Here is a 57,466-nt window from a genome sequence, read left to right on the forward strand (position 1 = left end):
TTTGGAAGCCGGTGAGCACCGTTGCCCCTTTCACCGCCGACCCCATCGCATAAGCTGATGTAATATTGCCGATGGCAAAGTCAACAAACTTGCCGTCTTGGAGCAGTTTGCCGGCCATCGCCAGCACTTCGCCTGTTTTCGGATTCATCATGACGACGAACGCCCGATCCAACAGTGGCGAACGCCCTTTCCGCTTCGTCGCCAAAATCTCTTCTTGGATAATTTGTTCCACTTTTTGCTGCAGCTCGGCATCGATCGTCAAAACGAGATCTTTGCCGCGCTCACCTGGGGACACTTGCTCAACCGAGACGATGTTGCCCGATTTGTCAACAATGTTTTTTACTTTCGCCTTTTTGCCGTGCAGCACTTCTTCATACTGCATCTCCAAGTAGCTTTTGCCGACGCGGTCGTTGCGACTGTAATCGCGGGCTAAAAAGTGGTCGAGCCGCTCGCGCGGGACGCCCTCATCTTCTTCTGTCACGCTTCCGAGCACAGAGCGAAACGTGTTGTCATAGATGTACTTCCGCTCCCAGTCAACGGTAGTGTTGACACCAGGCAGCTCGCTCAAATGCTCACTGACGACCGCATATTCGCGGTCAGTCACCCCTTTGCTTTTCACTATTTGCGGCGTCAGCGCATAACCGCTTTCCATCTCATGCTTAATGGCGATCACTTCAAGTTCTGCTTTGGAAATTTGCTCTAGATCTTGCTTCGTAATGCGATCGAGCGTCCACTCATACACTTTTTTGTCGATCTCTTTTTGCGTCAACCCTTGATCAGCGAGCGCTTTTCGTTCTCGTTCGCTCACTTTCTTTTTCGCCTCGTCTGGGTGAGTCAAAATCCAATAGTCTTTCATATCGCGCTCGGTCACTTTTTCTTCTGCATCTGGAATATCGATATATTGGGCGAGCTTTTTCGCCACTTCCAATATTTCTTCCGGTTGGGTCGTTTTTGAGCGCGTGTACGTAATCGCTTTTTGCGGCGTATTATCGACGATCACCTGGCCGAACCGATCGTAAATTTTGCCGCGTGGCACCGGCGTGCTGACAATCTGATCCTGCGTCCGTTCCACTTCGCGGCGGTAATCCTCCCCATACACAATTTGCACGACGCCCAAGCGTAAAATCAGCGCCGAAAACAATAAAAAGACAAAGAAAAACAAAATGTTTAAACGAATCGGTACTTGCGCCCGCTTTTTCCGTTTCATCCCCCGGTCCTCCTTTCCCTCTCCCTATTGTAAAAGAAAAAGGCAGGCATGGCTAGGGAAAAACATGGGCAACCCTTTTACCCCGACGGACCGCCCCGTTCGCCGGCCAGTTTCGTCCGAAGCAGAAGCGGCTCTTGTCGATCCCGCTCCGGGTGGCCATCCGTGAAGCGAATGCGACGGACAAACCAGTAAATCACCAAATGTCCAGCCCCACACACAAACATGAGAACGCGAATGCCGATCTTTTCCCCGAAGAGTGCCATTGCCGCTAAAAAGGCTAAAATCGATGCCACCCTCCCAACGTTCAAAAACAGCTCGCGGACGACAATGTACTCAACACGCGCTTCTGCTGATTTCCAACTTTTACCTATCACATCAAACGTTAACGATGAATACGGAACGAGCAAAAGCGGGTAAGCGATGGCGATCGTGGCAGCATAAATAATCAAGCGGGGGTAAGACGGCTGAAAGACAATAAGAAAAATAGCTGCATATAGCAACAGCCCGCCTAATAAAATGGCTTTCATCCGATATTCCCGTTTCATCAGCCGGGAAACCGCATAATAGGCGACAAACGATGTAAATGAATTGACGAGCCCATACTTGCCAAGCGCCCATTCGCTGTTCGAGGTGACATACACCAACACCGAAATGACGAACACAAACGAACCTTCACGCAATCCTTGAAAAAAGTGCGCATTCGTAATGAGCCGCCAGTTCCGGTTTTTATTGCGTTCCTTTAAAATGTGAACAAATAAATATTTTCCCGCCGCTGTGCGACGTTTGAGAAAGAAGCTGAGCAGTACAGCGATAATAAACAAGCCAAGTGACATCGAGAAAACGAGCGTATACCCTTTCAGACCGGCGAGCGATGAGATCATATAACCGGCGGCAATCGGTCCGATCATGCCGGCTGATGATGTCAGCACTCCGAAGAAACTGTTAAAAAAGTCGCGCGTCTCTGGTTCCGTAATTTCAAATGTCAACACGTTAAACGCCAGCCAATAAAAGCCATAGCCGATCCCCAACAGTGCGCCGAGAAAGAGCAAATATTGATGGGCGCGGGAACCAACAAGCAAAACGGTGACAAAAAAAACGGCTAAACACGACACCCCAAGCCGTAGGATGAGAATGCGGTCGATCTGTTTCGCCAGCCGGCCGGCGAATATAAACGTCAGCGGCTGCATGATGACGACCGCCAAATTATACAGCGCCAAGTCTCGAAAATCACCGGTCTGTTTCCATAGATAAATGTTGACAAACGTATTTGACAGCGATACAGCAAGCGAATAAAACCCACCGATAAAAAGAAGCAGCAGCAAATCACGGTCCACCCGTTCTTGGCCAGTCAATTTTTCAAATAATGACATCGCAAACTCCCCTTTTCATCTATCCGGTAGTGTGACCATTTCCGCTGCTGCTATGCACTTTTAAGTTAATGAAAAAAACGGGGCGACTCATTCGCCCCGCTTTTTTCATCGTGGATCTACTTATTTTGCTTTCGCTTCGCTGTATCGTTTTGCTACTTCGTCCCAGTTGACGACGTTCCAGAACGCCGCGATGTATTCCGGACGACGGTTTTGATATTTCAGGTAGTAAGCATGCTCCCAAACGTCCAAACCGAGGATCGGCGTTTTGCCTTCCATGATCGGCGAGTCTTGGTTTGGCGTGCTCGTAATTTCCAGCTCGCCGTTGTTGACGACAAGCCATGCCCAGCCGGAACCAAAACGGCCAGCGGCTGCTTTCGAAAACTCGTCTTTAAACGCCGCAAAGCTACCGAATTTTTTGTTGATGGCTTCAGCCAGTTCGCCTGTCGGCTCACCACCGCCGTTTGGAGACAAAATCGTCCAGAACAGCGAATGGTTCGCATGGCCGCCGCCGTTGTTGCGCACTGCAGTGCGAATGCTTTCAGGAAGGGCTTCCAAATTGCTGAGCAATTCTTCAAGCGATTTGTTTTGCAAATCAGCGTGTCCTTCAAGCGCTGCATTTAAGTTCGTCACGTACGTGTTATGATGCTTCGTGTGGTGAATGGTCATCGTTTCTTTGTCGATATGCGGCTCGAGCGCATCGTACGCATACGGCAATGCCGGCAGTTCAAATGGCATGCAAATCTCCTCCTTTTGTTATGTAATGCGGACGTAGTGCCGTCCATGTAAAATTAGCTTACCAAAATTACCACAATGTTTCAATGAATTTGCTTGTCTGCTGATGGCCGAAAGCACTCACAGTTGAATTCCCTTTTCTCAACATATACAATGGAAAATGGAGAAAAGGAAAGGTGTGGCCATGATGAACGTATTTGTCCAATTATGGAAAAGTCTGTATTCCCCAAAAGATATCGCTCGTTTTCGATTTCAAGGGATTGGAAAAACAATTGGCTATTTGTTTTTACTGACGCTTTTATCCGTTCTTCCGACTTTTTACTATGCTTCGACGTCACTAGCCGAGAGCATTCGCACAACGAGCGCTTTGCTGCGTAACGACCTCCCACCCTTTTCGATTGAAAACGGGGAGCTTCAGTCAGCAGCAACCGAACCGATCCATATTGACCAAGGCGGGTTTACAATCATTTTTGACAGCACGGGTGAAGTGACGAGAGAGGAAGTAGAGCGATTTCCAAACGCCATCGCTTTGTTGAAACATGAAGCTGTGCTCGTCGCCAGCCACCAAGCGCAGCATTACAGCTATGCGACTTTTCCCGACGTGACCATCACTGATGAAGATGTGCATACGTTTATCACCAGCTTGCAGTCACTTCTCCCCGTGCTTATTCCACTTTTCGGTCTTGTCTTATACGTGCTCGCCTGTTTGGGGAAATTCATCGGTGTGTGCGTATTCGCCTTGTTCGGTCTCCTTTTTGCCGGCATGTTAGACAAAAAGCTTCGCTACCGCCATACATGGATCATGGCAGCTTACGCCATTACGTTGTCGACCATCTTTTTTACTTTGATGGAAACTGTTCAAACGATCGTGCCTTACAGCACATTTATTCATTGGTTCGTTTCGCTCGCTGTCCTCTTTTTGGCCATTAAGGAAGTGCCGGCCGCGCGGGCGAACAGTTAGCCGCCAAGCCTATCCTTGGCGGCTTTTTTTATCCGGCCATTTCAAACTGTGCGATATCTTTCCCCCCACCATTTGACCGAGCCCAACGATCTTAATCCGATCTACGCATCGTCTCACGTTTCGCTTTTACATACAACATCGCGCTAACCTTCCCGACTGAGGAGATCCAAATACTGACAAATAAACTCATTAGCTCATCTTTCCGAATGATTGCCTCATGACTGTCCTCGTCTCCTCTTCCATTATGTCAATCCATCTCAACGCCGCCTGAACATTTTGTAACGTTTTACGGAATAGCTCTCATATTTTGAACGGACAAGCATACATTTCATAAAAAAAGCGTTGGGGGATACAATGAAAAAGTGGTTTCTGTTGCTTATCATCTTCCTTGTTGGCTATATTGCGTACAAAGATTTAACGGTCGGAACACTTCCAGTGTCATCGAAACCTCTGGCTGTTCAAGAGAGGACAAGCATCCCCGCCTATAAGATGGTCAAAATCAAAGCCGGCGACACGCTCTTATCGATTGCCGAACGCGAACAGCAAGGGCCGATCCCCGTTTCCATTGAGACATTGATTCGCGACTTTGAAAGGCTAAATCCTGAAGCAAAAGCAAATGCTCTTCAAATCGGGAAAACATACAAAATTCCGATATACGAAAAATAAACGTGGCGAATTTCTTGTCAATGCCCATCACTATTGATAAACTTAGTGCAGAAAAGCACTCGTTTTTAAAGGAGCGAATTTCCGTGAGTGAAATCATCCATCGTTCAAAAACAAGGCCAGTCCGCGTCGGGTCGCTGACGATCGGCGGCAACAATGAAGTCATTATCCAAAGCATGACAACGACAAAAACACACGATGTCGACGCGACTGTAGCCCAAATTCATCGGCTTGAGGAAGCGGGCTGCCAAATCGTCCGCGTTGCCTGTCCGGACGAACGGGCGGCTGACGCCATACCAGAAATTAAAAAGCGAATTAACATCCCGCTTGTCGCCGACATTCACTTTGACTATAAATTGGCGTTAAAAGCGATCGAAGGCGGCGTCGATAAAATTCGCATCAACCCGGGCAATATTGGGCGCCGAGAGAAAGTCGAGGCGGTCGTCAAAGCCGCAAAAGAACGCGGCGTGCCCATCCGTATCGGTGTCAACGCCGGGTCGCTTGAGAAACGCATTTTGGAAAAATACGGATATCCTACAGCCGAAGGCATGGTGGAAAGCGCCTTATACCATATCCGCATTTTAGAGGAGCTTGATTTTCACGATATTATTGTCTCGTTAAAAGCGTCCGATGTGCGTCTCGCCATTGAAGCATATGAAAAAGCGGCGCGCACGTTTGACTATCCGCTTCACGTCGGCATTACCGAGGCCGGAACACTCTTTTCCGGTACGATTAAAAGCGCGGTCGGGCTCGGTGCCATTTTAAGCAAAGGCATCGGCAATACGATCCGTATTTCCTTAAGTGCCGATCCGGTCGAAGAAGTGAAAGTAGCGCGTGAAATTTTAAAAACGTTCGGGCTTGCCTCCAATGCGGCGACCCTCATTTCCTGCCCGACGTGCGGACGGATTGAGATCGATTTAATCAGCATCGCCAATGAAATCGAGGACTATATCGCCAAAATTAAAGCACCGATCAAAGTCGCCGTGCTTGGTTGCGCCGTCAACGGACCGGGTGAAGCGCGCGAAGCCGATATCGGCATTGCCGGCGCCCGTGGCGAAGGCCTGTTGTTCCGCCACGGCAAAATTGTCCGCAAAGTGCCAGAAGAGCAGATGGTCGAAGAATTGAAGAAAGAAATCGACAAGCTGGCTGAGGAATATTTTGCGAAACAAAAGGAAAAAGAAGCGGCTCTAAAAGGGAATGCCGTGGAGTAATCGAAACACGGTCAAAAGAACAAAAAAGGGCGTCCTCGCTTGAGGACACCCTCGCTTTTTTTACGTATAAAACGGCATAATGAACAAGCGGACGAGAATGGCGATAACGCCGATCCCGATGGCCCACGCTCCAAGCGTCTCTGCGCCGCGCCGACGTGCGATAAAACCGACAATAATGCCGGCCGCTCCTAACAAAATCGGCCACATAAACAAAGCGATAATGGACAACGCTAAAGCGGTCCATCCAATCCCGGCGCCGCCTGCTCGCTCTTCGTTCCGCTCATCGCGTCGACGGATCGGCTCAGCGATCTCCGCCGCTGTTTCTTCCATGAAAGGACGTTCTGGTTCCTCTTTTCCGATCGATTGCACGTAACTTTCATTATACGTGCGCTCGCGGTTGTCTGCCATATGCTTCCCTCGCTTTCCTAAAGTAAGGAGCATTATTAGTATGAGAAACCGCCGTCATTTTATCAGTGTGAATATTTTCTAAAAGGGGGATAAGGCGATGAAGCGACAACGCCTCGGTATTGACATTGACGGTACCATAACATGTCCAAGCACATTCATCCCATACTTAAACGAATCATTTGGCAAACCGCTCACATTAGGCGACATTACACAGTACAATTTGGCACCGCTGTACGACGTAACGGAAGAGGAAATGGATCGCTGGATGGAGGAAAATGAAGCGGAGATTTATGAACGCGCCCCGCTTGCCCGTTATGCGCTTGAGGTGATCGATAGTTGGAAAGACAAATACGAGCTATTTTACATTAGCGCTCGCGGCCGCCATTTGTATGAGCTCACTGAACGTTGGTTTCAGCGGCATGGTGTCCATTACCATCATATTGAGTTGATCGGATCACATGATAAAATCGACGCCGTCCGTCGCTATCAGCTCGCGGCTTTTTTTGAAGACAAATACGACAACGCCTGCGCCATTGGCGAAGAATGCGGCATCCCGGTCATTTTGTTCGACACCCCGTACAATCAAGGTTCGCTTCCAGATAACGTCATACGCGTAAAAAACTGGCTTGAAGCAAAGCGCGAAATAGAACGGCGGTTACAGCCATAAAAAACCTCTCCCGCCTTATATCGGGAGAGGTTTTTGGCATTGCGGACACGTGCCGTAAATTTCAAATTTATGGTCAGCAATCTCATAGCCATCGAGCTCTGTGCCGATCCCGTCCATCGGGCACGCATCAATTTCCTTTGTTTTTCCACACTGGATGCAAATAAAATGGTGGTGATGATGGCGGGCATCACAGGCAAAGCGGAAATGCTTTTCTCCGGACAGCTCAGTCATTTCCAAAATGCCAAGCGTAGCGAAGAGTGACAAATTGCGATACACCGTGTCAAAGCTTAAGCCTGGATACGCCGGGCGAAGCGCTTCAAGCACTTCTTTTGCTGTCAAATATTTATCGCGCTCGGCAAACAGCTCGAGCATTTGCTTTCGTTTTTCAGTATATTTAAATCCGTTTTCTTTCATTAACTGCAACGCTTCGCCGATCTTCATCACTACCGTCCCCTTTTCCATTTTTTCCATCCCAATACGAGAAGCAAAATGGCGACTGCCAGCATGACGATCGTCCCGCCCGGTGCCCAATCGAGCTCATACGCTGCCAAAAGCCCGATGATGACCGACAGCTCCCCGAAGAAAATGGAAAATACGATCGCCTGTTTAAAACTTTTGGCGATGCGAATGCTCGCTGCCACCGGCAGCGTCATCAGTGAAGAAACGAGCAACACACCGACGATGCGCATTGATGACGCGATGACAAGGGCGACAAGCACAATAAACAAAAAATGAATGAACTTGGCGCGAACGCCGGAGACGCGGGCGTATTCTTCATCAAAGGAAAGGAGAAACAGCTCCTTATAAAACGCAAAAATGATGGCAGCGGCAATCACAGCCACCACGAACACTGCCCAAACATCATCGCTGCTCACGGCGCTGACGCTGCCAAACAAATAGGAAAACAAATCGGCGTTAAACCCGTTAGCGATTGAAATCAAAATGACACTTAGACCAATGCCTGCCGATAAAATAATTGGAATGGCAAGTTCTTCATAATGGCGATAAACAGAGCGCAACTTCTCAATGAGCAGCGAACCGGCAACGGAAAAGCCCATTCCGATGTAAAGTGGATTCCAGCCGGCGGCAGTTGAAACTGACTTTCCGATCAGCAGTCCGGCGGCAATGCCGGCAAGCGCCACATGGCTCAACGCATCAGCGATGAGCGACAACCGCCGAACAACGATAAACACCCCGAGCAACGGCGCGGCAAATCCGGTCAAAATGCCGGCCAAAAACGCATTGCGTAAAAATTCATATTGCCAAATGGCTTCCCACACATGTCATTCCTCCACAATCAACCGTTTCTGTTTCGCCCGCTTAATGCTCGTGGGAGAGAACGTGAAGCGGATGGCCGTAAAACCGTGAAATCGCCTCATCACCAAGCCGTTCGAACTCTTCCGCGTTTCCATGGAAATAAAGCCGCTTGTTTAAGCAGGCGATATGGGTTACCCGATCCGTGATCGTCCCAATATCGTGCGTCACAAGCACAAGCGTCAAACCGCGGCGGTTCAAATCGCCGAGCAGCTCATAAAACTCATGCACATGGCGAGCATCAACACCGACGGTCGGCTCGTCTAAAATCAACAAATCCGGCTTGCTCGCCAACGCGCGGGCGATAAACACCCGCTGCTGCTGGCCGCCGGACAGTTCCCCGATATTGCGCTTCGCCAAGCCGCGCAAACCGACCGCCTCCAACGCCGCTTCGACCGTGCGGCGGTCTTCCTTCGTCAACCGGCGAAACAAGCCGCGTTTCGCCGTCAATCCGCTCGCTACTACTTCCTCGACGGTCGCTGGAAAACCACGGTTAAAGCTGTTCGCTTTTTGCGACACAAATCCGATCCGATGCCATGCTCGAAATGACTCGATCGGCTCACCGAACAAGAAAATGCGGCCACGATCCGGCTTTAACAAGCCGAGCACGCATTTTAAGAGCGTCGATTTCCCCGAGCCGTTCGGTCCGACCAGCCCTAAAAACGCTCCTTTTGGCACCGCCAAATTAATGCGTTCAAGCACTTCCTCTTTTTCATAGCGAAACGACACATCCTCGATTTGCACGACAAGCCTGTTTTCCATGACCGTTCTCCCCTGCTAATTCAGAATCGTTACGATTTATGCCTGTGTGCAAGTATAACCGATCACGCTCATTTTGTAAACCTTAGTGAATTGCCGATTTAAAACGGGCTCCGCGCACTTCATGGGTCGCCATAATCGTAATAAACGCATTCGGATCAATTTCATTAATGATCGATTTCAACTTGGTCACTTCCAGACGCGTAATGACAGCATAAATGATTTCTTTTTGTTCGTCCGTGTAGCCGCCTTTGCCAATTAACTTCGTCGTCCCACGGCCGAGACGGTGTAAAATAGCACTTGAAATTTCTTCATAATAATCAGTAACAATAAAGGCCGCCCGTGTCTCATCAAGCCCTTCGACCACCGCATCGATCATTTTGGAAGCAATATAATATGTCATCACCGAATACATCGCTGGCTCAAGCCCGAGCACAAACGCTGCCCAACCGAAAATAAACACGTTGACAAACATGACGAACTCGCCGACGGAAAATGGAATTTTCTTTGTCAATAAAATGCCTAATATTTCTGTCCCATCAAGCGATCCTCCATGGCGGATGACAAGCCCGACGCCAAGCCCGAGCGCCAAGCCGCCAAAGACGGCCGCTAAAATCGGCTGATTCGTCAGCGGGGCAAAATGATGAAAATATCGCTCAGCGACACCGAGAATAACGACTCCTAAAATCGTTGACAACATAAACGTTTTACCAATTTGCTTATAGCCAAAATACATAAATGGTGCGTTTAAAATAATGACGAGCGTAGCAAAATTCAACAGTCCCCATTCATTAGGAATTAAATAGTCCAAAATAAGCGATACACCGATAATGCCGCCATCGATCATTTTATTTGGAACAAGCAGCCGCTCGATAGCGAACGCCGCCAAGCAGGCACCAATGATGATCATTAACACCCGATACAACACACGCTTCAATGGTTCTTTTTTATGTTGTTTTGGCGCCAAACTTCCACCCCTTCTCTTTTACTTTGCATTTTCATTATACTATACACCTCTCTTCCGCTCGCATCATATGATGGAACAGAAACAAGGAGGGAGCTGCCATGAACTTTTACCAACAGCTCGTGAAACAAAAATTAAAAACGATCACTCCGGAAGAACTCGTTGCGTACAGTCGAGATTACGGTTTGCCAATTACGGTCAATCAGGCGAAAAAAATTCTTCATCTTGCCCGAACGAATGACATTAACGTCTTCGACCCCGAGGAGCGGAAAAAATGGGTGCGCGAACTAGCCAAAATCACGTCGCCGGAGATCGCCAAGAAAGCGAACGAACTGTTTTTAAAATTTGTACAGAAAAAGTGAAATAAGGCTGGAATCTCTTTTTTATTGCGTATCAGCAACAATTTTTTCCAGTAACTGATCATCAAATGTCTGTGCCCGCAGCATAGCGATTTCATGTTTGTACGGCGGTTTTTTATTGTTTTTATCCTCTCCAACATACGGCGTTTCTAAAATTTTCGGAATGTCCGCAAGCTGCGGGTGATGGACGATGTAATTCAGTGCACGAAATCCGATATGACCGAAACCGATGTTTTCGTGGCGGTCTTTCCGGCTGCCGCGCGGGTTTTTGCTGTCATTAATATGCAGCACTTTCAGACGTTCAAGACCGATCACCCGGTCGAATTCGGAAAGAACGCCGTCAAAATCGTTAACAATGTCATAGCCGGCATCATGCGTATGACATGTGTCAAAGCAGACGGACAGCTTGTCGTTATAGGCAACACCATCGATAATATACGCTAGCTCTTCAAACGTGCGCCCGCATTCCGATCCTTTACCGGCCATCGTTTCAAGAGCGATTTCAACTGTCTGCTCGCGCGTCAACACTTCATTCAGTCCACGGATGATCTGCCGGAGCCCGGCTTCCGCTCCAGCGCCGACATGGGCGCCCGGGTGCAACACAAGTTGCTTCGCCCCGATCGCTTCCGTCCGTTCGATTTCGGCGCGCAAAAAATTAACACCAAGCGCAAACGTATCGGGATTTTTCGTGTTGCCGATATTGATAATATACGGAGCGTGGACGACAATGTCCTCAATACCGTGCGCCTTCATATGCTCGTGCCCGGCTTCAATATTCAGCTCTTCGATGGCTTTGCGCCTTGTGTTTTGCGGCGCTCCGGTGTAAATCATAAACGTGTTCGCTCCGTACGATACCGCCTCCTCACTGGCGGCGAGCAGCATTTTTTTGCCGCTCATCGAAACGTGTGAACCGATTTTTAACATGTCCTTCTCTCCCTTTTATCTCCATACACAACGAAGACTACGATTTTTTGAAGCGGCTCAGCCGCTTTTTCTTCTTCTCAAGCTCGGCACGCAGCTTTTTCTTATAGCCCGGTTTTACTTGTTTCGCTTTTTTCAGCTTCGCAACAAGCAGCGCGAGGTCATCTTCCTTCTCACTAGCTCGCTTGCTCCGCCGATTCCAAGGTGGAAGCTCCTTCCATTCACCGCGCACGAGGTCGCGATGAACAAATGAAATCCCCATTTTTTCCAATCGAGCAATCGCATCTTGGTCGGTCGGTTCGTAAATGGTCGCCGCAATGCCGCTATAACCGGCGCGTGCCGTCCTCCCAGCTCGATGAATGTAAAACTGCAAATCATCGGGCAACTCATAGTTGATGACATGGCTCACGCCTTCGATATCAATGCCGCGCGCCGCCAAATCAGTGGCAACGACGTATTGAAACTCCAAATCGCGAATTTGGTTCATCATCTTTTTCCGCTCGCGCGGCGTCAAATCACCGTGCAATACACCGACTTTCAGTCCTTGTTCGGCAAGCTGATCGGCGACTTCATCAGCCCTCTTTCTCGTATTCACGAACACAATGGCTAAATATGGATTGTAGCTGACAAGCACATCATAAAGCAGCTTGACCTTTTCACGGCCGCGTAGTGGAATGAGCACATGCTCAATGTTTTTATTCGCTGTCTGTTTCGGCTCGACCTGGATGAATGTCGGATTTTCCATATATTTTTTCAAAAATGGCTTCAGCTTTTCCGGAATCGTCGCCGAAAAAACAAGCATTTGCAGCTCTTTCGGCATCCGGGCCGCGATTTGGTCGACATCGGTGATGAACCCCATATCGAGCATTAAATCAGCTTCATCGACGACGAGGGTGCACGCCGTGTGTACATCAAGCGCCTGCTCGCGGATAAAATCGTTAATGCGCCCAGGCGTACCGATCACAATATGCGGCTGCACGTGGAGCTTTTCCAGCGCCTTTTGCTTATCCGTCCCACCGATGAAACAGCGAGCGACAATCATCCGGTCTTTCGGGCAAAATTTCGTGATCTTTAACGTTTCATGGTAAATTTGCGTCGCCAACTCGCGCGTCGGCGCTGTAATGACTGCCTGCACTTCAGCGCGCTCCGGGTCGATCTTTTCGATGATAGGCAATAAATAGGCGTGTGTTTTTCCCGTCCCGGTCTGCGACTGGCCGACCATGCTTTCCCCGCGCAATGCTTTCGGAATGATGCGCTCTTGAATTTCCGTCGGCTTATAAAAACGAAGCGCTTGAATCGCCTCGATCACAAACGGCTGAAATGGAAACCGGGTAAATTGCGTCTCTGCCATCAAGTACCACTCCCTTCTATATACGCCCTTTATACGCTCCATCATTATAGCGAATATTTGCGGCCCACCGCAACTAAAGACGATGGCAGCTGAAAAACCTTTCCCACTCTTCCCGCATATTTTATGAAGGAGGACGATTGTTCATCTGCACGATGGAAAGGAGGCAACTGCCATGAGATACAGTCGGCCACCGATGGTCCCTTCCCGGTTCGTCGGTATGCCGCCCGCCCCGTTCCCCCACATGCCGGCTGGCGTTCCCCGCCCTGGCGGCGCCGGTGGTCTACTGGCCCGTCTATTTTCGCGCGGACAGCCGCCGGTCGCCGCTTCATCCCCGTGGGGATTACCGTTGCTGCAAAACACCGCCGCCAATACCGCTACGGCAGCGAACACAAGCGGTGGATTCATCGGCATGTTAAATAACGTACAAAAAATGCTCAGCGTCGCGCAAAACGTCATGCCAATGGTGCAACAATATGGCCCGCTCATCCGCAACCTTCCAGCCATGATTCGCATTTTCCGTGAGTTGAAGACAGCCGATGAAGAAGACGGAGAAACGAAATCGACAGAAAGCGCACCGGCAAAAGAAACAAAACAAAAGCCGGCCGCGCGGGAGGCCAAAAAACGCCCTGTTCCGCAGGCCAATCATGAAGATTCACAAGAAAAACAAATACCGACCACACCGAGACCATCAACGCCAAAACTGTATATATAACCTCTCTCCCGCCCTCTTAGGGCGGTTATTCTTTGTCTTATCTTGTTCTCTCGGATATAATGAAAAAGGAAAACCGCCACGGATCGGCGGCAGGGAGGGAAAACAATGGAAGTGATTAAAATTACCCCTCGCGGGTATTGCTACGGAGTTGTCGATGCGATGGTCATCGCCCGCAATGCGGCATTAGACCCATCATTGCCGCGGCCGATTTACATCCTCGGCATGATCGTCCATAATAAACACGTCACGGACGCGTTTGCCGAAGAGGGTATCATTACGCTGGATGGAGAAAATCGGCTGGAAATTTTAGAAAAAATTGAGCGAGGTACAGTGATTTTCACCGCCCACGGCGTGTCTCCAGAAGTGAAAAAACGCGCGCTCGAAAAAGGGCTAGTGACGATCGATGCAACATGTCCGGACGTCACGAAAACGCATCGGCTCATCGAGCAAAAGCTCGCTGATGGTTACGATATTATCTACATCGGCAAAAAAGGACATCCGGAACCGGAAGGAGCGGTCGGCATCAATCCGGAGCGCATTCATCTCGTCGAAACGCCAGACGATGTTGAGCGGCTTTCTCTTAAAAACGAACGTCTCATGGTCACAAACCAAACGACGATGAGCCAATGGGATGTAGCTGATATTATGGCGAAAGTGAAAGAAAAATACCCGCATGTCGAAATGCATAAAGAAATTTGCCTCGCGACCCAGCTTCGTCAAGAAGCGGTTGCCGAGCAAGCGAAGGAAGCGGATGTGACGATCGTTGTCGGCGATCCGCGCAGCAACAACTCAAACCGCCTTGCTCAAGTATCGGAAGAAATTGCCGGCACGAAAGCATACCGTATCGCTGATGTAACGGAAATTGATATCAACTGGATTAAAAACGCGAAAAAGGTGGCTGTCACAGCCGGCGCTTCCACTCCGACGCCGATTACGAAAGAAGTAATCGACTTTTTAGAGCAATTCGACCCGAACGATCCGGCAACATGGGAGCGGGAACGGAAAGTGCCGCTGCAAAAAATCTTGCCGAAGGTAAAAACAAAGAAAGAAGAATAACAGCCGTTCGTCCATAAACAAAGGCTATCCTGAACATGCGGTTGAACCGCTTGCAGGACAGCCTTTTTTCATCTCCGCTCACACGAACTGAAACGGATCGGTATGGACGTTTGAAACGATGACCTCCGCCTCCCACTGCCGCTTCGTGAGTTCGGCGGTTAAATAACGGGCGACGCCTTGTTTCATTACTTTTTCGACGTTATGTCCGGGATCGACAAGATGGAGACCGAGCGCTTGGGCGTCATGGGCGGTATGATAATACACATCCCCGGTTACATACACATCAGCCCCAGCCGATGCGGCGGCAGCGACAAACTTGTTTCCGTCTCCGCCAAGCACGGCAACAGTTTGCACAAGGTCATCAAGCCGGCCGACAACACGCACGGCCGGAACGGAAAACGCCGTTTTCACTTGTTCGGCAAAGGCGCGTAACGTCACCGGCTGCGGCAACCGACCAATGCGACCGAGTCCGAAGCGACGCCCTTCGTTGTCAAGCGGATAAATGTCGTACGCCACCTCTTCATACGGATGGGCGGCGAGCATCGCCTCGATCACTTGGCGCTCAAGCGAGGTCGGAACGATCGTTTCAATGCGAACTTCCTCCACTTCCTCAAGCCGCCCTTGCTCGCCGATAAACGGCTGGGCCCCTTCTTCCGGCAAAAACGTTCCGATGCCGCGGCTGTTGAACGTGCAATGACTGTAACGGCCAATATGACCGGCACCGGCATCGCCTATGGCCGCCCGCACCGCCTCAGCGTGGCTCGTCGGCACATAGACGACAAGCTTTTTCAGCGCTTCCGTGTATGTTGGCACAAGCACGGTCGTTTCATGTAAACCAAGCGCTTCAGCGAGCCAGTCGTTCAATCCGCCAGCGGCGACATCTAAATTCGTATGAGCAGCGTACACGGCAATGTCGTGCTTGATGCATGCCGCGATCATCCGACCATGTCCGTCATCGGTCAACAGCTGCTTTAGTGGTCGATAGAGCGGCGGATGGTGAGCGATAATTAAATCGACTTGTTGATCAATAGCTTCAGCGATAACGTCTTCGAGCACATCAAGGGCAACCATCACTTTTTTGACCGGCTTGTTCAACGTTCCGATCTGCAGGCCGATCCGGTCCCCCTCCATGGCTAATGACTTCGGGGCGAGCTGCTCGAAAAGCTGAATGACCTCGTAGCCGTACGGAATGCGGCTCATGCCAACGCCTCCTCTACCAATTGGACTTTTTTCTCCAGTTCACGCTTTTTCTCCCGAGCCGATTCACTTTCTCCCTTCTCCGCTAAATCGGCAATAATCCGCTTCCAATGCTGGAGTTCACGCTGCCATTTTTCGCGGAATACCTCGCTATTTTCTTGGAGCAAAAACGGCCCTAAAATCAGTTCCGCCTCCAAATTGCGATACGGCCGCCGAGCGTCACCGCACTCAGCAACAAGCACTTCATAAATTTGCCCATCTTCTTTCAAAATGCGTTCGGCCACCAGCTCCCATCCGTGGTCAAGAAGCCAGCGGCGGACAAGCTCGGCGCCAATGTTCGGCTGCAAAATGAGCCGTTTGACACCGGCCAGCTTTTCTTCTCCATCCCCCAAAATCCGGGTAATCAAGGCGCCGCCCATGCCAGCGATCGTGATGCAATCAGCTTCCCCCGGAGCAATGACAGCCAGCCCGTCTCCTTTGCGCACGGAAATGAGATGGGAAAGCCCGGACTTTTCCACTTGCTGCTGCGCTGAACGGAGCGGCCCGTCCGCCACTTCGCCGGCGATAGCTTTGGTCGCATAGCCGTGCAAACAGGCATAGCAAGGCAAATAGGCGTGATCTGAACCGATATCAGCGAGCACTGCCCCTTTCGGGATAAAGGAAGCGACCGTTGCGAGACGTTTGGATAGGTGAAATTCGTTCATAATCCACCAAGGGCGCGACCAACCTTCTCTCAGCTGCCGTGCGAAGGCGGCCCGCATTTCCCTCCTTTTTTCAAATTTGCTTGCCTTTATTGTACTCCCACCTACACTCACGATGTGAAGCGGGAGCTTTGTAGTTGGAGATGATAAAACATCCCTTCGCCAAAGGCAAAGGGACGTCAATCATCATTATTTTAAGTCGGCCAACCATTTCGTCATCGCATCGATGTTGTCAGCCGGCACAAGCCCGCCCGGCATGCCACCGCGCCCGTTTTGAAGGACGTCTTTCAGTTGGTCCGCCGACAGACGTTCGCCGACTCCTTTTAATGCCGGACCCATGCCGCCTTCATAATTTTGTCCGTGACAGCTGGCGCATGTTTGCTTGTAAAAATCCTCCGGATTAAATTCGGCGGTCTGTTCTGTTTTTTCGCCGCCTTTTTTCTCTTCGGCCATCTCTTTCGCATCGCCTAGCCCTTTAAACGACAAGACGAACGTCAGCACAATCCCGAATGCCATAATGATGAAAAACGGGATGAGCGGATTGCGGTTCATCTTTTTTACCTCCCTTATGTATGATGAAGAACGATGCAAACAATTTTATTGTACTGTAAATAGTGGACAAGGAAAAGCCCTAAGTTTCCAAAACGGGAGCAACCGGCTTCATCGCCACCAAACGATCACCGCCATAAGTATCCCCCCGACAACGGCAGCAAGAGAAAAATAATGAAGACGAAACAGGCGGCCAATGGCGAGCCAAACACTGCAATTAGCCAACACTGTCGCCGTGAGCACGCCGTTTTGGCCGGGAAAGTAATGGCTGCTGCCAGCGATAGTCCCTAAAAGCAACAGCCAGGCGCTGCCAATCAACGGAAAATGAAGGAGCTGCCGCTCTTTCCTCCATCGCCAAACAAGCAACAAGCAAACCACCAAAAAAAGTGATACAAGGAGCGTTTGCAAAACGAATGACAATTCAGTAAAATAAATGGCAAGAGCAGCAGCTACCAACAACACACAAAGACCGGCGACAAGTGAACCGGTCCACTGACGGCCGCACGTGCGGCTATCGCCCTCCGTATAGAGGGCAAGCAAATAGTCGCAATATTGTTCTGGAAGAAGTCGTGAACGCTTCCAATATTCAATTTCTCGGATAATCGTTTCCCGTCGTCGCCGATTCATTCGTCAATCACCTTTCATCAGGTAAAGAAAATAGTTTACTTCCGAAGAAGTAAACTACGAAAAAAGCGATCATTCTAAAAAGTCTTTCAGCCGTTTGCTGCGGCTTGGATGGCGGAGCTTGCGTAACGCCTTGGCCTCGATTTGGCGAATGCGTTCACGTGTCACACCAAACACTTTCCCGACCTCTTCCAACGTCCGCGTCCGACCGTCGTCCAGCCCGAAGCGAAGGCGGAGCACGTTTTCTTCACGGTCTGTCAGCGTATCAAGGACATCTTCAAGCTGCTCTTTCAACAGCTCGTACGCAGCGTGTTCCGACGGCGATGTCGCTTCTTGGTCTTCGATGAAATCACCAAGGTGCGAGTCGTCTTCCTCGCCGATCGGCGTCTCGAGCGACACGGGTTCTTGAGCGATTTTTAAAATTTCCCGTACTTTCTCCGGCGTCAAGTCCATTTCCTCGGCGATTTCTTCCGGCGTTGGTTCGCGCCCGAGGTCTTGGAGCAACTGCCGTTGAACACGGATCAGTTTATTGATCGTCTCAACCATATGAACAGGGATGCGGATCGTCCGCGCCTGATCAGCGATCGCTCTTGTAATGGCTTGGCGAATCCACCATGTCGCATACGTGCTGAATTTATAGCCTTTGCGGTAGTCAAATTTTTCAACCGCTTTGATCAATCCCATGTTTCCTTCTTGGATCAAATCAAGAAAGAGCATACCACGGCCAACATACCGTTTGGCAATGCTGACGACGAGACGGAGGTTCGCTTCTGTCAGCCGGCGTTTCGCTTCTTCGTCGCCTTGCTCGATCCGTTTGGCCAGCTCGATCTCTTCTTCCGCTGACAAAAGCGGAACACGGCCGATTTCTTTTAAGTACATGCGCACCGGATCATTGATTTTCACACCAGGAGGAACGGACAAGTCGTTTAAGTCGAACTCTTCCTCCTTCACCAGTTCATCAATATCCGGATCGGTCTCAATGTCAGATTCGCTGATCACTTCAATGCCCTGATCAGCAAGGTATTCGTAATATTCATCCATCTGGTCGGAGTCCAAATCAAAGCCGGAGAGCCGCTCGGCAATTTCCTCGTACGTGAGGATGCCGCGTTTCTTGCCGAGCTCGGCGAGCTGCTCTTTCGCTTGCTCAAGCGTGTCGGCAGCAGCTTCCGCCTGCTTTGATTGGGCTGGTTTTTCCGCCATTTCATTACCTCCTTTAAAAACTCATACCACCATGTTATGAAGAAGATAACATTTTTTTCATTTCAATCATTTCTTTGGCGATGCGGGCGGCCGTCAAAAAGTCTTTTCTTCGCTCCGCTTCAATTTTTTCTTGCTCTTTTTCCTTTAGCATTAACCATTTCGGGTGATTCAACACATGTTTAATATAATCGGCGAGCTCTTGCTCGGAGACGTCATCCGTCACCAACAGAAGCGACAGCTCACTCGCTAACGACTGCAACTCATCAGGAAGCCGAATCATGAGCGCGCCGACGTCAGCTTCATGCCCTTCTTCATAAAAAGCATAAATATAAGCGGCTAACGCCCGATGCTCCTCGATGTTAAAACGTCCGCCGACCCGCTCTTGAACGAACAATGCCACATCGCGGCTTCGCATCATATGAGCAAGCAGCAGCCGCTCTGCATTGTGGAAAGCCGGTAGCAGCTTTTTTGTTAACGTCGGCCGTGAGGCCTTTTCGTTGGCTGACGTTTCCCGCGGCTTTGACGTTTCCTGCTTGTAGCGGGACAGCTGCTCATTGAGCGCGGAGAGCGACAAAGAAAACTCATCCGCGAGCTGACGTACATAATAATCTTTTTCGACAGGACTCGGCAATTTGCCGATTTCGCGGAGCACTTCCTCAATATAACGAAGCCGGTCGCCTTCGTGCTGCAAATTTTTCCCCCGTCGCAAATGGTTCATTTTAAACGCCATAAGCGGCTGAGCAGCAGCAATTTCGCCAACAAACCGGTCCTTGCCGTAAACGCGTATATATTCATCCGGATCAAGGCCGTTCGGAATGGATGCCACCTTGACGCGGCATCCGAGCGCGCTCAGTTGCTCTGCGGCGCGCCAAGCGGCTTCCATTCCGGCGTTGTCACCATCGTAGCAAATCGTGACCGTTTCCGCATGGCGGCGCAAAATGCGTGCCTGCTCCTCGGTCAGCGACGTGCCCATCGTTGCCACCGCATAATCAATGCCAGCCTGCACGGCGGAAATCACATCCGCAAACCCTTCAAACAACAACGCCTCTTGCCGCTTGCGTATCGGCACCCGCGCCTCATGAAAGTGATATAAAAGCATGCCTTTACGGAAAATCGGTGTTTCCGGGCTGTTAACATATTTCGGCTGCCCCTCACCGAGCAGACGGCCGGAAAACCCAACCGTCTCACCGCGGTGATCAAGGATCGGAAACATAATCCGATTTCGGAAGCGGTCGACGTACCGTCCGTCTTCTTTTTTCGTGACCAAGCCCGCCTTTTCCAGCATCGGAAGTGAAAAGGAATGGCTATCGAGCAACTTGGCCGCCGCATCGGGCGCATCCGGCGCATAACCGATTTCAAACCGGTCGATTGTTTCTTTTGTCCATCCGCGCGCCTGCAAGTAATCAAGCGCTGCTTGTCCTTCTTTTGTATAAACAAGCAAATGGTGGTAAAAACGTTTCAGCAAGGTGTGTGCTTCAATCATCACCTTAGCCTCGCCGGCTTTGCCATCATCATGCCCGCGAACATTCAGCTGATAGGCAGACAAGTCAATGCCTGCTTTAGCCGCAAGACGTTTCGCCGCTTCCACAAACGGAATGCCCTCTATATCCATTAAAAACGTAAAGGCATTCCCTCCCGCCCCACAGCCGAAGCAGTGGAAAATTTGTTTCTCCGGGGAAACGGAAAACGATGGCGTTTTTTCTCCGTGAAACGGGCACAAACCAAAATAGTTGCGACCTTGTTTTTTCAGTTGAACATATTCGCTAATGACGTCAACAATGTCGACGCTGCGGCGAATCGCTTCAATCGTTTCTTCAGGAATACGATATCCCATATGAACAACCCCCTGAACCTCCTTGATGGCTAAAGCCATGGGGGTCTTGTGTACTACAGAGCTTCTTCCATGGCTTCACATGGGTAACCGACTCTTATTCCACAAGACTTTCATAAGCAAATCCCTGCCCGATGCTTAACGGCCTATTCCCCGGTTCAAGAGTGCTTTTGGTTGTTTAACCCCCGTAGTACTTTCATCCCAGCAACTGAAGCCGCAGACTCATATAAATGTTCTCGTCACATATTTATTCTCGGCGGCAAGCCCATTTCCCTTTTGATTTCGACAAATTTTTTCAATATCTCCGTTTCGCCTTCCCCCTTGCCTTCAAAATCAAAGGCTGAGCAACCGGGCTGGCCGCTGTCCCCTTCGTCCTGCTAGCCCAGCAGAAATCAATGACAGCAACACTATCCGAAAACGCACTCGGTATATTATATTTCAGCACCGGAAAGAAAATTTCACTTTTTTCTTGGCACGTCGTTGCAGTGAACTGACCTGCTGTTACGGCAAGGGATGTCTTTACACCCCCTATTATTCTACACCGTTCTAAAAAATCCTTCTTTAATATTGTGGGCGTTCGACATTTTTTGTCGAAAAAACTTTTTTCACGGCACTTGACAAGCAGCTATAAATAGTTTACTCGTCTCATGACCGCTCTAAACCTATACGGGGCATTTTTCTCACAATTTTTTATTATAATATAAGCTGCAGCAATATGCCATAGAAAAACGCACGATTCCGATCAGGAAACCGTGCGGACAAAACGGAAACAATGACGTAGTATTAACGTTTTAACTTTTTCATAATAATGCTCGCTGTTTCTTCAACAGCTTTATTCGTTACGTCAATGACATCGCAACCGATTTTTTTCACCACTCTGTCAAAATAGGCCAGCTCCTCTTTAATGCGATCCATATTCGCATAGATGGCTTGATCGTTCAAGCCTAGGGATTTCAAGCGCTCGCGGCGAATCGATAGCAACTTGTCCGGGCTGATTTTCAAGCCAAAGCATTTGCTTGGACCGACTTGGAATAGCTGTTCGGGCGGTTCGACCTCCGGAACGATCGGTACGTTCGCCACCTTCAGCCGCTTATGTGCCAAATATTGCGACAGCGGCGTTTTTGATGTGCGCGATACGCCGATCAACACAATGTCGGCGCGCAAAATGCCTCGCGGATCGCGGCCATCATCGTATTTTACGGCAAATTCAATCGCTTCGATTTTTTTGAAATAATCTTCGTCAAGCACACGCACCTGACCCGGCTCATACCTTGGCTTCAGCTGGAACAAGTCGCTCATCTTTTCAATGAGCGGGCCGATGATATCGTAAGCGACAACCCCTTCGCGTGCCGCTTCAGTGAGCAAAAACTCCCGCATCTCCGGGACAACGAGTGTAAAGGCGATAATGGCTTGGTTCATTTTCGCCAATGCGACAACTTCAGCTAATGTTGTTTTGTCCTCTACGTACGGGACGCGTTTTACTTGAACCGGCGAGGCGTAAAACTGGCTGGCCGCCGCTTTCACGACAAGCTCGGCCGTTTCCCCACCCGAATCAGATACGACGTAAACGAGGCGCTGATTCATGTGTCTCCTCCTTTTGGACTCATACATCATCTTTCGCTAATGAAACAAATGCTTTCGTCATATTCGTTTTCGTAATGCGACCGACCACTTCATATCCTTTTTCCGTTTTGCGCACGACCGGCATGGCATCAATTTGCTTTTCGATCAGCTGCTCGGCTACGTCAATGAGCGAATCATCTTTATAACAAACGGCGATGTTCGGCATTCTAGTCATGATAATATTGACCGGAATCGCCGTCAACTCTTGTTTGCCGATGCTCGCACGCAGCAAATCTTTGCGCGACAAAACACCGACAAGCAGCGACTCATCATCGACGACAAACAGCGTACCCACATCTTCCAGGAACATCGTAACGATCGCATCATAGACGCTCATGTTTTCGTTGACGACGACCGGAATCGATTGATAATCTGCGACTTTCATTTTTTTAATTTTATCAGCCAACAGTTGCGTGCCCGTCTTTCCAGTATAAAAATAGCCGACGCGCGGCCGTGCTTCCAAATAGCCGGCCATCGTCAAAATGGCTAGATCGGGTCGAAGCGTCGCCCGGGTCAAGTTCAGCTTTTCAGCGATGCTCTCCCCCGTGATCGGCCCGTAGTCTTTTACAATTTGCAAAATTTGCTCCTGGCGTTTATTCAGTTCGATCGTCGCTCACCACCTTGCAAAAAAGGTCCCATACGCTATGACTCTCGTTCATATTATACTACACACCGCGTTTACAAGGAAAATTAGTTGTTGCGTCCATCGCCTGGGTCAAGCGTGCCTTTCAGCTCGCCGATTTGCTGCAAAAAGCGCTTTGCCTTCAGCGACAGGCCAGCATATTCATCATAGTAACTGGACAATACAGCCCTTAATTCTGCTTTGGTGCCTTCTTTTACCGAAATCGCTCCGAGGCGCGTGAGGTCAATATGGTAAAACAGGCGCAACAGCCGAATTGAGGCCGGCGAAAGCGGAAAGCGGTGCGGATCGGCCGCCTCGCAACGATGGCAAAGGAAGCCTGCTTCCTTGACCGAAAACGAGAAGCGCCCTTCCGTCGCCCCGCAGCGGGCGCAGCGGTCGAGCACAGGCGGGATGCCGAGCACCGAAAGCATTTTCATTTCATAAATAAAGGTCATAATCTCTAAATCGCGACCTTCGCTCATATATTGTAATGTTTGTAGCAGCAGCTCAAACAAGTACGGATTACGTTTTTGCTCCTCCGTGCTTTTATCGGTGAGCTCAACAATATACGCCGCATAAGCGGCGGCAAACAAATCTTCACGCAGCACTCGCATCGAGTCAATAAGCTCCCCTTGATGAAGAAGGCCGACGCCGCGGCTGCGGCGAATCAAGTAATGGCCGTAGGCGAGCGGCTGCGTAACAGCAGAAAGGCGGCTGCTTGGCTTTTTCGCTCCCCGTGCCATCGCAGCCACCTTTCCCCATTCTCGTGTAAACAATGTGACAATTTTATTTGTCTCGCCATAATCGATCGCCCGTATGACGATCGCTTCACACTTTTGAAACATTCGATCACCACCGCTTTAGCCAACAACAATACTAGGAGATCGGTTGGTCGATTTCTTCCTGTTCGGCGTTTTGCTCCTTGCCGTTAAACCGCTGTTCACGTTCGAGCTCTTTAAACAGAAGGTACGTATCAATATTGCCTGTTTGGCTAAACAACTTCCACGTAAACTCAAGCATGGAATGACACCTCTTTCCGCCTGCAGGCATTGCGTATTGGTGGTCTACCTATAGGTTGGCTCGGGCAAAGATGGTTTATGTCGCGTAAAATTTTCTAGCCTTCAATACTCGTCTTCTCGAAACCCGAAGTCACGCAGCTGCACAAGACGGTTGCGCCAATCTTTTTGCACCTTCACCCACAGCTCCAAAAACACTCTTGACCCGAGCAGCGCCTCAATGTCAGCGCGCGCCCGCTGCCCGATTTCCTTTAACATTCGGCCTTGTTTGCCGATGATGATCCCTTTTTGTGAATCACGCTCGACAACGATGACAGCGCCGACGTATACTGTGCCCGTCTCCTCGCGCCGCTCGATGCGTTCCACGACGACAGCGATCGAATGCGGAACTTCCTCGCGCGTTAAGTGAAGCGCTTTCTCACGAATGAGCTCGGCAATAATAAACTGTTCCGGATGGTCGGTAATCTGATCCGGTGGGTAATATTGCGGCCCTTCTGGCAACCGTTGTTTAATTTGCTCCAACAGACGCTCGACATTGTTCCCTTCAAGCGCCGAAATTGGCACGATCTCGGCAAAAGGGTACAAATCCTTGTACCGGTCAATGATCGGCAGCAGTTCATCCGGATGGACGCGGTCGATTTTATTGATCACTAAAAACACCGGAGTATTGACTTCGTTCAAACGCTCAATAATAAACGCTTCGCCACGCCCAAATCCTTCCTCCGCATTGACCATAAACAAAATCAAATCGACTTCGCGAAGCGCATTGAGCGCCACTTTCATCATAAAGTCGCCGAGCTTGTGTTTCGGTTTATGAACCCCTGGGGTGTCGATGAAAATGATTTGGGCTTCATCGTCCGTATAAACACCTTGAATTTTATTACGCGTCGTTTGTGGCTTGTCGCTCATAATGGCGATTTTTTGCCCAATGACGCGGTTTAAAAACGTTGATTTTCCTACGTTTGGTCTTCCGATAATAGCAACAAATCCTGATTTGTATCCCTGTTTATTCATGCATATCCTCCGCTGCAAAAGCTTCTGGCAGTAATTCGTTAACAGTGACTATTTTGATATCTCCGCTTAAGTTGGCCAAAATGACCTTCATATCGCCGGGACAAAGTTCGGCGATCACTTGGCGGCATGCGCCGCACGGCGGCACCGGACGAGGGGTGTCAGCGATGACCGCAAGCGCAGCAAACTCCGTCTCCCCTTCCGAATATGCCTTAAACAGCGCGGTTCGTTCCGCACAATTACACATGCTGTAGGCAGCATTCTCAATGTTGCAACCACGATACACGCTGCCGCCTTTCGTCAATAAAGCGGCGCCAACTTTAAACTTTGAGTACGGCACGTAGGCGAGTTCGCGCGCTTTTTTCGCTTCGACAATGAGCTGCTCGATTTTCACCAATAACTCTTCCCTTCCCGAAAGCAAACACTGCTTTCTTTTATTTTACAAAAAAACAGCGTAAATTTCATCATCTGAAACGAAAATGTAACAGAAAAATTAGAATTTTCTTTCTTGTTCACTTAGTGAAGATGCGGCCAAAACAACAACACTCCGATGATCACAGCGAGCCCGGCGGCCACAAGCACAGCGGCAGCAGCGATATCTTTCGCCGCTTTCGCCAGCGGATGAAACTCGCCCGTCACTAAGTCAACAGCACGCTCAATGGCCGTATTGACAAGCTCCAGCGTAATGACCGCGCCAACTGTCAGCACCAACACGATCCATTCCCACCGTGACAGTCCAACGATACCAGCGGCCGCAAAGGCAACAACGGCGGCCGCCAAGTGGAAACGCAAATGCGCCTCCTCCTTCACCGCCGCCTTCATTCCTGCCCAAGCCCAAGCGAAACGATCCCGTTCCCGTATGCCTCGCATGGCTATCTCGTCAACCCGAACCGTGTTAAGATTTCCTCTTGCTTGGCAAACATGACTCTCTCCTCCTCTTCCGTCTCGTGGTCATAGCCAAGCAAGTGCAAAAAGCCGTGCACGGCCAAAAATCCGAGCTCGCGCATGAACGAGTGCCCGTATTCTGCGGCCTGCTCCTTCGCCTTCGGGATGGAGATGATAATATCGCCGAGCACCGGTGGCACATCAGCACCGATGATGTCGATTTCTCCTTCCCCCTCCTCTTCAAGGGCAAACGATAGCACGTCCGTGGGAGCATCTTTGCCTCGGTAATCGCGGTTCATCACACGAATGCGTTCGTTATCCACGAACGAAACGCTTACTTCCGCCCCCTCCGGCACGTTCTCGACGGCCGCCGCTTCGCGAATCAGTTGCTCGAGCGTCTCGATTTGCTCGGCCGTCACTTCGTTCGTCTCATCGATAAAATCGATTTGAATCGTCATGCATGCTTCACCTTTTCCTTTCGTACTTCCGGATATTCGATGCGCGAATGGAAGACGCCGTTTAACGTCTCACAAAGCGAACGAGCGACGATTTCCAGCTCTTTCAACGTAATGTCGCATTCGTTCAGTTGGTTGTCTTGCAGACGGTCAGCGATAATCGCCCGCACGATCTTTTCAATTTTTTCTTGCGATGGATTGGATAACGAGCGAACGGCCGCCTCGACGCTGTCGGCAATATTGATGACCGCCGCTTCTTTTGTCTGCGGCTTCGGGCCAGGGTAACGAAACTCCGCTTCAGAAACAAATTCGGTTTGCTCGCGCGCCTTATGATAAAAATACTTGAGCAACGTTGTGCCGTGATGCTGTTCGGCAATGTCAACGATCTCCTTCGGCAGCCGGTGCTGGCGAAGCAAGGCGGCGCCATCAGCAACATGGGCGATAATTATATTTTTGCTCAATTGCGGCGATAAATGGTCATGCGGATTGCCACCCATTTGGTTTTCAATGAAATAGCGCGGCCGCTTCGTCTTACCGATGTCATGATAATAACAGGCAACGCGCGCCAGCAAGCCGTCAGCGCCGATCGCCTCGCACGCCGCTTCGGCCAAATTGGCGACCATGACGCTATGATGGTACGTTCCCGGCGCTTCGGTCAGCAACTTCCGCAGCAACGGGTGGTTCGGGTTGGACAATTCTATGAGCCGGAGCGGCGACAAAATGCCAAACGTCGCCTCAAACACCGGCAACAGTCCGATTGTCAAAATGGCAGAAACAATGCCTGAAGCAGCTGCCATCACAACAAAGAGGCTGATCTCCATCAACGAATAACGTCCATTTTTTAACAACAACAATGAAAGGAGCGAAACAATATTGACCGCAGCGACGAGCACGCCGGCCCGCCATATTTTTGCTTTCGCCAACTCCTTAGATAGAAAAAAAGTTCCAGCCATTCCTCCAGCGAGCAGATAGATAGCCAAGGACACAGACACCGCACCGGCTGCTCCAACTTCCTCATTGAACAGTAGGCTGCCGCATATGGCTCCGATGACCGCTGTCATGATCGCGAGCCGCTCGCCGAGCAGCACGCGGACAAGCATCGGCCCGAGCGCTGCTGGAACGAGGTAGCCGACTGAGACGGCACCACCGGACGATAGAAGACGGATAAGCACCATCACCGTCATCATAAACGTAAAAATCGCGGCATAAAGCGACAGCTTTTCATTCGTCGTTTCGGCGCGGAAATAGTAAACGAGCGGTGAGAGCAGAAGCAGCACGAACAAAAACAGCCCGACCGCCGGCCAAGGGGTGCGACCGCCGTTGAGCAGTCCGACAAGTTCAAGCTGATGATAAATATCGCTCGTAATAAACTGCCCCTCTTCCACGATCACTTGTCCTTGCAAAATTTTCACCGGTTTCACTTCGTCCATCGCCTGGCGTCGTTTCTCCTCGGTCGCCGTTCGATCGTAAACGACGTTCGGAATGACCGCCTGCCGGCAAAGCTTGGCAACCGCTTCACGAAGCGGGGGCGACAGCGCGGCATATTCGAGCTCTTTCGCTGCTTTCGCACGCGCCTGTTCAAGATCCGCTTGGGAAATGCGTTCTCTCATAGCCGCGTGCACGACTGTCAACGCAGCTTCTTTCGCCGTTTTGAGCTCATCGGGAGAAGCGCTTAGCAACCGTTGCCATTCGTCGGCAGACAAATAGGCGAGCCACTCCGGCGGCAACCGTTCTTCAAGCTTAGCCGCCAGTTCGCTAGGCGAGCTGTCCGAATCCGCCTCATTCTGTACGCTCTCGATGGCAGCAAACAGCGAGGAAAGAAGATCGACTCGGTTTTCGGCATATTCTTTTTTCAATGTGTACACGTCCGCTACTTTGGCAGCTGCTTCTTCTTTTAGTCTCGCCGTCGCTTCCTTATCCTCCACCGTCACCGGGGAGCGGATCGTTTCCTTCGCGACGTCAAACAAGCGCAACTCATATTGGCGCGGCTTCACTTGCCAATACAGGACAGTAAACAACAGCGCAGCCAAAAACAAAAACAGCCAAAAGCGGGTGAAGCGGACATCTTTTGTCCGCTCAAGAAAAAAACGAAGCCTTCCCACCGGTTTTCCCCTCGCTTTTCAAGAAAAGACCATGGCTTTCAGTCTTTTTTCTATAAACCAGCCTCATCATAAGCATCAATAATTTTTGCAACGAGCGGATGGCGAACAACATCGGACTGCTCCAAAAACACAAAGGCGATGCCGCTAATAGGCGACAAAATGCGCTTGGCAACGGAAAGTCCTGATTCAACCCCTTTCGGCAAATCGACTTGCGAAATGTCGCCAGTAATGACCATTTTCGATCCAAAACCGAGTCGGGTTAAAAACATCTTCATTTGCGCCGGTGTTGTATTTTGCGCTTCATCAAGAATGACGAACGCATCCTCCAGCGTTCGGCCGCGCATGTAAGCGAGCGGGGCAATTTCAATTGTGCCGCGCTCGATCAACCGCTGTGTATACTCCGCTCCTAATATATCGTCAAGAGCGTCATACAGCGGACGCAAATACGGATCTACCTTTTCTTTCAAGTCGCCGGGCAAAAAGCCGAGGCTCTCCCCCGCTTCGACGGCCGGACGGGTGAGGATAATGCGCTTGACGTTGCCGCTTTTCAGCGCTTTGACCGCCATGACAACAGCCAAGTACGTTTTCCCGGTACCAGCCGGCCCAATGCCGAACGTCAAATCGTGCTGTTCAATCGCCGTAACATAATAGCGCTGGCCTAATGTTTTGACACGAATCGGCTTCCCTTTGGCATTTTTCGCGATCTCCTCGTCATATAGCTGAACGAGGCCATCAATCGCCCCTTTTTTTACCATCTGAATGGCGTACATGATGTCGCGCTCACTGATCGCCACCCCTTTGCGAATGACGATCAACAAATGGCGCAGCAGCTCATCCACAAGTTGGACTTGCTGCGGCGTACCTGAGACGTTAACCGTTTCTCCGCGCGTCACAATCGACACGCCAAGCTCCTCTTCAATCCGCTTTAAATGGGCATCATGGACGCCAAAGAGCGCCGATGCTTCCTGCTGATTGCGCACGTGTTGGCTGATCGTAACAAACTGCTCTGACATTCTCAATCTCCTTGAACGATTGGTTGTGGTACGGCAATATTTTCAATGACTGTGTAATGCAATTCTACCCTTACTTTACCACTCTCTTTGCTCTGATGCAAAACTTTTTCGCCACGAATGGTTGCCTCCTCCGGCAGCTTGGCCTGCAATTCACGGCGGGCGATCTTTTTCGCTTCCACGAACGCTTCTTCCCACGTATAGCTTCGCTTCACCGCTTCCGCCTCGCGAACGATGACGCGCTCATAATAAAACGGCAAGTCCCATTTCCAAAAACGGAACGGCCGTTTTTCTCTCTCAATAACAGTATGAGTAAACGTCGGTTTCTTCCATCCCCAAACCGGAAGGGAAAAGCGGCCGATTCCGATATAATGGCGCTCAATCGATTTTCCAGTCAACACGTGAAATGTCGTCTCGAGCGGCAAGACAACAGTAGACTTGTACCATGTTTCGCCAAACACCTTCCCCGTGGACGGCACAAATTTCGTCCGCCCTTCGACGCCGATAATGCCAGAAACAAGCAGTTGGCCCTTTTGTACATAATCGTTGACAGACACAAGCGGTTGTCCTTCTTCAACAAATAAGTCAGCTACCACCGCCTCTTTTTTGGCGACTAAATGGCGTGGTGGAGCCGGCTGTTTCGGCTTAGGAATCTCTTTTTCGACAACGCGGAAGTGAAGCGATGTTCCCTCCCATTGAACACCGACCCACGTAATGTCATGAATGCGTTCGGTCAACTTTTTTTGCAGCGTTTCCGGGTCGTCAAGCAGAAACTGGAACGCACCGCGCTCGACTCCCATTCGTTTCAGTTCGCGTACAATTTGATGTTCTGTCTCGGGGGTCGCGCCTTCGATGTCAATGTTCCAAACGATGTTGGACAGCAAAAACATAATGACTATAAAAACGAACAGACCGAGCCAAAACCCGCTGTTTCGCCACGCGCGGCGCCAAAAAAACGGCAGCCCGGTTCTCCCGACAAACGAAAGCTTGCATTCGCTTTGCCGGGCGATATGGCGCAGCCGTTTCACATCGCTGAGCTTAATAAAAAACGTTGCGGTATCCCGGCTATGTTTTTTCACGTTCCACACGGTGATGCCGTTGCGTACACAGGCGTTGATCAGCCGTTCCGTCCCCTTTCCTTCCGCCTTGACTCGCACGCTGCCGGTAAACGTGTCAACCCATTCGTTTTTCATCGTTTTTCCTCCTCTATATAAACGACTTGGCTAATTTTCCCTTCGAGTAAAATTTCTTCCGGCAAAATCGTTTTAATGACAAATTGTTCGCCGCGGACAAGCAGCTGCCCGTTCCGCAGCAAAAGGCGGAGCTCTTTATCGCTGAACGCAAGCAGCCCACGGTGGTTTTCGATGTAAATATGTATTTGTCCAACCATCGTAATGCGGGGCAGGTCCATCATGATGTCGGCGGGAAGTTCAAGTTTTTCCGTCATCCACCGCTTCATCTGCTGGCGCCACTTTTTCATCATTAAAAAGAACCCCCTTTCATCTCATATGTATGAGACAAAAGGGGGTTCTAGCACCGCTTTTCAAAAACAACGAGCCCGCCTGTCGGCAAGGCCCATTGCATTTTATGAAAGCTGTTGTTGGACAAGTTTATTGACGAGCGAACCATCCGCTTTTCCTTTCACTTTCGGCATGATCGCACCCATCACTTTTCCCATATCCGCTTTCGAAGAAGCGCCGACTTCCTTGATCGTCTGCTCGATCAGTTCGCGCAACTCATCCTCCGTCAGCGGTTTTGGCATATACAACTGAACGATTTCAATTTCGTTTTTCGCTTTTTCGACAAGATCTGAACGGCCAGCGTTTTCAAATTCTTGGAGGGAGTCTTTACGCTGCTTCAGTTCGCGAGAAAGAACCGTCAGCTCTTCGTCTTCTGACAGCGAGCTTTTGCCGAGCTTGATCGCTTCATTTTGCAACGCCGCCTTCAGCATGCGGAGAACAGACAGCTTTTCTTTCTCCTTGTTTTTCATTGCTTGCTTCATATCGTCATTCAAACGATCGAGAAGACTCACCGATTATACACCCTCTTTAATGCATGCTCTTAGTGCTTGCGCTTTCTAGCCGCTTCAGATTTTTTCTTCCGTCTGACGCTTGGCTTTTCATAAAATTCGCGCTTTCTCACTTCTTGCAAAGTACCGGTTTTCGAAACGGCACGTTTAAAGCGACGAAGAGCGTCATCGATCGACTCATTTTTGCGAACGATCGTTTTGGACATCCTGCTTCCCTCCCTCCGAACAACAACCATTGCATATTGTACTTGTCAATTATAATACATGCCGACGGAAAAGGTCAATAAAAAAAGCATGGTCGCGCTCAGTCCGTTCTGTCCCACTTCCCTAAAAAACGGTCATTCCCCGCGGACAAGGCCCATACATATTAGGATGAAAGGGGAGAACGTCCATGGGGCCGCTTTTGATGCTGTTTGCCATTTACACTGCCGTTTTCCTGATTGGCATGTTCATGATGAAAGCTGGGTTTTACACCTTATCCGGCCATCGGTTGAAACGATGGCTCATGCGGTTTACTGCCACACCGTGGCAAGCGTTTCTCACCGGCTTGGCGACGACCGCGCTTGTGCAAAGCAGTTCGGCAGTGATGGTGATGACTGTCGGCCTCGTTGCCACTCGCTATTTATCATTCCGCCAATCGATCGGTATCATTTTAGGCAGCAATATCGGCTCAACAATCACGACTGAGCTAATAACGCTCGATATCGGCGATGGTGCCATTCCGCTCCTTCTTGGCGGCGCGCTGCTCGTCTTTATCGGACGCCACCGCCTCGTTTACAGCCTTGGGATGATTGCTGTCGGCCTCGCCGCTTTGTTGTTTGCCATGGACGGCTTCAGTAGCCTCGCTAAGCCGCTGGCTTCCTATCCGCTCGTTGATGCTTGGCTGCAACAGACAAACGGTTCAACGGCAATCGGCCTTCTCGTTGGCATCATTCTGACCGCTCTTGTTCATTCAAGCGCGGCGACGATCGGCATCGCTATGGGATTTTTAAACGAGCAATTGTTGACACTGCCAGCCGCCATCGCTATTTTGCTTGGTGCCAACATCGGCACGTGCATCACCGGATTGTTGGCGTCTATCGGCTCAAGCAAGGAAGCGCAATTAACCGCCTACACCCATTTATGGCTGAACGTCGTCGGCGTGGCCGCATTTCTTTTTTGGATCGAAGCGCTCGCCCGCCTCGCTGTGATGCTCAGTCCGGCGCCTGACGTGCAGCTCGCCCATGTAAGCGTCTTGTTTAACGTCATTTGTTCTGTCGCCGCCTTGCCGTTTGTCGGCGCCATTGAGACGGCTATTTTATTTTTGCACGCCCGCAGGCGGACTTAATAGTCAGCGCCGCCGGTTTGGCCGCTGACGATCGCCACCCCGGAGCTCGTCCCAATGCGCGTGGCCCCAGCTTCAATCATCGCTTCGGCTGTTTTTCGGTCGCGGACGCCTCCTGAGGCTTTGACACCTGCTTTATCGCCAACTGTCCGGCGCATCAGCGCCACGTCTTCGACCGTCGCTCCGCCGCCTGAGAATCCGGTCGACGTTTTTACGTAATCGGCGCCCGCTTTCACCGCCAATTGGCAGGCGCGCACTTTTTCCTCATCAGTCAACAAGGCCGTTTCGATGATCACTTTCACAAGCGCTTTCCCGGACGCCGCCTCAACAACCGCACGAATGTCGCGCTCAACGAGTTCATCGTTACCACTTTTTAACGTGCCGATGTTGATTACCATATCGACTTCGCGGGCGCCGTTTTCGATAGCGTTGTTCGTTTCAAACGCCTTTGTTTCCGGCGTCGTCGCCCCAAGCGGAAAGCCGATGACCGTGCAGACGCGGACATCAGTGTCGGAAAGCTCGCGTGCCGCTGTTTTCACCCACGCTGGGTTGACGCACACCGAGGCGAAGCCGTGTTGCTTTGCTTCGTCGCATAGTTGAATGATTTGCTCTTCCGTCGCTTCTGGCTTAAGCAACGTATGATCGATCATTTTAGCAATATTCACCGTCATGGAAAGTCGCTCCTTTCTCCCGCTCTTTCATTAAACAAAGGTCTGACGTCTACCATCATACCATGTCCTTGCAACAAAAACTAGCCACCATCTATATTGTCTCCTATTTCGGCTCTCAGCGAACTTTTTAACCCGATACCATTAAATGAAATGGACGGAAAACGAAAAACCCAGCCTTTAGGCTGGGTTTCAGCTTGTCGACAAAGTCGACAAGCTGTTTTATTATGAAGGTAAGACGAGGGAGAAATGGAGGAAAGGAACGATGCTTCGGCCACACCAAGAAGATGGGCGCTATACCGAAACCACGGTGAAACTGGATGATCTGGTTCCAGAGGATCACTTGGTAAGAAAGCTGGATGCGGCCATTGATTTTTCTTTTATCTATGATGTGGTGAAAGATCTCTACTCTCCTGATCATGGACGTCCGAGCATTGATCCAGTGATGTTGTTTAAAATGTATTTGATTCAGTATGTATTTGGGATTCGCTCCATGCGTGAAACCGTCGAACAAATCCGAACCAACGTCGCCTACCGTTGGTTTTTAGGACTTAGTCTTCATGATCCCGTTCCTCATCACTCGACGCCAAGTAAAAACTATGCGCGTCGTTTCGCTGGAACGGATGTATTCCATCAAATTTTTTCACGGATTTTAAAAGAAGCCTTTGAACACGGATTGGTAGATTCGAGTGTCTTGTACGTAGACTCCACTCATGTCAAAGCAAGCGCCAATAAAAAGAAGTTTACAACGGAAATGGCAGAAGTCGAAGCCAAAGCCTACCAACAGGAACTCGAAAAAGAAATCGAACGGGATCGGATCGCTCATGGAAAATCGCCGTTGCCATCTGAGAAAAAAAAAAACGGGAAGTAAAAGTAAGCAAAACGGATCCGGAGAGCGGACTGTTGGTGAAAAATGAACGGGAGCGAGTGTTTGCCTATTCGTATCATACAGCTTGTGATCGCAACGGATGGATTCTACAGACCTACGTGACGGCAGCCAACGTCCATGACAGTCAAGCGTTTTTTGTGCTGTTCGAACGAGTGAAACGGGAAATCCAATCATGTCCGGAAGCCGTGTGTGTAGACGCAGGATATAAAACTCCTGCCATTGCCAAGTATTTACTCGAACAAGGGGTAAAGCCGATTTGGCCGTACACTCGCCCGAAAACAAAAGATGGATTCTTTCGGAAATCAGATTTTGTGTATGACGAATATTTTGATTGTTATCTATGCCCCAATGATCAAGTTCTATCTTACTCTACTACGAATCGGGAAGGGTACCGGGAATACAAATCGGACCCGGCGGTGTGCCGAAGCTGTCCGTATCTTCATCAGTGCACGCAAAGCAAGAGCTACACCAAAGTAGTCACTCGCCACGTATGGCAGGACTACTATGAAGAAGCAGAGCATTTGCGGTATGTTCCGGAATACCGGGAACTCTATGCCCTCCGAAAAGAGACGATTGAACGGGATTTCGCCGATATGAAAGAGAAGCATGGTCTGCGCTGGACGCATTACCGGGGATTGGAAAAAAATGAGGCGCAGGCGATGCTTGTTTGTGCTGCCATGAATTTAAAAAAACTGGCGAATTACCTATGGAAGGCGAAGCACCGCCCTTTCTTTTCCTTTGCATGGCTTCCCATCCTACCCACTTTTTTTGAAAACATAGTCTATTTATGGAACAAAATGGGTTTCAGACATTCGTCTGAAACCCATTTTGTCAACAGTCTGAAACCCAGCCTTTAGGCTGGGTTTTTGAGTCGGTCACACTTCTCCTGAACCGATCATTTTGCTTATGAGCTTAATTTCACCGAACGGACAGCCTCATCCGACACAACGCGGACAAACTCGCCTTCGTTATACGGATAGCCGGCCTTCGTAATTTTCACTTTAACAAGTTCGCCGACCATCTCTTCTGTCGCCGGGAAGCGCACTTTCAAATAGTTATCGGTATAACCAATATACATTCCCGGCTCTTCCTTATCGTGCTCTTCCGGAATAACCTCGAGCACTTGCCCTTCGAACCGGGAGGCGTATTCTTTCGCCAGCTGGTCGGAAAGGGCAATTAAGCGGCGGACGCGGTCATGTTTCGTCTCTTCATCGATTTGGTCCGGCATGCGAGCTGCCGGTGTGCCGGTTCGTTTCGAATATGGAAAGACGTGCAGCTCAGAGAACCGCTGTTCGCGGATAAAGTTGTACGTCTCCATAAATTCTTCTTCCGTTTCACCTGGGAAGCCGACGATGACATCGGACGTCACTGCGAGTTCTGGAAACACTTCACGCAATCGGGCGAGCCGCTCAGCAAAAAATTCGACCGTATATTTGCGGCGCATCCGCTTGAGCACCGTGTTTGATCCCGATTGAAGCGGGATGTGCAAATGGCGGACGATTTTATCCGACCGTCGCAAGACATCGATGACCTCATCGGTCAGCTGGCTTGCTTCGATCGATGAGATGCGGATCCGTTTGAGCCCTGGCACTTGCTCGTCCAAATCACGCAAAAGCGCAGCAAAATTGTAGTCTTTGAGATCAGTGCCATAGCCACCTGTATGAATGCCGGTCAAAACGATTTCTTTATAGCCGGCGGCAACGAGCTGACGCGCTTGACGGATAATTTCTTGCGGATCACGCGAACGCATCAAGCCGCGCGCCCACGGAATGATGCAAAACGTGCAAAAGTTGTTGCACCCTTCTTGGATTTTGAGCGACGCCCGCGTCCGGTCAGTAAATGCCGGCACATCCATTTCTTCGAACACGCGTGTTTTCATAATGTTATGGACAGCGTTGATCGGCTGCCGTTCACGCTGAAACTGCTCGACATAGTCTAAAATTTTATGCCGGTCTTGCGTACCGATGACAATATCAACACCAGGAATCGCCATCACTTCCGCTGGCGATGTTTGCGCATAGCATCCGGTCACGCAGACGACAGCGTCCGGATTGCGGCGCACCGCACGGCGGATAACTTGGCGGCTTTTTTTATCGCCGGTGTTCGTCACCGTACACGTGTTGATCACATATACATCAGCATGGCTTTCAAACTCTTTCCGTTCATAGCCGGCCTTTTTAAACAGCTGCCAAATCGCTTCCGTTTCATAATGATTGACTTTGCAGCCCAATGTATGGAAAGCCACTGTTGGCATATTCTTCACCTCACTCTGCACCACCGCTGATCGCCAGCGAGGGCTAGATGTTTTATGATAAACTCCAAATCGGCTACGTTACTCTCGCTCTCTCTTAGAGCCTGATTCACAAAGCTCCCATTCGTACGAAGCGGCGGCAAGCAAGTAGAGCGGCGCCGTTTCCGTCCGCAAAATACGCGGGCCGAGGCTGCACGGTAAAAAGCCGCTTTGCTTGAGCTGTTCCGCCTCCTCACGGCTGAACCCGCCTTCCGGCCCAAAGACGGCTAAAAGCGAGCTGCCGGGCTGAAGGTCGGCAAGGAGCGCCGGAAGTGAGGCATGCCGCCCTCCGCGCGCTTCTTCTTCATAGGCAAACAGCCGGCTATCAACCGTTTCCCCGAAAGCGATCAGTTCCTTAAGCGAAAGCGGCGCCCGCACGATGGGCAACAACGTTCGTTCGGCCTGCTCGGCCGCCTCTTTCGCAATTTTTTTCCACCGCTCCACTTTTTTCTCTGCTTTTTTGGCATCCCATTTAACGACCGAACGAGCGGCCACAAATGGAAGAAAGCCGGCAGCGCCGAGCTCCGTTCCTTTTTGGATGACGAGCTCCCATTTTTCTCCTTTTGGCAGCCCTTGGGCGATATAAATGCGCACCGGCAATTCGCGCCCTTCTTCCTTCCATTGTACAATACGGGCACATACTTGCTCATTGGCAATTTGTTCAATTTGGCACACGGCCGTGCGTCCATCCGGAAATACGCAGGCAATGGCGTCTCCCGGCTTCATGCGCATAACGCGGGAAATATGATGGGCGTCATCGCCGCTGATAACGACGTTTTCGCCTTGGCGCTCCCGGTCGGAAACGAAATAACGCTGCACCAAACATCCCTTCTTTGCTTACGGTTTGATGGCGACAAACGCCACCCAGTCTTCCATCACATTGACTTCTTCAATGAAAAATCCAGCAGCAAGCAGTCCGTCCTTGACATCTTGCTTCTTCGCCTGAATGATGCCAGACGTGATAAAGCGGCCGCCCGGTTTCAATAGCCGGTAGGCGTCAGCCGTAAAGCGCAAAATGATTTCAGCTAAAATATTGGCGACGATCACATCGGCTTGCTCATCGATATGGTCAAGCAAATTGTTTTGCGCGACCGTGACAACGTGTTGCACTTTATTGAGCTTGACGTTCAGCCGCGCGCTGTCGATTGCCACTGGGTCTAAGTCGAGCGCCCGCACCGAATGGGCGCCAAGCATGGCAGCAGCAATGCTTAAAATGCCGGAGCCGGTGCCAACATCAATGACATTGTCTCCAGGATGCACATATTTTTCGAGCGCCTGCAGGCACATGACCGTTGTCGGGTGGGTGCCGGTGCCAAACGCCATACCCGGATCCATTTCGATGATCAGCTCATCGTTGGAAGCCGGCTCATACGTTTCCCATGTCGGCACGATTGTAAACTTTTCCGATACTTTTACCGGGTGGTAATGCTTTTTCCACGCCGTTGCCCATTCTTCCTCATTCACTTCGCTCAACGTAATTTTATTTTTGCCAAGATCAATATCGTATAGCCATAAATTGTTAATTGCCTGCTTGATTTGTTCTACCGTTTCACCCAGAAAACTATTGACCGGCAAATACGCCTTAATGACGACGCCTTCTTCCGGATAATCGTCCGGATTGAGCTCGACGATTTCGCCATACCAGTCGTCGCGGTCTTTGACAAGATCGTACGGATCTTCGATAACAACACCACCGGCGCCTGCCTCATGCAAAATGTTTGAAATCGCCTCGACCGCCTCGTGCGTTGTATGGATGCTGATTTCTGACCATTTCATCGCGCTCACGTTTCTCCTTTAAATGCCTTTTTTACTTTTTCAAAAAAACGGCCGTGCGACCCGTCGTGCATCGTTTCCCCACCGAGTCGGTCGAACTCGCGCAATAGCTGTTTTTGTTTTTCTGTCAGCTTCGTCGGCGTCACAACGCGGACGATGACGTGCTGGTCGCCTTGGCCGTAGCCGCGCACGTTCGGCACTCCTTTTCCTTTTAAGCGGAAGCGCGTGCCCGTTTGTGTGCCAGCCGGAATTTTCAGCTTTACATCACCGTGGAGCGTCGGCACTTCAATTTCATCACCAAGCGCCGCCTGAGCGAACGAAAGCGGCACTTCACAATAAATATCATCACCGTCGCGTTTGAAAAACTCATGCGGTTGGACGCGGAAAATGATGTACAAATCCCCTGGCGGCCCGCCGTTGACGCCCGGTTCCCCTTTGCCGGCGACACGCAGCTGCTGGCCATCGTCAACACCAGCCGGAATTTTGACATGAATTTTTTTCCGCTTTTTGACGTGCCCGGTGCCGCCGCACGTCGGACATTTTTCCGGAATGTGACGGCCCGTGCCGCCGCAAACCGGACATGTCCGGCGGTTGACAATGCGGCCAAACGGCGTCGCCTGTTCGCTTGTCACCTGTCCGCTACCATGGCAATGCGGGCACGATTGCGGGCTTGTACCTGGCTTCGCTCCGCTGCCGTGGCACGTATCGCACGTTTCTTCATGCGGAACTTCAATTTCCGTTTCTTTTCCAAACGCTGCTTCCTCAAATGTGAGCGTCATCATATATTCCAAGTCGGCTCCTTTTCGCGGCCCGCTTGCCCGCCGGCGTGAACCGCCGCCGAAAAACGTCTCAAAGATATCTTCAAAGCCGCCAAAACCGCTGAATCCACCAAAATCAAACCCGCCACCTTGGAATCCACCGCCGAACGCCTCGTTCGGGTCGGCGTGGCCAAACCGGTCGTAGCGAGCCCGTTTTTCATCGTCACTTAATACTTCATACGCTTCTTTAATCTCCTTAAACTTCTCTGCGGCGTCCGGCGCTTTGTTAATGTCTGGATGATACTGCTTCGAAAGCTTTCGATACGCTTTTTTAATCTCGTCTTTCGTCGCGTTTTTACTGACGCCAAGAACTTCATAGTAATCACGCTTCGCCATCGTTGGTCATCCACTCCCGATTCACTCACATAAAGATAATTTTATCATTTCCCTTTATTTTATGGCAATATGTGAATGCTAGAAAAAAAGTCAAAGCCAAGGCAGGCCTGACTTTGACTTTTTTCATTATTTGTCGTCATTGACTTCTTCAAATTCCGCATCGACCACATTGTCTTTCTTATCGGCCGCGCCGGATTGCGCCTGTTGCGCTTGTTGCGCCGCTTGTTCATACAGCTTGATCGATAGCTGCTGCACCGCTTCTTGCAGTGCATCTTTTTTCTTGCGGATGTCATCAAGATCGTTTTTCTCAAGCGCTGCTTTCAATGCATCTTTCGCTTCTTGCGCTTTTTTGATTTCATCAGCGCTCACTTTTCCTTCGAGCTCTTTGACCGTTTTTTCCGTTGTAAAGATGAGCTGATCGGCTTCATTGCGCAAATCGGCCGCTTCTTTCCGCTTCCGGTCGGCTTCGGCGTTTTCTTCCGCCTCTTTGATCATGCGCTGAATTTCCTCTTCCGACAGGCCGGATGACGATTTGATCGTAATGGATTGCTCTTTGTTCGTTCCTAAATCTTTCGCACGCACATGAACGATACCGTTGGCGTCAATATCGAACGTGACTTCAATTTGCGGCACACCACGCGGCGCCGGCGGGATGTCAGTTAACTGGAAGCGGCCAAGCGTTTTGTTGTCAGCCGCCATCGGACGCTCCCCTTGCAAAACGTGGATGTCGACCGTTGTTTGATTGTCGGCCGCCGTTGTGAACACTTGCGATTTGCTCGTCGGAATCGTCGTATTCCGCTCGATCAATTTCGTAAACACGCCGCCCATCGTTTCAATACCGAGCGACAGCGGGGTAACGTCAAGCAAGACAATATCTTTTACTTCACCGGCGATGACGCCGCCTTGGATCGCCGCTCCGATGGCCACGACTTCATCCGGGTTAACGCCTTTGTGCGGCTCTTTGCCAAGCTCACGCTTAATCGCTTCTTGCACGGCCGGAATGCGAGTCGAACCACCGACTAAAATCACCTTGTCAATATCCGCAGACGTCAAACCGGCATCTTGCAACGCTTGACGGACTGGCCCCATCGTGCGCTCAACGAGGTGCGCGGACAGCTCTTCAAATTTTGCCCGAGTGAGCGTCGTCTCAAGGTGGAGCGGACCGTTTTCGTTCGCGCTGATGAACGGCAGCGAAATTTGCGTCTGCGTCACACCAGACAGTTCTTTTTTCGCTTTTTCGGCCGCATCTTTTAAGCGTTGGAGCGCCATTTTGTCTTTGGACAAGTCGATGCCGTTCTCTTGCTTAAACTGGCTGACTAAATAGTCGATAATGACTTGGTCAAAATCATCGCCACCTAAATGGTTGTCCCCAGCAGTCGCTTTTACTTCAAACACACCGTCGCCAAGCTCCAAAATCGAGACGTCAAACGTTCCGCCCCCCAAGTCATAGACGAGAATCGTTTGGTCCTCGCCTTTGTCGAGGCCGTAAGCAAGCGCCGCAGCCGTCGGTTCGTTAATGATGCGCTCAACTTCCAAACCGGCGATGCGTCCAGCGTCTTTCGTCGCTTGGCGCTGCGCATCGTTGAAATACGCCGGCACGGTGATGACAGCGCGCGTCACCGGCTCACCCAAATAATCTTCAGCGTACGATTTTAAATATTGCAAAATGATCGCCGAAATTTCTTGCGGCGTATATTGCTTTCCTTCAATCTCGACTTTGTAATCCGTGCCCATGTGGCGTTTGATCGAGATGATCGTATTCGGATTCGTGATCGCTTGCCGTTTGGCAACCTCGCCGACTAAACGTTCACCGTTTTTAAACGCCACAACCGACGGGGTTGTGCGGCTCCCTTCTGGGTTTGGAATGACTTTCGCTTCGCCGCCTTCCAACACAGCGACGCAAGAGTTTGTCGTTCCTAAGTCAATGCCGATAATTTTGCTCATCGCTCATCGCCCTCCGTTTCCATTATTGGCTCACTTTTACCATAGCGGGACGGAGAATGCGGTCTTTTAACTTATAGCCTTTTTGCAGCTCCTCCACGACCGTATTCGGCTCATAGCCGCCTTCATCCGTCTGCATAACTGCTTGGTGTAAATGGGGATCAAACGGTTTGCCAACCGCTTCAATCACCTCGACACCTTCTTTTCTTAACGCGTCAAGGAGCGAACGGTACACCATTTCTACCCCTTGCAAAATCGATTTTGCTTGTTCGTTTTCCGTCTCTATTTTCAACGCACGCTCAAAGTTGTCGAGCACAGGAAGCAAATCGCTCGCCAAACTTTGGGCGCGGTATTTTTCAGCCGCTTCCATCTCTTGACGTGCCCGGCGGCGGAAGTTTTCAAAATCAGCGTACAGGCGAAGATAGCGCTTTTCCATCTCAGCTAACTTCTCTTCCAATTCAGCAACTTGCGCCTTGGCTTTGGCCAGTTCTTCCGCCTCAACCGACGTTTGCTCGGCAGGATCAGCTGTCGTAGAAGCTGCCTCCGGATTCTCGCCGGCTTGTGCATCTGCATGCTCCGAAGCGGCGCCAATCGCTTCGTCTTCCGGTTGCGAATCTGCCCCTTCTTTCGAAACCGGCTGTTCCGTTTCCAGCTCATTGTATGTAGCTTGTTTGTCTCCTTGTTCCATTGCCTTCACCTCCCTATCAGGGTTTGCGATTTATGTATCAATGGCCACAAGGAAAGGATGGACGCGCATCCATCCGTTAACCAATATGGCCATCCTTACTGATTTTGATACCATTTCGTCAATGCAGCCGACAAATCGGTAGCAACGCGGTTTAACACGGTAATGACGCGTGAATATTCCATGCGCGTCGGACCGAGAATAGCGATCGTCCCGAACGGTTCATCGCCAATCGAATACGTAGCCGTAATCAAACTGCAGTTTTCCATACCGCTCAGCTCGTTTTCCCGCCCGATCGACACTCGCACCCCTTTTTGACTTTGCTTGCGGAGCAAACGGTAAATGTCCTTTTCTTGCTCGATAATGTTCAAAAGCGGGCGCACCTTTTGGATGTCGCTAAACTCTGGCTGGTTAAACATATTCGTTTTTCCAGCAAAAAACATTTTTTCCTCTTCAGGAATATCGAGCGTGTCGATCAGTGTATTGAGTATACTGTCGTAGTTGCGAATATGCCGGCGCAGCACGTCGGCTACTTCCGTCTCGATTTTTTCTTTTAAATCGATAAGCGGAACGCCATTCAAACGCTCGTTTAAAATATTGACCATCTTTTCGAGATCGCCGGCATTGACGGTTGTCGGGACTGTGATGACCCGGTTTTCGACGTGACCGGTATCCGTCACCACAATGGCAACAGCCGTCTGTTCAGTGAGCGGAATGATCTGCATCCGTTTCAGCTTGCTTTCCTTAAACGCCGGACCGAGGGCAATCGACGTATAATTCGTCAAATCGGATAAAATTTGCGCCGACTTTTGCACCAATTTCTCGAGCTCGTAGATACGTTCAGCGAACACGGAGCGGATTTTTTGGATATCCGTCCTCGTCAACCGCTGCGGCGGCAATAAGTGGTCAACGTAGTAGCGGTACCCTTTTTCCGATGGCACACGGCCCGAGGAAATGTGCGTTTTTTCAATATAGCCCAGCTCTTCCAAATCCGCCATTTCGTTGCGAATCGTCGCTGAACTGAACGAGATTTGGTGCTTTTTCGATAACGTCCGCGAACCGACAGGCTGCCCGGAACGAATGAAGTCGTCGATAATCACCTGCAAAATCAACAGTTGGCGGTCCGTTAACACGTTTCTCACCTCTGTTAGCACTCAAACAATTCGAGTGCTAAATCTACTATTAGGGTAGCAAATCGCCCGGTAAATGTCAATCTTTACATTTCTCCGAGGAAGGCAGCAAACACTTCATTGCCAAGCAGCTTGCCGCGTTTTGTCAAGCGGACATGAGTCGCCGTCTCCTCGAGGCGCCCGTTTTCGATTTCACGGCGGATTGCCTCGCCAAACATGTCGCTCATCTCACGGCCAAACTTTTGCCGAAAGCGTGCTTTCGATACGCCTTCTGTCTTGCGCAACCCTAAAAACATCTCCTCCTCCATCTGTTCACGGAAGGTCAGACGGTGCACGTCGCGATGCGGCCATTCGCCGCGTTCCACTTTCTCGATGTAGTGGCGGATCGGACCGATATTGGCACGCCGCACTCCATCGATATAGCTGTGCGCCCCGGCACCGATGCCGTAATACTCTTCGTTGTTCCAGTAGACCAAATTATGCTGGCTTTCAAACCCTGGGAACGCGTAGTTGCTAATTTCATATTGCTGATAGCCATGAGCTACGGTTCGTTCCATCGCCGCTTCATACATCACCGCTTCCGCTTCTTCGCCTGGAAGGCGAAGCCGACCGTTCCGCCATTCGTTGTAAAAAATCGTCTTTGGCTCGATAATAAGTGAGTAGGCGGAAAGATGTGGTACATGAAGCGAAAACGCTGTTTCCAAATCGGCGAGAAACTGCTCGAGTGTCTGTCCCGGCAAGCCATACATAAGATCGAGACTGATATTTTCAAAACCGGCTTCCCTTGCCATCGCCACCGCCCGCTCGGCATCACCGCGCCGATGCGTACGGCCGATCGCTTGAAGGAGCTCATCATCAAACGCCTGCACCCCGATGCTCAACCGATTCACTCCAGCATCGCGCAAAATGGCGAGTTTTTCTTTCGTCAGCCCATCCGGATTAGCCTCGACCGTAAATTCGGCCGTTTGCGGGTGAAACTGAAAATGTTTATGAATGCTCTCTAGCAGACGGCCAAGCTGCACCGGCTCCAGCACCGTCGGCGTGCCTCCTCCGATAAACAGCGTCTTAAGCTGACTGCCGAACTCGGCCGCTGTCCATTCCATTTCCTTGTCCATCGCCTGCAAGTAGTCGTCAATCGGCTGGCCTGCCGCAAACACTTTGTTAAAGTCGCAATAGTGACAAATATGAGCGCAAAATGGGATGTGAAAATATGCCGATGTTGCCATGGCTCTCCTCCTTTCGGCTGCCGGCGCAACGGTGCATGGCACCTTCATCTTTTTGCCGACATCGCATCGTAAGAAAGAAACAAGGCCATCCCCGAAGGAGACAGCCCTGCTCATTATTTTTTCTGGTCGTCGATTTTCAAGACAGCCATAAACGCTTCCTGCGGCACTTCGACCGAACCGATTTGTTTCATCCGTTTCTTTCCTTCTTTTTGTTTCTCAAGCAGTTTCCGTTTCCGCGACACGTCGCCGCCGTAACATTTGGCGAGCACGTTTTTACGCAGCGCCTTGATCGTCGAACGGGCGATGATCTTATTGCCGATCGCCGCCTGCACAGGCACTTCAAACTGTTGGCGTGGAATTAAATCTTTCAGCTTCTCGACGATCACTTTGCCGCGCTCATAAGCCGAATCGCGGTGAACAATAAACGATAAAGCGTCAATTTTTTCGCCATTCAACAAAATATCCATTTTGACAAGATTGGACGGCCGGTAACCGATCAATTCATAGTCAAACGACGCATACCCTTTCGTGTTCGACTTTAACGCATCGAAAAAGTCATACACGATTTCCGACAGCGGAATATCGTAAATCAACATGACCCGCTTTTCATCTAAATATTGCATGTCAACGAACGTGCCACGCTTTCCTTGGCACAGCTCCATCACCGGTCCGACGTAGTCGTTCGGCACCATAATCGTCGCTTTTACATACGGCTCTTCGATGCGGTCGATTTTTTGCGGATCCGGCATGTTCGTCGGGTTGTCGACATCGACTTCCGTTCCGTCCGTTAAATATACTTTGTAGACAACGCTCGGCGCCGTTGTAATTAAATCGATATGAAATTCACGTTCAATCCGCTCTTGGATAATCTCCATATGAAGCAAGCCGAGAAACCCGCAACGAAAGCCAAACCCGAGCGCCTGCGACGTTTCCGGTTCAAAGTGAAGCGCCGCATCGTTGAGCTGCAGCTTTTCTAACGCTTCGCGCAAGTCGTTGTAGCGCGCCGTGTCGATCGGGTACATGCCGCAAAACACCATCGGATTGAGCTTCCGGTAGCCAGGGAGTGGCTCAGCAGCCGGCCGTTCGGCATCGGTAATCGTATCGCCGACGCGCGTATCTTGTACGTTTTTGATCGACGCAGTTAAATAGCCGACATCACCGACCATCAGTTCGTCGACAACTTTTGGTTTTGGTGTAAACACGCCGACTTCGGTCACTTCAAACTCTTTGCCGGTCGACATCATTTTAATGCGCTGGCCCGGCTTAACCGTTCCATCGACGATACGGACGTAGGCGACAACGCCGCGGTACGGGTCATAAAGTGAATCAAAAATGAGCGCCTTCAACGGCGCGTCCGGATCGCCTGACGGAGCAGGAATTTTTTCCACGATTTGTTCTAAAATGTCCTCGACGCCGATGCCGACTTTCGCGGAGGCGAGCACCGCTTCAGAGGCATCGAGGCCAATGACGTCTTCGATTTCTTGGCGGACACGCTCCGGCTCGGCGCTTGGCAAATCGATTTTATTAATGACTGGTAAAATTTCTAAATTGTTGTCAATGGCCAAATACACGTTTGCGAGCGTCTGCGCTTCAATGCCTTGCGCCGCATCGACGACTAAGATCGCTCCTTCGCAAGCAGCCAAGCTGCGCGACACTTCATACGTAAAATCGACGTGGCCCGGCGTATCGATCAAATGGAAAATATACTCTTCCCCGTTTTTCGCTTTATATGTCAACTGGACCGCATTCAATTTGATCGTGATGCCGCGCTCGCGCTCGAGCTCCATCATATCGAGCGTCTGCTCGCGCAACTCGCGCTCCGACAGCGCACCTGTTTTTTCTAAAATGCGGTCCGCAAGCGTCGATTTTCCGTGGTCAATGTGAGCGATAATCGAAAAGTTGCGAATCCGTTCCTGCCGTTTCAACCGTTCTTCCCGGTTCATTGTCTCTCACTCCTGCTTCTTCGCAAAACTACACTAGCTTTGATTATAGCAACAGTGCGAAGAAGATTCAATGACCAAGACAAAAACAAAAAAACCGCCAGACTTGGCGGGACGGATATCTTTTTCAGCTGTCTGGAAACCGGGAAACCGGCTAATCAAACGCACGGCCGATGAGCGAAAGCAACGTTTCCATGAACGCTGTGGCTGCATCAGCCAACTGCCGGCCGAGTTCAGAGAAGAGGTTAAACGTTTTTAGTTCCTGAATCGTTTCCTTCTTTTCCTGCAAATCGCTCGCTGCCACTGTCTGCCCGAACACCGCCGCCTCAAGCTCTCCGTTTCCGTTTTTCTCGATCTGGATGACGGAAGGAAACGACGGATCGGCATAGCCGCGCATCCGTTCCATGCCGTGATGCGCCTGTTGCATGCCAAACAGCACACCGAAAAAAAGAAGAAACAGCGCTATGCTAAACCGAATGAACCATTTGACCATACAAGACGCCCCTTTACTTTTCCTCTGCCGGAACCGGTGCTTCGACTTTTTCCGCCTGCCAATAATATTCGCTGAACACATCAGCAAAAGCAGCTGCCGAACGGAACAGTTCAGCAAACGTATTGTCGACACCGCCAAATTCAACTAAAATCGCGTTCTCGGACAAATCTTGATTAAACTTTCCGTCCGTTCCCGCCCCTTGCTTCTTAATGACTCCACGGCTTAATCCCGGATATTTTTTTTGCAGCAAATGGTGAAGCTCTGTCGCCAGCTGCAAGTTTTTCTCATATTCCGCGTTCTCACCGCCAACAATAAACGCCACACGCGCATAATCAACGCCATTGATCGTCGTCGTTGTATGTTGTCGTCGGTGTGCATCGCGATGAATATCGATGAAATATTGTAAATCACGGTTTTGCTTCATCGCCGCGACGACCGTTTGCCGCGACATATTGTACGCTTGGCCGTATTTCATCCCTTTTTTCAACAGTTCCGCTTCAATATCGGTTTTGTTAACTTGCGCGCCAATCCCCCGCTTCTCTAATTCTTCCATTAATTTTTCTCCGACTTTTGTAACGTTTACGTTGCGATGAAATGCTAAATCCGGATCGGTCACGCCTTTTAAGGCCGGCAAATACGACTCACGCGTATGTGTATGATAAATATAGACGACTTTTCTCCCTCCGGTCGTCTGCGCCGGCGGCGGAAGCGGCTTTTTATCTTGGTTTTGCTCCGCTTGCTGCAGCTCCTCAACCGAGGCTTGCCGCTCGGCGAGCATCACCTCAAGCGGAGGTGCCGATTCGTATGGAATGTTCGTATAATCTGTTCCTTCGCCGGCGATCAAAATTTTGCTGTCATACAAGGCAAAGCCCGGCAGCTCGCTACCGAGCAGACTGCGAGGATCATCGGGGTTGATGCTTGTCGCTAAGCGGAACAATAGCGACGAGTAATTCGTCTGTTGTCGCTCTTTCGGCAACAGCTGAGTAAAATAACGGTTTTCAAGCCCGAACAAACGAATGAACGTTTCTTCCGGAAAATGGGCCGCCATATCGTTAAGCGATGATGAAGATGGGCGGTATTCCGGACGCAGCGACGTAAGCGCTCCGACGAGCATAAACATCATCATGCATCCAAGTATGACGAGCATAAACAATTTTTTTAAACTGGCTCCTGGAACAGTGATCACGACGTTTGGGGAGCGCCTTCGTTTCATATTCTCACCCTTTCCCGGCTTGTCCTCTCACTTTAACGTATGGCCAAGCCGGAAAAGATAGAACCGTTTTTTGCCTAATGGGTGTAAGAGCCTGTATTGCTTTGATCAACTTGCCGGTGCAGCGCCGCGTTTAAGCCACTGGCCAATAAATTCGCCATATCGCCGATGAACGAATCGACCTCCTTTGGCGTCACCATTAAGTTATGACCAAGCGGAGCGAGCACTTCGTAAATGAGACGCCGCTTTTCTTCATCATCAAGCGTGCCGACCATGCCAAGAAACGCCGACCTCTCTTGCTGCGACGGCATATCTTGTTCCGTCAACTTCTTTTTGCGTCCAAACGTCCAGCCAGCCGGAGCGAGAGCGCTTGACGGCCGCTGACCTTCGCGCATCTCACGACCGAAATGTTTTAAAATGAAGTCAATCGTATCGCTTGTAATCGAGACGGCATCAACAACCGTCGGAACGCCGATCGAAATGACCGGGATGCCAAGCGTCTCATAGCTCAGTTCTTTCCGCTTGTTGCCGACTCCGGAACCAGGGTGAATGCCGGTGTCAGAAATTTGAATCGTCGCGTTGACACGTTCGATCGAGCGAGCCGCCAACGCGTCGATGACAATGACAAAGTCCGGCTTCGTTTTCTGAACGACGCCATGGATAATATCGCTCGTTTCAATACCGGTTGTCCCCATCACTCCCGGCGCAATGGCGCTGACCGGTCGAAATCCTTCTTCAACGCTTTCCGGCTGCAATTGAAACAAATGGCGAGTGACGAGCACGTTTTCAACCGTCAACGGCCCGAGCGCGTCAGGGGTGACGTTTTGGTTGCCGAGCCCAACGATAAGGCAGCTCGCTCCATCTGGAATGCGAAGCTGCTTGAAAAAAGCGCTCAGTTGCTCGGAAAAAATGCGCTGCACTTTTTGTTGCAATTCTGTGTTTTGTTCACGGATGCCTTGCGCTTCGATCGTCAAATAATGGCCTGGCTTTTTCCCAATTGACGCCGATCCTTGCTCCGTCACGTGTACATGCGACAACTTGACGCCATCGATCTCTTGATCGTGAATGATGACTCCCTCAATCGGCGACGCGCTTTCTCTTTTTTGCTGCAAGCGCTCCTCGACCGCGATCTCATGAGCTTCGATCGCCAAGTCGGTGCGCACCGAGTACATGCGTAAATCGAGCGGCTGTTCCATATCGTTCCTCCTCGTTCATGCCGTTTTCTTTTATTGTCGCCGCAATAGGACTCGATCATTCATGTTTCGTAAAGGATTTTCGCTTGAATCCTCTTGCATAATCAAAACACGTTTGATAGAATAACATTTGTTCTTCCTGTTGTTCACAGCGAGAATAGGAACGGTAATGGAGGTGAACGGACGTGGCTAACATTAAATCGGCGATCAAACGCGCGAAAACGAGCGAAAAACGTCGGGCTCACAACGCCTCGATGAAATCGGCTATGCGCACGGCGATCAAAAAATTTGAAGCGCTCGTTGAATTGAAAGACGTGGAAAAAGCGCAAGAAGCGTTCATTATCGCTTCGAAAAAATTAGACAAAGCCGCAAGCAAAGGCCTTATCCATAAAAATGCCGCTAGCCGGCAAAAATCGCGCTTAGCGAAAAAATTAAACAGCATCCAAGCTTCCTAATGAAAAACGACCTGGCGCCAGGTCGTTTTTTTGCTTCCTTAATGAAATGAATGAAGCCTCGCTAGTTAGTCCATGTCATCCAAGAGAAAACAAGCTTTGCTTATTGAGCGCACAGTGAAGGGCGCTGGCTTTTTTTATTGCCGACCGCCCCACCGCATAAGCAACAGCTCCACCGCCAAACGGCGATCCATCGCTCCGCTTTTCACTTCGTAATCCGCAGCGGCAAGTTCGTCAATCGCCTTGGCCAGCTCCTGCTCAGAAAAACGAGCTGCTTGACCAAGGGCGAGCTTGACGCGAAACGGGTGTACTTTCAGCGCTGAGGCGATTTGTGTCTGTCCATAGCCCGCTTGAGCGAGCCACTTCACTTGCGCCAACAGACGAAAATGGCCGGCGAGCAACGCCAAAATTTTGATCGGTTCTTCATTGTTTTCCAGCAAATCATAAAATGTCTGCAACGCCGCGGGAATGTTGCGCTTCGCTACTTGCTCGACAAGAGCGAACACATTTTCTTCCGGTGTGCGGGCGACAAGCTGCTCGACTGCCTCTGCCTCCACCGTTCCACCCGGCCCGGCAAACAAGGCTAGCTTATTGATTTCGTTCGCCAATGCGGCCAGCTGCGTTCCAGCTCGCCGCAAGAGTGCATCAATCGCTTCGTCGCTAATTTGCGCTCCTTGGCTCTCGATCCGTCGCCGCACCCAAGCGCGCAACTCCCCTTCAGCGAGCGAGGCGGCGACAACGACTTCGCTATGTTCTTTGGCGAGTTTTGTGATTTTTTTTCGCTCATCGAGCTTGTCATACGGTGCGAAAAAGACGACGATCGAAAACGGTGCCGGCGCTTTGAAGTACGCCTCAAGCTTCGCCAAATCGTGCTCGATCTCCTTGTCTTTTTCGGCTGTAAAAAAATACGGATGTTTAATAAGAATGACGCGCCGTTCCCCGAAAAACGGCACCGTTTCCGCCTCTTCAAGCGCCGCTTGTACCGGCGTTTCCTCGCAGTCGTACACCGCTAAGTTCCATTCGTGTTCTTCCTCCCCAAGCGCCGCCTTCACTAATCGCTCGTACGTTTCCTGTAATAAAAATGACTCGCTGCCATATAATAAATAAAGGGGAGAAAACCGCTGTTTTTCGATGTTTCCCCATACGCGTTCCAGCATGTTCCCTTCTCCATTCTCTAGCAAGATTCCCTGCTAGAAAGATACACCGTTTTTCGCCATTTTACAAGGGAACCGGCTGTCGAGAAAACCGGTTCCCCTTTATATAAACGCCGACCAATAAGTCCTAGGACCTTACTGGCCAGCGGGTTATTTTTATGTTTTCCCGGCCGTTTGAAAGTATTTGTGTCAACTGTTGTCAAGGAAGGAAAATGGACAAGCGGCGGTAGATTTTTTTATTGTTTTCGTCTATACTAAAAATGATTGCACGAGGAGGGGGAAAACGATGAACGTATTTGAAAAGGAAGTGCAAAGCAAACGGAATGACGCCGTCGATTCCGCCGTCGGTTTTATCGTATCGTTCGGCTTTTTCGCGACGATGTTCATCATCGCGACGCTGATCGAATTTTTCGGCCGGTAAAGGATTGCTTACATAAGCAATCCTTTCAGACTGTTGACAAAATGGGTTTCAGACGAATGTCTGAAACCCATTTTGTTCCATAAATAGACTATGTTTTCAAAAAAAGTGGGTAGGATGGGAAGCCATGCAAAGGAAAAGAAAGGGCGGTGCTTCGCCTTCCATAGGTAATTCGCCAGTTTTTTTAAATTCATGGCAGCACAAACAAGCATCGCCTGCGCCTCATTTTTTTCCAATCCCCGGTAATGCGTCCAGCGCAGACCATGCTTCTCTTTCATATCGGCGAAATCCCGTTCAATCGTCTCTTTTCGGAGGGCATAGAGTTCCCGGTATTCCGGAACATACCGCAAATGCTCTGCTTCTTCATAGTAGTCCTGCCATACGTGGCGAGTGACTACTTTGGTGTAGCTCTTGCTTTGCGTGCACTGATGAAGATACGGACAGCTTCGGCACACCGCCGGGTCCGATTTGTATTCCCGGTACCCTTCCCGATTCGTAGTAGAGTAAGATAGAACTTGATCATTGGGGCATAGATAACAATCAAAATATTCGTCATACACAAAATCTGATTTCCGAAAGAATCCATCTTTTGTTTTCGGGCGAGTGTACGGCCAAATCGGCTTTACCCCTTGTTCGAGTAAATACTTGGCAATGGCAGGAGTTTTATATCCTGCGTCTACACACACGGCTTCCGGACATGATTGGATTTCCCGTTTCACTCGTTCGAACAGCACAAAAAACGCTTGACTGTCATGGACGTTGGCTGCCGTCACGTAGGTCTGTAGAATCCATCCGTTGCGATCACAAGCTGTATGATACGAATAGGCAAACACTCGCTCCCGTTCATTTTTCACCAACAGTCCGCTCTCCGGATCCGTTTTGCTTACTTTTACTTCCCGTTTTTTTTTTTCTCAGATGGCAACGGCGATTTTCCATGAGCGATCCGATCCCGTTCGATTTCTTTTTCGAGTTCCTGTTGGTAGGCTTTGGCTTCGACTTCTGCCATTTCCGTTGTAAACTTCTTTTTATTGGCGCTTGCTTTGACATGAGTGGAGTCTACGTACAAGACACTCGAATCTACCAATCCGTGTTCAAAGGCTTCTTTTAAAATCCGTGAAAAAATTTGATGGAATACATCCGTTCCAGCGAAACGACGCGCATAGTTTTTACTTGGCGTCGAGTGATGAGGAACGGGATCATGAAGACTAAGTCCTAAAAACCAACGGTAGGCGACGTTGGTTCGGATTTGTTCGACGGTTTCACGCATGGAGCGAATCCCAAATACATACTGAATCAAATACATTTTAAACAACATCACTGGATCAATGCTCGGACGTCCATGATCAGGAGAGTAGAGATCTTTCACCACATCATAGATAAAAGAAAAATCAATGGCCGCATCCAGCTTTCTTACCAAGTGATCCTCTGGAACCAGATCATCCAGTTTCACCGTGGTTTCGGTATAGCGCCCATCTTCTTGGTGTGGCCGAAGCATCGTTCCTTTCCTCCATTTCTCCCTCGTCTTACCTTCATAATAAAACAGCTTGTCGACTTTGTCGACAAGCTGAAAGGATTGCTTACATAAGCAATCCTTTTTTCTTTTTGTATGATATGCTATGGTTTGATCGACCGAAAGGTTCCACTTTTTTTACGCACTATATACTATGGTTTCATCACTTGAAAGGTTCCGCTTGTTCTATCGTAAAGATAACGAATGGCGCCATTTTCATCTGTCCGCCAAATGACCGCCCCCTGTTGCTTCAGACGTGCCAGCACATCCGGAGACGGATGGCCGTAACGGTTGGAGCGGCCGACAGAAATAATGGCCACCCGCGGTTTCACCGCCTGCAAAAACATCTCTGTTGTCGATGTTTTACTGCCATGGTGGGCAACTTTTAGCACATCGGCGCGCAAATGCGGATATATGCCAATGAGCGCCTGTTCCGCTTCCTTCTCAATGTCCCCGGCAAACAGCCACGTCAAGCCGCCAAGACGGGTGAACAAAACGAGCGAGCCGTTATTGTCGTCCTGATTGCCCACTTCCGGGTGAATCACGGCAAATGTCATGCCGTCTTCCTCCCACCGTTTCCCTTGCGACGCAGCGGCAACCGGTACGGAAAACGGGCGCGCCATCGCCTGAATGGCCGGCAACGCTTTTGGGCTTGTGATGATTTCTTTGACGCGCACCGCTTTTAGCACCTCAGGAGCCGCCCCGATATGGTCAGCGTCATCATGCGTGAGAATGAGCTTGTCGATCGTCCTTACCCCTTGCGCTTTTAAAAACGGGACAACGACATCGCGGCCCACCGAAAACGGCCGTTTTCGCTCGCGCCATCGTTCTCCCTTTATTTTCGGCGTTCCGCCGGTGTCGATAAGGTAAATGGCTTTCCGGTGAGGGAGCTCAATGTAGAGGCAGTCGCCTTGGCCCACATCTAACACCGTCACCTCCCCTTTCGGATCAACGTACGGACTGACAAGCTGAAGCACCATCGCCATGGCCACCGCCGCCAACCCACGAAACAGCTGTCCACGTTCCCAAAGCAACAACGCAACGACGACCGCTGCGACATAAACAGCTAAGCACCATGGCTCGGGACGCCCGAGCACAATCGTCAATGGGTGATCAACGGAGAAAAAACGGACAACGTTGTTTGTGAGTTCAATGAGGCAGCTAAACAACCAAACGAGCGGAGGGAAAGGAAGGGCAGCAACAACAAACGCCAACGGCAAGATGACAAATGAGTACAAAGGGACAAACAAGACATTGAGCCCGACACTCCAAATGGAAAATTCATAAAAATGATAAAGCAAAATCGGCAACGCGGCGAGCTGAGCGGCAAGCGCTGTTTCGAACAGCCGCCCGATCATCGAACGGGCGGCGAGCGCCGGAAAATGAACAAGGAGAACAAACGTCACCGCAAACGACAGCTGAAAGCCAACATCCCACAACATGTATGGATCAAAGGCGAAAAGCGCGAGCGCAGTCCAACTTAATGCGTCAAGCGGATGGATCGTCCCTTTTTTCCATCCGACAGCAAGCACAATCATTCCCGTCATACAAGCGCGCAACACCGGCGGTGAGGCGCCCGCAAGCACCGCGTAAACAGGCAGCGCGGCCATTAAAGTTAGCACAGCCGCCTCGCGCGTCATCAAACGGATGGCTATGGCAAATACTGCGCTGACAAGCAAGGTGACATGGCCGCCAGAAATCGCCAACAGATGGATGAGCCCAAGCTGTTGATAGCCATCAAGCACCGAATCATCGAGCTGACGGCGTTCCCCATAAATCAGGGCAGCGGCAATGCCGGCTGCTTCCGGCGGAAGATGATCTTCTATGCGGCGAACGCCCGCTTCGCGAAGTGAAACAAGCTGCTCGATCATGGTCGGGCGGTCGCGTGCGCAGGCAGAAAGATCGATCTCCTCGGGGAAAAACAGCCAGTGGATGCGATGGAGACGTAAATAACGGCGGTAGTCAAACGCGTACGGATTGCTTGATGGCATCGGACGCTCAAGCGTCCCTGCAACGCGGCAAACGGTTCCGGGCACAAGGTGCGTTTGCAGCGCCTCTTTTTCCGCCGGCGTCCGAATCATATAACGAAGCTGCACCCGTTCCCGTCCCACTTTGACTGGAGCCTGCAGCCGGTCGCCATCAATCGTTGGCTGAGCGGAAAAGCGAATGAAAAACGTGTGGCGGCCGCCAGAAAGAGTCGTTTTGTTATGGTGGTCAACGATGAGAACATAGGCGAAAAAGAAGGTGGCTGCAGCTAAAGCCGGCACCAATAGATGCTTCCGGCGGAAGAAAAGGATAAGGAGATAGCCGACAAGGAGGAAAAATGCAGGTTTGGACAAAGAGGCAGCCGCAGCGGCCAAGAGCGCCGCCACGGCGATGTAAACGGCTTGCCCTTTCATGTTTCCCCTCCGCCGGAAAGTTGGGCAAACACATCCATCTTCAACGGCACTTGCACGAGGCGGACGCCGGCTTGGGCAAACAGTTCAAGGGCATACGGATGGTTTTTGTAATCTTGCGCATAATACACAGCGCGAATGCCGCTTTGAATAATCGCCTTACAGCAATGCAAGCAAGGAAAATGGGTGACATACATCTCGGCGCCTTCCGTCGGGACGCCAAACTTGGCGCATTGCAAAATCGCGTTCATTTCCGCGTGGATCGTTCGCACACAATGGCCATCAATGACGTAGCACCCTTCATCAATGCAATGGGCGCCACCGGCGATCGAGCCGTTATATCCACCGGCGATAATGCGTTTGTCGCGCACGATCGTCGCCCCGACCGCAAGCCTTGTACACGTGCTGCGCAGCGCCAACAAATGGCTTTGCGCCATAAAATATTGGTCCCATGTCATTCGTTCCATATCATGTCCCTCCGCTTGTCTCGATAATTTTAGTCTATCGGTCACCTAAAGCGCCGTCAATGCTGAAAAAAGTTGGTTATCATCGTTCCTCCCTCTGACTTTACGGCACAAGCAAATACGGCTTTAATTTTTCCAGCGTTTTTTCCCCGATGCCGTTGACCCGCAGTAAGTCTTCAACTCGTTGAAACGGCCCATGCTCTTCACGGTAGGCGATGATTGCTTTTGCCTTCGCCGGCCCAATGCCGGGGACTTGCATGAGTTCCTCTGCTGTCGCCGTATTGACCGCCACTTGCAGACCGCTCTCCGTTCCGGCTTCCGGCGCTGCCTCGACTGCTTCTGGTGCTGGCGCCGCTTCACCTTTCGCTGGCACGTAAATCATCATTTCATCGCGCACTTTAGCCGCTAAGTTGACTCTTGCCGCGTCCGCCTCTTCCGTCAATCCGCCCGCTCTGGCGATCACATCACGGACGCGGGCATCAGCCGGCATCTCGTACACCCCTGGTTTGACGACCGCTCCTTTGACATCAATGACAACGATTTTCGACGCCTCCATCCCTGCTTCCTCCGGTCTGGTGGTGTCCGTTTCAACTGCAGCCGGCAAGGCGACGGACTCCCCTTCGGCAGACGGGCGGCTGAACACCCATAGTCCTGCCACTCCAACAAACAGCACAAGCAATCCAGTTTTCCATCTTGCCTTAACTGCTTCCCACATCGCACTCGTCCTTTCTAAACGGAGTCATAAAATGAAGAAGATATTCATACATATCGAAAAGAGGGAGGAGGGGACTGCATATGAACATCGGCGTTATCGGCACGGGGAATATGGGAACGATTTTAATCGAAGCGCTTTTAGACTCCGGCGCTGTCCAAGCTGAACAGCTTATCATTACAAACCGTACGCTCGCAAAAGCGTTCAATATACAAAAAACATATCCCGGCATTACGGTCGCCGCCGATCCGTCTGAGACGGTCAAGCAGGCAGGCATCATCTTTTTATGCGTCAAACCGCTTGACATCTATCCGTTATTGCAGCAGCTGGCCCCCTATTGGACAAACGAGCATTGCCTCGTCTCAATTACAAGCCCGATTAACGTTAAGCAACTTGAAGCGGCCGTCCCTTGTCAAGTCGTGCGCGCCATTCCGAGCATCACGAACCGAGCGCTTTCCGGCAGCATCCTCGTTACCTTTGGATCGCGATGTTCAACAACTTGCCGGCAAACGATCAATGATCTACTTGGGCGCATCGCTACGCCAGTGTACATCGACGATACGATCACCCGCGTCGCTTCCGACATCGCAAGCTGCGGTCCAGCGTTTTTCAGCTATTTGCTGCAACGCTTCATCAATGCAGCGGCAGCGAAAACAGCCATCACGAAAGAACAAGCGATGTTGTTAGCGACCAATATGATCATCGGCCTCGGGGAATTGCTGAAACAAGATTTCTACACACTCCAAACGCTGCAGGAAAAAGTATGCGTCAAAGGTGGCATTACCGGTGAGGGCATTGCGGTCCTTGAACAGGAAATGGATGGAATTTTCGAAGAGTTGTTGACAAAAACACATCAGAAGTTTGACGAAGAGGTTGAGAAGATAAAGCAACAGTTTTTATAATTTATTATTCGCCAACTAGCCACAAAAATCCT

58 protein-coding genes and 2 pseudogenes (1 of these 60 cut by a window edge) are annotated in these 57,466 nt (G+C 50.5%); 12 read left to right on the forward strand and 48 right to left on the reverse strand.

Annotated elements, in window-relative coordinates; all coding sequences use genetic code 11:
* The 3 genes from NSQ22_RS12895 to sodA form a co-directional block, all read right to left on the reverse strand.
* On the reverse strand, positions 1–1,207 hold the 5' portion of the coding sequence (locus NSQ22_RS12895) for a penicillin-binding protein 2 (protein ID WP_008879876.1). 893 nt of this gene lie to the left of the window's left edge; only the first 1,207 of its 2,100 coding nucleotides appear in the window; it begins with the start codon at positions 1,205–1,207; its stop codon lies beyond the left edge, outside the window.
* A 77-nt stretch (positions 1,208–1,284) separates the two neighbouring features.
* Positions 1,285–2,577, reverse strand: coding sequence for an MFS transporter (locus tag NSQ22_RS12900; protein WP_008879877.1), 1,293 nt, complete (start codon positions 2,575–2,577; stop codon positions 1,285–1,287).
* Positions 2,578–2,697: 120 nt separating this feature from the next.
* The gene (gene sodA / locus NSQ22_RS12905) at positions 2,698–3,312 is read right to left on the reverse strand and encodes a superoxide dismutase SodA (protein WP_008879878.1); all 615 of its coding nucleotides are present in this window, start codon (positions 3,310–3,312) and stop codon (positions 2,698–2,700) included.
* Positions 3,313–3,496: 184 nt separating this feature from the next.
* On the opposite strand from sodA, the gene NSQ22_RS12910 reads away from it, so the two are divergent.
* The 3 genes from NSQ22_RS12910 to ispG all read left to right on the forward strand — a co-directional run bounded on the left by NSQ22_RS12910 (position 3,497) and on the right by ispG (position 6,144).
* Complete coding sequence (locus NSQ22_RS12910) at positions 3,497–4,270, forward strand: DUF1189 domain-containing protein (RefSeq protein ID WP_011887820.1); 774 nt, start codon at positions 3,497–3,499, stop codon at positions 4,268–4,270.
* A gap of 354 nt (positions 4,271–4,624) precedes the next feature.
* Positions 4,625–4,936 (forward strand): LysM domain-containing protein, encoded by a 312-nt coding sequence (locus NSQ22_RS12915; RefSeq protein WP_008879880.1) that lies wholly within the window; start codon positions 4,625–4,627, stop codon positions 4,934–4,936.
* 83 nt (positions 4,937–5,019) lie between these two features.
* Positions 5,020–6,144 carry a flavodoxin-dependent (E)-4-hydroxy-3-methylbut-2-enyl-diphosphate synthase gene (gene ispG / locus NSQ22_RS12920; RefSeq protein WP_008879881.1) on the forward strand — a complete coding sequence of 375 codons (1,125 nt, stop codon included), beginning with the start codon at positions 5,020–5,022 and terminating at the stop codon, positions 6,142–6,144.
* A gap of 60 nt (positions 6,145–6,204) precedes the next feature.
* Here the strand turns inward: ispG and NSQ22_RS12925 are convergent, their stop codons facing one another.
* Positions 6,205–6,552, reverse strand: a complete 348-nt coding sequence (locus NSQ22_RS12925; protein WP_008879882.1) for a hypothetical protein — start codon at positions 6,550–6,552, stop codon at positions 6,205–6,207.
* Positions 6,553–6,649: 97 nt separating this feature from the next.
* Here NSQ22_RS12925 and NSQ22_RS12930 point away from each other — a divergent pair, with 97 nt between their 5' ends.
* Positions 6,650–7,219, forward strand: a complete 570-nt coding sequence (locus NSQ22_RS12930; RefSeq protein WP_008879883.1) for a nucleotidase — start codon at positions 6,650–6,652, stop codon at positions 7,217–7,219.
* Positions 7,220–7,234: 15 nt separating this feature from the next.
* Here the strand turns inward: NSQ22_RS12930 and NSQ22_RS12935 are convergent, their stop codons facing one another.
* The 4 genes from NSQ22_RS12935 to NSQ22_RS12950 all read right to left on the reverse strand — a co-directional run bounded on the left by NSQ22_RS12935 (position 7,235) and on the right by NSQ22_RS12950 (position 10,259).
* Complete coding sequence (locus tag NSQ22_RS12935; protein ID WP_011887821.1) at positions 7,235–7,660, reverse strand: Fur family transcriptional regulator; 426 nt, start codon at positions 7,658–7,660, stop codon at positions 7,235–7,237.
* A gap of 2 nt (positions 7,661–7,662) precedes the next feature.
* Positions 7,663–8,499 (reverse strand): metal ABC transporter permease, encoded by an 837-nt coding sequence (locus NSQ22_RS12940; RefSeq protein ID WP_008879885.1) that lies wholly within the window; start codon positions 8,497–8,499, stop codon positions 7,663–7,665.
* Between the two features lie 40 nt (positions 8,500–8,539).
* Positions 8,540–9,295: a metal ABC transporter ATP-binding protein gene (locus NSQ22_RS12945; RefSeq protein ID WP_327054516.1), complete on the reverse strand. Its 756-nt coding sequence runs from the start codon at positions 9,293–9,295 to the stop codon at positions 8,540–8,542.
* An 82-nt stretch (positions 9,296–9,377) separates the two neighbouring features.
* Positions 9,378–10,259, reverse strand: coding sequence for a YitT family protein (locus tag NSQ22_RS12950; protein ID WP_327054515.1), 882 nt, complete (start codon positions 10,257–10,259; stop codon positions 9,378–9,380).
* A gap of 98 nt (positions 10,260–10,357) precedes the next feature.
* Between NSQ22_RS12950 and NSQ22_RS12955 the strand changes: the two genes are divergently transcribed.
* The gene (locus NSQ22_RS12955) at positions 10,358–10,618 is read left to right on the forward strand and encodes a DUF2624 domain-containing protein (protein ID WP_008879888.1); all 261 of its coding nucleotides are present in this window, start codon (positions 10,358–10,360) and stop codon (positions 10,616–10,618) included.
* A 21-nt stretch (positions 10,619–10,639) separates the two neighbouring features.
* Here the strand turns inward: NSQ22_RS12955 and NSQ22_RS12960 are convergent, their stop codons facing one another.
* Both NSQ22_RS12960 and NSQ22_RS12965 read right to left on the reverse strand, forming a co-directional pair.
* Positions 10,640–11,539, reverse strand: a complete 900-nt coding sequence (locus tag NSQ22_RS12960) for a deoxyribonuclease IV (RefSeq protein ID WP_008879889.1) — start codon at positions 11,537–11,539, stop codon at positions 10,640–10,642.
* A 37-nt stretch (positions 11,540–11,576) separates the two neighbouring features.
* On the reverse strand, positions 11,577–12,887 hold the full coding sequence (locus NSQ22_RS12965; protein WP_008879890.1) for a DEAD/DEAH box helicase: 1,311 nt from the start codon (positions 12,885–12,887) through the stop codon (positions 11,577–11,579).
* A gap of 172 nt (positions 12,888–13,059) precedes the next feature.
* On the opposite strand from NSQ22_RS12965, the gene vrrA reads away from it, so the two are divergent.
* The gene (gene vrrA / locus NSQ22_RS12970; RefSeq protein WP_008879891.1) at positions 13,060–13,599 is read left to right on the forward strand and encodes a VrrA/YqfQ family protein; all 540 of its coding nucleotides are present in this window, start codon (positions 13,060–13,062) and stop codon (positions 13,597–13,599) included.
* Between the two features lie 105 nt (positions 13,600–13,704).
* Positions 13,705–14,655, forward strand: coding sequence for a 4-hydroxy-3-methylbut-2-enyl diphosphate reductase (locus NSQ22_RS12975; protein WP_008879892.1), 951 nt, complete (start codon positions 13,705–13,707; stop codon positions 14,653–14,655).
* Between the two features lie 78 nt (positions 14,656–14,733).
* Here the strand turns inward: NSQ22_RS12975 and NSQ22_RS12980 are convergent, their stop codons facing one another.
* From NSQ22_RS12980 to rpsU, 20 genes are all read right to left on the reverse strand, one after another.
* Positions 14,734–15,855, reverse strand: a complete 1,122-nt coding sequence (locus NSQ22_RS12980; RefSeq protein ID WP_008879893.1) for a Nif3-like dinuclear metal center hexameric protein — start codon at positions 15,853–15,855, stop codon at positions 14,734–14,736.
* Positions 15,852–16,556 (reverse strand): tRNA (adenine(22)-N(1))-methyltransferase TrmK, encoded by a 705-nt coding sequence (locus NSQ22_RS12985; RefSeq protein ID WP_029760702.1) that lies wholly within the window; start codon positions 16,554–16,556, stop codon positions 15,852–15,854. Before NSQ22_RS12985 ends, NSQ22_RS12980 begins: the two co-directional genes overlap by 4 nt.
* Before the next feature lie 186 nt (positions 16,557–16,742).
* Entirely contained in the window at positions 16,743–17,105 is a 363-nt protein-coding gene (gene cccA / locus NSQ22_RS12990) for a cytochrome c550 (protein WP_008879895.1), read from the reverse strand.
* Positions 17,106–17,213: 108 nt separating this feature from the next.
* Positions 17,214–17,729: a hypothetical protein gene (locus NSQ22_RS12995; protein WP_339263590.1), complete on the reverse strand. Its 516-nt coding sequence runs from the start codon at positions 17,727–17,729 to the stop codon at positions 17,214–17,216.
* A gap of 69 nt (positions 17,730–17,798) precedes the next feature.
* Positions 17,799–18,926, reverse strand: coding sequence for an RNA polymerase sigma factor RpoD (gene rpoD / locus NSQ22_RS13000; RefSeq protein ID WP_008879897.1), 1,128 nt, complete (start codon positions 18,924–18,926; stop codon positions 17,799–17,801).
* Between the two features lie 34 nt (positions 18,927–18,960).
* Positions 18,961–20,760, reverse strand: a complete 1,800-nt coding sequence (dnaG, locus tag NSQ22_RS13005; protein ID WP_339263592.1) for a DNA primase — start codon at positions 20,758–20,760, stop codon at positions 18,961–18,963.
* Between the two features lie 780 nt (positions 20,761–21,540).
* Positions 21,541–22,341 (reverse strand): pyruvate, water dikinase regulatory protein, encoded by an 801-nt coding sequence (locus NSQ22_RS13010; protein WP_339263594.1) that lies wholly within the window; start codon positions 22,339–22,341, stop codon positions 21,541–21,543.
* Positions 22,342–22,360: 19 nt separating this feature from the next.
* Entirely contained in the window at positions 22,361–22,987 is a 627-nt protein-coding gene (locus tag NSQ22_RS13015; RefSeq protein WP_255350177.1) for a helix-turn-helix transcriptional regulator, read from the reverse strand.
* Between the two features lie 83 nt (positions 22,988–23,070).
* A complete protein-coding gene (recO, locus tag NSQ22_RS13020; RefSeq protein ID WP_008879901.1) occupies positions 23,071–23,847 on the reverse strand; it encodes a DNA repair protein RecO in 777 nt (258 codons plus the stop codon).
* A gap of 31 nt (positions 23,848–23,878) precedes the next feature.
* A complete protein-coding gene (locus tag NSQ22_RS13025) occupies positions 23,879–24,022 on the reverse strand; it encodes a YqzL family protein (protein ID WP_008879902.1) in 144 nt (47 codons plus the stop codon).
* A 101-nt stretch (positions 24,023–24,123) separates the two neighbouring features.
* Entirely contained in the window at positions 24,124–25,032 is a 909-nt protein-coding gene (era, locus tag NSQ22_RS13030; RefSeq protein WP_008879903.1) for a GTPase Era, read from the reverse strand.
* Positions 25,025–25,423: a cytidine deaminase gene (locus NSQ22_RS13035; RefSeq protein WP_008879904.1), complete on the reverse strand. Its 399-nt coding sequence runs from the start codon at positions 25,421–25,423 to the stop codon at positions 25,025–25,027. Before NSQ22_RS13035 ends, era begins: the two co-directional genes overlap by 8 nt.
* A gap of 122 nt (positions 25,424–25,545) precedes the next feature.
* The gene (locus NSQ22_RS13040; RefSeq protein ID WP_008879905.1) at positions 25,546–25,899 is read right to left on the reverse strand and encodes a diacylglycerol kinase family protein; all 354 of its coding nucleotides are present in this window, start codon (positions 25,897–25,899) and stop codon (positions 25,546–25,548) included.
* A 2-nt stretch (positions 25,900–25,901) separates the two neighbouring features.
* Entirely contained in the window at positions 25,902–26,372 is a 471-nt protein-coding gene (gene ybeY, locus NSQ22_RS13045; RefSeq protein ID WP_008879906.1) for an rRNA maturation RNase YbeY, read from the reverse strand.
* A complete protein-coding gene (locus NSQ22_RS13050) occupies positions 26,369–28,471 on the reverse strand; it encodes an HD family phosphohydrolase (protein WP_011887834.1) in 2,103 nt (700 codons plus the stop codon). The genes ybeY and NSQ22_RS13050 overlap by 4 nt, the downstream gene beginning before the upstream one ends.
* 50 nt (positions 28,472–28,521) lie before the next feature.
* Entirely contained in the window at positions 28,522–29,484 is a 963-nt protein-coding gene (locus tag NSQ22_RS13055; protein ID WP_108438121.1) for a PhoH family protein, read from the reverse strand.
* Positions 29,485–29,486: 2 nt separating this feature from the next.
* Positions 29,487–30,674, reverse strand: coding sequence for a sporulation protein YqfD (yqfD, locus tag NSQ22_RS13060; protein WP_327997185.1), 1,188 nt, complete (start codon positions 30,672–30,674; stop codon positions 29,487–29,489).
* Complete coding sequence (gene yqfC / locus NSQ22_RS13065) at positions 30,671–30,964, reverse strand: sporulation protein YqfC (protein ID WP_008879910.1); 294 nt, start codon at positions 30,962–30,964, stop codon at positions 30,671–30,673. The genes yqfD and yqfC overlap by 4 nt, the downstream gene beginning before the upstream one ends.
* A gap of 102 nt (positions 30,965–31,066) precedes the next feature.
* Positions 31,067–31,513, reverse strand: a complete 447-nt coding sequence (locus NSQ22_RS13070; RefSeq protein WP_008879911.1) for a GatB/YqeY domain-containing protein — start codon at positions 31,511–31,513, stop codon at positions 31,067–31,069.
* A 29-nt stretch (positions 31,514–31,542) separates the two neighbouring features.
* Positions 31,543–31,716 carry a 30S ribosomal protein S21 gene (rpsU, locus tag NSQ22_RS13075; RefSeq protein WP_008879912.1) on the reverse strand — a complete coding sequence of 58 codons (174 nt, stop codon included), beginning with the start codon at positions 31,714–31,716 and terminating at the stop codon, positions 31,543–31,545.
* Positions 31,717–31,901: 185 nt separating this feature from the next.
* Here rpsU and NSQ22_RS13080 point away from each other — a divergent pair, with 185 nt between their 5' ends.
* On the forward strand, positions 31,902–32,837 hold the full coding sequence (locus tag NSQ22_RS13080) for a Na/Pi symporter (RefSeq protein ID WP_339263601.1): 936 nt from the start codon (positions 31,902–31,904) through the stop codon (positions 32,835–32,837).
* On the opposite strand, the gene deoC is transcribed toward NSQ22_RS13080, so the two are convergent.
* Positions 32,834–33,505, reverse strand: coding sequence for a deoxyribose-phosphate aldolase (gene deoC / locus NSQ22_RS13085; protein ID WP_339263602.1), 672 nt, complete (start codon positions 33,503–33,505; stop codon positions 32,834–32,836). The genes NSQ22_RS13080 and deoC overlap by 4 nt on opposite strands.
* Before the next feature lie 262 nt (positions 33,506–33,767).
* Between deoC and NSQ22_RS13090 the strand changes: the two are divergent.
* A pseudogene (locus tag NSQ22_RS13090) lies at positions 33,768–35,248 on the forward strand (IS1182 family transposase).
* Between the two features lie 47 nt (positions 35,249–35,295).
* Here NSQ22_RS13090 and mtaB read toward each other — a convergent pair.
* The 12 genes from mtaB to gpr all read right to left on the reverse strand — a co-directional run bounded on the left by mtaB (position 35,296) and on the right by gpr (position 49,429).
* Positions 35,296–36,645 (reverse strand): tRNA (N(6)-L-threonylcarbamoyladenosine(37)-C(2))-methylthiotransferase MtaB, encoded by a 1,350-nt coding sequence (mtaB, locus tag NSQ22_RS13095; RefSeq protein WP_008879915.1) that lies wholly within the window; start codon positions 36,643–36,645, stop codon positions 35,296–35,298.
* A 78-nt stretch (positions 36,646–36,723) separates the two neighbouring features.
* Positions 36,724–37,500 carry a 16S rRNA (uracil(1498)-N(3))-methyltransferase gene (locus NSQ22_RS13100; protein WP_011887840.1) on the reverse strand — a complete coding sequence of 259 codons (777 nt, stop codon included), beginning with the start codon at positions 37,498–37,500 and terminating at the stop codon, positions 36,724–36,726.
* Positions 37,501–37,518: 18 nt separating this feature from the next.
* Entirely contained in the window at positions 37,519–38,457 is a 939-nt protein-coding gene (gene prmA / locus NSQ22_RS13105) for a 50S ribosomal protein L11 methyltransferase (protein ID WP_011887841.1), read from the reverse strand.
* Positions 38,458–38,462: 5 nt separating this feature from the next.
* Entirely contained in the window at positions 38,463–39,608 is a 1,146-nt protein-coding gene (gene dnaJ, locus NSQ22_RS13110) for a molecular chaperone DnaJ (protein WP_008879918.1), read from the reverse strand.
* A 126-nt stretch (positions 39,609–39,734) separates the two neighbouring features.
* A complete protein-coding gene (gene dnaK / locus NSQ22_RS13115; RefSeq protein WP_008879919.1) occupies positions 39,735–41,552 on the reverse strand; it encodes a molecular chaperone DnaK in 1,818 nt (605 codons plus the stop codon).
* 22 nt (positions 41,553–41,574) lie between these two features.
* The gene (gene grpE / locus NSQ22_RS13120) at positions 41,575–42,237 is read right to left on the reverse strand and encodes a nucleotide exchange factor GrpE (protein ID WP_008879920.1); all 663 of its coding nucleotides are present in this window, start codon (positions 42,235–42,237) and stop codon (positions 41,575–41,577) included.
* A gap of 95 nt (positions 42,238–42,332) precedes the next feature.
* Positions 42,333–43,367 carry a heat-inducible transcriptional repressor HrcA gene (hrcA, locus tag NSQ22_RS13125; protein WP_008879921.1) on the reverse strand — a complete coding sequence of 345 codons (1,035 nt, stop codon included), beginning with the start codon at positions 43,365–43,367 and terminating at the stop codon, positions 42,333–42,335.
* An 83-nt stretch (positions 43,368–43,450) separates the two neighbouring features.
* Positions 43,451–44,590, reverse strand: coding sequence for a radical SAM family heme chaperone HemW (gene hemW / locus NSQ22_RS13130; RefSeq protein ID WP_008879922.1), 1,140 nt, complete (start codon positions 44,588–44,590; stop codon positions 43,451–43,453).
* A gap of 113 nt (positions 44,591–44,703) precedes the next feature.
* Positions 44,704–46,533, reverse strand: a complete 1,830-nt coding sequence (gene lepA, locus NSQ22_RS13135; protein ID WP_008879923.1) for a translation elongation factor 4 — start codon at positions 46,531–46,533, stop codon at positions 44,704–44,706.
* Positions 46,534–46,684: 151 nt separating this feature from the next.
* Positions 46,685–47,023, reverse strand: coding sequence for a DUF3679 domain-containing protein (locus NSQ22_RS13140; RefSeq protein WP_008879924.1), 339 nt, complete (start codon positions 47,021–47,023; stop codon positions 46,685–46,687).
* 13 nt (positions 47,024–47,036) lie between these two features.
* Complete coding sequence (locus NSQ22_RS13145) at positions 47,037–48,236, reverse strand: stage II sporulation protein P (RefSeq protein ID WP_008879925.1); 1,200 nt, start codon at positions 48,234–48,236, stop codon at positions 47,037–47,039.
* 74 nt (positions 48,237–48,310) lie between these two features.
* Positions 48,311–49,429: a GPR endopeptidase gene (gpr, locus tag NSQ22_RS13150; RefSeq protein WP_008879926.1), complete on the reverse strand. Its 1,119-nt coding sequence runs from the start codon at positions 49,427–49,429 to the stop codon at positions 48,311–48,313.
* A gap of 182 nt (positions 49,430–49,611) precedes the next feature.
* Here gpr and rpsT point away from each other — a divergent pair, with 182 nt between their 5' ends.
* Positions 49,612–49,881 carry a 30S ribosomal protein S20 gene (gene rpsT, locus NSQ22_RS13155; protein ID WP_008879927.1) on the forward strand — a complete coding sequence of 90 codons (270 nt, stop codon included), beginning with the start codon at positions 49,612–49,614 and terminating at the stop codon, positions 49,879–49,881.
* 134 nt (positions 49,882–50,015) lie between these two features.
* Here the strand turns inward: rpsT and holA are convergent, their stop codons facing one another.
* A complete protein-coding gene (gene holA, locus NSQ22_RS13160) occupies positions 50,016–51,035 on the reverse strand; it encodes a DNA polymerase III subunit delta (protein WP_011887844.1) in 1,020 nt (339 codons plus the stop codon).
* Between the two features lie 283 nt (positions 51,036–51,318).
* Between holA and NSQ22_RS13165 the strand changes: the two genes are divergently transcribed.
* A complete protein-coding gene (locus NSQ22_RS13165) occupies positions 51,319–51,453 on the forward strand; it encodes a YqzM family protein (RefSeq protein ID WP_008879929.1) in 135 nt (44 codons plus the stop codon).
* A gap of 8 nt (positions 51,454–51,461) precedes the next feature.
* Here NSQ22_RS13165 and NSQ22_RS13170 read toward each other — a convergent pair.
* The 4 genes and pseudogenes from NSQ22_RS13170 to NSQ22_RS13185 all read right to left on the reverse strand — a co-directional run bounded on the left by NSQ22_RS13170 (position 51,462) and on the right by NSQ22_RS13185 (position 56,535).
* Positions 51,462–52,945 (reverse strand): annotated as a pseudogene (locus NSQ22_RS13170) (IS1182 family transposase).
* Between the two features lie 167 nt (positions 52,946–53,112).
* Positions 53,113–55,359, reverse strand: a complete 2,247-nt coding sequence (locus NSQ22_RS13175; RefSeq protein WP_100660267.1) for a DNA internalization-related competence protein ComEC/Rec2 — start codon at positions 55,357–55,359, stop codon at positions 53,113–53,115.
* The gene (locus tag NSQ22_RS13180) at positions 55,356–55,823 is read right to left on the reverse strand and encodes a ComE operon protein 2 (protein ID WP_008879931.1); all 468 of its coding nucleotides are present in this window, start codon (positions 55,821–55,823) and stop codon (positions 55,356–55,358) included. The genes NSQ22_RS13175 and NSQ22_RS13180 overlap by 4 nt, the downstream gene beginning before the upstream one ends.
* A gap of 100 nt (positions 55,824–55,923) precedes the next feature.
* Positions 55,924–56,535 (reverse strand): helix-hairpin-helix domain-containing protein, encoded by a 612-nt coding sequence (locus NSQ22_RS13185; protein WP_011887847.1) that lies wholly within the window; start codon positions 56,533–56,535, stop codon positions 55,924–55,926.
* An 80-nt stretch (positions 56,536–56,615) separates the two neighbouring features.
* Between NSQ22_RS13185 and comER the strand changes: the two genes are divergently transcribed.
* Positions 56,616–57,434, forward strand: coding sequence for a late competence protein ComER (gene comER, locus NSQ22_RS13190; protein WP_008879933.1), 819 nt, complete (start codon positions 56,616–56,618; stop codon positions 57,432–57,434).
* The last annotated feature ends 32 nt before the right edge of the window (positions 57,435–57,466 follow it).

The organism is Geobacillus sp. FSL K6-3411 (genome assembly GCF_037965715.1).
GTDB lineage: Bacteria > Bacillota > Bacilli > Bacillales > Anoxybacillaceae > Geobacillus > Geobacillus thermodenitrificans.

Coding starts and splice junctions, on each gene's coding strand:
- NSQ22_RS12900 (WP_008879877.1), bottom strand. CDS start 2,577: ATGTCATTATTTGAAAAATTGACTGGCCAAGAACGGGTGGACCGTGAT.
- sodA (WP_008879878.1), bottom strand. CDS start 3,312: ATGCCATTTGAACTGCCGGCATTGCCGTATGCGTACGATGCGCTCGAG.
- NSQ22_RS12910 (WP_011887820.1), top strand. CDS start 3,497: ATGAACGTATTTGTCCAATTATGGAAAAGTCTGTATTCCCCAAAAGAT.
- NSQ22_RS12915 (WP_008879880.1), top strand. CDS start 4,625: ATGAAAAAGTGGTTTCTGTTGCTTATCATCTTCCTTGTTGGCTATATT.
- NSQ22_RS12925 (WP_008879882.1), bottom strand. CDS start 6,552: ATGGCAGACAACCGCGAGCGCACGTATAATGAAAGTTACGTGCAATCG.
- NSQ22_RS12930 (WP_008879883.1), top strand. CDS start 6,650: ATGAAGCGACAACGCCTCGGTATTGACATTGACGGTACCATAACATGT.
- NSQ22_RS12935 (WP_011887821.1), bottom strand. CDS start 7,660: ATGAAGATCGGCGAAGCGTTGCAGTTAATGAAAGAAAACGGATTTAAA.
- NSQ22_RS12945 (WP_327054516.1), bottom strand. CDS start 9,295: ATGGAAAACAGGCTTGTCGTGCAAATCGAGGATGTGTCGTTTCGCTAT.
- NSQ22_RS12955 (WP_008879888.1), top strand. CDS start 10,358: ATGAACTTTTACCAACAGCTCGTGAAACAAAAATTAAAAACGATCACT.
- NSQ22_RS12960 (WP_008879889.1), bottom strand. CDS start 11,539: ATGTTAAAAATCGGTTCACACGTTTCGATGAGCGGCAAAAAAATGCTG.
- NSQ22_RS12965 (WP_008879890.1), bottom strand. CDS start 12,887: ATGGCAGAGACGCAATTTACCCGGTTTCCATTTCAGCCGTTTGTGATC.
- vrrA (WP_008879891.1), top strand. CDS start 13,060: ATGAGATACAGTCGGCCACCGATGGTCCCTTCCCGGTTCGTCGGTATG.
- NSQ22_RS12975 (WP_008879892.1), top strand. CDS start 13,705: ATGGAAGTGATTAAAATTACCCCTCGCGGGTATTGCTACGGAGTTGTC.
- NSQ22_RS12980 (WP_008879893.1), bottom strand. CDS start 15,855: ATGAGCCGCATTCCGTACGGCTACGAGGTCATTCAGCTTTTCGAGCAG.
- NSQ22_RS12985 (WP_029760702.1), bottom strand. CDS start 16,556: ATGAACGAATTTCACCTATCCAAACGTCTCGCAACGGTCGCTTCCTTT.
- cccA (WP_008879895.1), bottom strand. CDS start 17,105: ATGAACCGCAATCCGCTCATCCCGTTTTTCATCATTATGGCATTCGGG.
- NSQ22_RS12995 (WP_339263590.1), bottom strand. CDS start 17,729: ATGAATCGGCGACGACGGGAAACGATTATCCGAGAAATTGAATATTGG.
- rpoD (WP_008879897.1), bottom strand. CDS start 18,926: ATGGCGGAAAAACCAGCCCAATCAAAGCAGGCGGAAGCTGCTGCCGAC.
- dnaG (WP_339263592.1), bottom strand. CDS start 20,760: ATGGGATATCGTATTCCTGAAGAAACGATTGAAGCGATTCGCCGCAGC.
- NSQ22_RS13010 (WP_339263594.1), bottom strand. CDS start 22,341: ATGAATCAGCGCCTCGTTTACGTCGTATCTGATTCGGGTGGGGAAACG.
- recO (WP_008879901.1), bottom strand. CDS start 23,847: ATGTTTCAAAAGTGTGAAGCGATCGTCATACGGGCGATCGATTATGGC.
- NSQ22_RS13025 (WP_008879902.1), bottom strand. CDS start 24,022: ATGCTTGAGTTTACGTGGAAGTTGTTTAGCCAAACAGGCAATATTGAT.
- era (WP_008879903.1), bottom strand. CDS start 25,032: ATGAATAAACAGGGATACAAATCAGGATTTGTTGCTATTATCGGAAGA.
- NSQ22_RS13040 (WP_008879905.1), bottom strand. CDS start 25,899: ATGCGAGGCATACGGGAACGGGATCGTTTCGCTTGGGCTTGGGCAGGA.
- ybeY (WP_008879906.1), bottom strand. CDS start 26,372: ATGACGATTCAAATCGATTTTATCGATGAGACGAACGAAGTGACGGCC.
- NSQ22_RS13055 (WP_108438121.1), bottom strand. CDS start 29,484: ATGTCAGAGCAGTTTGTTACGATCAGCCAACACGTGCGCAATCAGCAG.
- yqfD (WP_327997185.1), bottom strand. CDS start 30,674: ATGAAAAACGAATGGGTTGACACGTTTACCGGCAGCGTGCGAGTCAAG.
- yqfC (WP_008879910.1), bottom strand. CDS start 30,964: ATGATGAAAAAGTGGCGCCAGCAGATGAAGCGGTGGATGACGGAAAAA.
- rpsU (WP_008879912.1), bottom strand. CDS start 31,716: ATGTCCAAAACGATCGTTCGCAAAAATGAGTCGATCGATGACGCTCTT.
- NSQ22_RS13080 (WP_339263601.1), top strand. CDS start 31,902: ATGGGGCCGCTTTTGATGCTGTTTGCCATTTACACTGCCGTTTTCCTG.
- deoC (WP_339263602.1), bottom strand. CDS start 33,505: ATGACGGTGAATATTGCTAAAATGATCGATCATACGTTGCTTAAGCCA.
- mtaB (WP_008879915.1), bottom strand. CDS start 36,645: ATGCCAACAGTGGCTTTCCATACATTGGGCTGCAAAGTCAATCATTAT.
- prmA (WP_011887841.1), bottom strand. CDS start 38,457: ATGAAATGGTCAGAAATCAGCATCCATACAACGCACGAGGCGGTCGAG.
- dnaJ (WP_008879918.1), bottom strand. CDS start 39,608: ATGGCGAAGCGTGATTACTATGAAGTTCTTGGCGTCAGTAAAAACGCG.
- dnaK (WP_008879919.1), bottom strand. CDS start 41,552: ATGAGCAAAATTATCGGCATTGACTTAGGAACGACAAACTCTTGCGTC.
- grpE (WP_008879920.1), bottom strand. CDS start 42,237: ATGGAACAAGGAGACAAACAAGCTACATACAATGAGCTGGAAACGGAA.
- hemW (WP_008879922.1), bottom strand. CDS start 44,590: ATGGCAACATCGGCATATTTTCACATCCCATTTTGCGCTCATATTTGT.
- lepA (WP_008879923.1), bottom strand. CDS start 46,533: ATGAACCGGGAAGAACGGTTGAAACGGCAGGAACGGATTCGCAACTTT.
- NSQ22_RS13140 (WP_008879924.1), bottom strand. CDS start 47,023: ATGGTCAAATGGTTCATTCGGTTTAGCATAGCGCTGTTTCTTCTTTTT.
- NSQ22_RS13145 (WP_008879925.1), bottom strand. CDS start 48,236: ATGAAACGAAGGCGCTCCCCAAACGTCGTGATCACTGTTCCAGGAGCC.
- gpr (WP_008879926.1), bottom strand. CDS start 49,429: ATGGAACAGCCGCTCGATTTACGCATGTACTCGGTGCGCACCGACTTG.
- holA (WP_011887844.1), bottom strand. CDS start 51,035: ATGCTGGAACGCGTATGGGGAAACATCGAAAAACAGCGGTTTTCTCCC.
- NSQ22_RS13165 (WP_008879929.1), top strand. CDS start 51,319: ATGAACGTATTTGAAAAGGAAGTGCAAAGCAAACGGAATGACGCCGTC.
- NSQ22_RS13175 (WP_100660267.1), bottom strand. CDS start 55,359: ATGAAAGGGCAAGCCGTTTACATCGCCGTGGCGGCGCTCTTGGCCGCT.
- NSQ22_RS13180 (WP_008879931.1), bottom strand. CDS start 55,823: ATGGAACGAATGACATGGGACCAATATTTTATGGCGCAAAGCCATTTG.
- NSQ22_RS13185 (WP_011887847.1), bottom strand. CDS start 56,535: ATGTGGGAAGCAGTTAAGGCAAGATGGAAAACTGGATTGCTTGTGCTG.
- comER (WP_008879933.1), top strand. CDS start 56,616: ATGAACATCGGCGTTATCGGCACGGGGAATATGGGAACGATTTTAATC.